40 protein-coding genes, 3 tRNA genes and 1 riboswitch (1 of these 44 running past the window's edge) are annotated in these 57,671 nt (G+C 71.5%); of the genes, 20 read left to right on the top strand and 23 right to left on the bottom strand.

The window, feature by feature from the left end:
* The 7 genes from G6O68_RS13660 to G6O68_RS13630 form a co-directional block, all read right to left on the bottom strand.
* Positions 1-1,537 carry the 5' portion of a beta-galactosidase gene (locus G6O68_RS13660; RefSeq protein ID WP_165248647.1) on the bottom strand. 1,088 nt of this gene lie to the left of the window's left edge, so 1,537 of the gene's 2,625 nt are visible here — the first part of the coding sequence; its start codon is at positions 1,535-1,537; the stop codon falls past the left edge of the window.
* 105 nt (positions 1,538-1,642) lie between these two features.
* On the bottom strand, positions 1,643-3,766 hold the full coding sequence (fusA, locus tag G6O68_RS13655) for an elongation factor G (RefSeq protein ID WP_165248645.1): 2,124 nt from the start codon (positions 3,764-3,766) through the stop codon (positions 1,643-1,645).
* Between the two features lie 64 nt (positions 3,767-3,830).
* A complete protein-coding gene (locus G6O68_RS13650; RefSeq protein WP_165248643.1) occupies positions 3,831-7,634 on the bottom strand; it encodes an FG-GAP-like repeat-containing protein in 3,804 nt (1,267 codons plus the stop codon).
* Positions 7,635-7,696: 62 nt separating this feature from the next.
* Complete coding sequence (locus G6O68_RS13645; RefSeq protein ID WP_165248641.1) at positions 7,697-7,894, bottom strand: hypothetical protein; 198 nt, start codon at positions 7,892-7,894, stop codon at positions 7,697-7,699.
* 22 nt (positions 7,895-7,916) lie between these two features.
* Positions 7,917-8,843 (bottom strand): nitrilase-related carbon-nitrogen hydrolase, encoded by a 927-nt coding sequence (locus tag G6O68_RS13640; protein ID WP_165248639.1) that lies wholly within the window; start codon positions 8,841-8,843, stop codon positions 7,917-7,919.
* 28 nt (positions 8,844-8,871) lie between these two features.
* The gene (locus tag G6O68_RS13635; protein ID WP_165248637.1) at positions 8,872-9,792 is read right to left on the bottom strand and encodes a tetratricopeptide repeat protein; all 921 of its coding nucleotides are present in this window, start codon (positions 9,790-9,792) and stop codon (positions 8,872-8,874) included.
* Positions 9,793-9,906: 114 nt separating this feature from the next.
* The gene (locus tag G6O68_RS13630; protein ID WP_165248635.1) at positions 9,907-13,701 is read right to left on the bottom strand and encodes a serine/threonine-protein kinase; all 3,795 of its coding nucleotides are present in this window, start codon (positions 13,699-13,701) and stop codon (positions 9,907-9,909) included.
* Positions 13,702-13,880: 179 nt separating this feature from the next.
* Here G6O68_RS13630 and G6O68_RS13625 point away from each other — a divergent pair.
* The 4 genes from G6O68_RS13625 to csrA all read left to right on the top strand — a co-directional run bounded on the left by G6O68_RS13625 (position 13,881) and on the right by csrA (position 15,523).
* Positions 13,881-13,954: transfer RNA gene (locus G6O68_RS13625), tRNA-Arg, on the top strand.
* Positions 13,955-14,032: 78 nt separating this feature from the next.
* A tRNA-Arg gene (locus G6O68_RS13620) sits at positions 14,033-14,106 on the top strand.
* 251 nt (positions 14,107-14,357) lie between these two features.
* Positions 14,358-15,074, top strand: coding sequence for an RNA polymerase sigma factor (locus tag G6O68_RS13615; protein ID WP_165248633.1), 717 nt, complete (start codon positions 14,358-14,360; stop codon positions 15,072-15,074).
* Positions 15,075-15,319: 245 nt separating this feature from the next.
* Positions 15,320-15,523 (top strand): carbon storage regulator CsrA, encoded by a 204-nt coding sequence (csrA, locus tag G6O68_RS13610; RefSeq protein WP_165248631.1) that lies wholly within the window; start codon positions 15,320-15,322, stop codon positions 15,521-15,523.
* A gap of 56 nt (positions 15,524-15,579) precedes the next feature.
* Here the strand turns inward: csrA and G6O68_RS13605 are convergent, their stop codons facing one another.
* Positions 15,580-16,134, bottom strand: coding sequence for a DJ-1/PfpI family protein (locus tag G6O68_RS13605; protein ID WP_165248629.1), 555 nt, complete (start codon positions 16,132-16,134; stop codon positions 15,580-15,582).
* Between the two features lie 232 nt (positions 16,135-16,366).
* Between G6O68_RS13605 and G6O68_RS13600 the strand changes: the two genes are divergently transcribed.
* A tRNA-Glu gene (locus tag G6O68_RS13600) sits at positions 16,367-16,438 on the top strand.
* Between the two features lie 34 nt (positions 16,439-16,472).
* Here G6O68_RS13600 and G6O68_RS13595 read toward each other — a convergent pair.
* Both G6O68_RS13595 and zwf read right to left on the bottom strand, forming a co-directional pair.
* Positions 16,473-17,426 carry a histone deacetylase family protein gene (locus G6O68_RS13595; RefSeq protein WP_165248627.1) on the bottom strand — a complete coding sequence of 318 codons (954 nt, stop codon included), beginning with the start codon at positions 17,424-17,426 and terminating at the stop codon, positions 16,473-16,475.
* Positions 17,427-17,545: 119 nt separating this feature from the next.
* Entirely contained in the window at positions 17,546-19,102 is a 1,557-nt protein-coding gene (zwf, locus tag G6O68_RS13590) for a glucose-6-phosphate dehydrogenase (RefSeq protein ID WP_165248625.1), read from the bottom strand.
* 224 nt (positions 19,103-19,326) lie between these two features.
* On the opposite strand from zwf, the gene G6O68_RS13585 reads away from it, so the two are divergent.
* The 7 genes from G6O68_RS13585 to G6O68_RS13555 all read left to right on the top strand — a co-directional run bounded on the left by G6O68_RS13585 (position 19,327) and on the right by G6O68_RS13555 (position 28,432).
* Positions 19,327-19,821 carry a hypothetical protein gene (locus G6O68_RS13585; RefSeq protein WP_165248623.1) on the top strand — a complete coding sequence of 165 codons (495 nt, stop codon included), beginning with the start codon at positions 19,327-19,329 and terminating at the stop codon, positions 19,819-19,821.
* 30 nt (positions 19,822-19,851) lie between these two features.
* Entirely contained in the window at positions 19,852-20,946 is a 1,095-nt protein-coding gene (locus tag G6O68_RS13580) for a dipeptidase (protein WP_165248621.1), read from the top strand.
* A gap of 89 nt (positions 20,947-21,035) precedes the next feature.
* Positions 21,036-25,454, top strand: a complete 4,419-nt coding sequence (locus G6O68_RS13575) for an ion transporter (RefSeq protein WP_165248619.1) — start codon at positions 21,036-21,038, stop codon at positions 25,452-25,454.
* Positions 25,451-26,206, top strand: a complete 756-nt coding sequence (locus tag G6O68_RS13570; RefSeq protein WP_165248617.1) for a DUF2334 domain-containing protein — start codon at positions 25,451-25,453, stop codon at positions 26,204-26,206. The genes G6O68_RS13575 and G6O68_RS13570 overlap by 4 nt, the downstream gene beginning before the upstream one ends.
* The gene (locus tag G6O68_RS13565; RefSeq protein WP_165248615.1) at positions 26,203-26,853 is read left to right on the top strand and encodes a methyltransferase domain-containing protein; all 651 of its coding nucleotides are present in this window, start codon (positions 26,203-26,205) and stop codon (positions 26,851-26,853) included. The genes G6O68_RS13570 and G6O68_RS13565 overlap by 4 nt, the downstream gene beginning before the upstream one ends.
* Complete coding sequence (locus G6O68_RS13560) at positions 26,850-27,650, top strand: glycosyltransferase (protein WP_165248613.1); 801 nt, start codon at positions 26,850-26,852, stop codon at positions 27,648-27,650. Before G6O68_RS13565 ends, G6O68_RS13560 begins: the two co-directional genes overlap by 4 nt.
* Positions 27,647-28,432 (top strand): hypothetical protein, encoded by a 786-nt coding sequence (locus tag G6O68_RS13555; RefSeq protein WP_165248611.1) that lies wholly within the window; start codon positions 27,647-27,649, stop codon positions 28,430-28,432. Before G6O68_RS13560 ends, G6O68_RS13555 begins: the two co-directional genes overlap by 4 nt.
* On the opposite strand, the gene G6O68_RS13550 is transcribed toward G6O68_RS13555, so the two are convergent.
* Complete coding sequence (locus tag G6O68_RS13550; protein ID WP_240911169.1) at positions 28,423-29,547, bottom strand: glycosyltransferase family 4 protein; 1,125 nt, start codon at positions 29,545-29,547, stop codon at positions 28,423-28,425. The genes G6O68_RS13555 and G6O68_RS13550 overlap by 10 nt on opposite strands.
* Positions 29,548-29,838: 291 nt before the next feature.
* Between G6O68_RS13550 and rpsL the strand changes: the two genes are divergently transcribed.
* Entirely contained in the window at positions 29,839-30,243 is a 405-nt protein-coding gene (rpsL, locus tag G6O68_RS13545) for a 30S ribosomal protein S12 (RefSeq protein WP_165248607.1), read from the top strand.
* Positions 30,244-30,355: 112 nt separating this feature from the next.
* Positions 30,356-30,829, top strand: a complete 474-nt coding sequence (gene rpsG / locus G6O68_RS13540; RefSeq protein ID WP_165248605.1) for a 30S ribosomal protein S7 — start codon at positions 30,356-30,358, stop codon at positions 30,827-30,829.
* 93 nt (positions 30,830-30,922) lie between these two features.
* On the opposite strand, the gene G6O68_RS13535 is transcribed toward rpsG, so the two are convergent.
* The 7 genes from G6O68_RS13535 to G6O68_RS13505 all read right to left on the bottom strand — a co-directional run bounded on the left by G6O68_RS13535 (position 30,923) and on the right by G6O68_RS13505 (position 40,954).
* Positions 30,923-33,895, bottom strand: a complete 2,973-nt coding sequence (locus G6O68_RS13535; RefSeq protein WP_165248603.1) for a sigma-70 family RNA polymerase sigma factor — start codon at positions 33,893-33,895, stop codon at positions 30,923-30,925.
* Between the two features lie 353 nt (positions 33,896-34,248).
* Positions 34,249-36,627: an O-antigen ligase family protein gene (locus tag G6O68_RS13530; RefSeq protein ID WP_165248601.1), complete on the bottom strand. Its 2,379-nt coding sequence runs from the start codon at positions 36,625-36,627 to the stop codon at positions 34,249-34,251.
* Entirely contained in the window at positions 36,533-37,735 is a 1,203-nt protein-coding gene (locus tag G6O68_RS13525) for an MraY family glycosyltransferase (protein WP_165248599.1), read from the bottom strand. Before G6O68_RS13525 ends, G6O68_RS13530 begins: the two co-directional genes overlap by 95 nt.
* A gap of 190 nt (positions 37,736-37,925) precedes the next feature.
* Entirely contained in the window at positions 37,926-38,219 is a 294-nt protein-coding gene (locus G6O68_RS13520) for a hypothetical protein (RefSeq protein ID WP_165248597.1), read from the bottom strand.
* Complete coding sequence (locus G6O68_RS13515; RefSeq protein ID WP_165248595.1) at positions 38,216-39,994, bottom strand: proline--tRNA ligase; 1,779 nt, start codon at positions 39,992-39,994, stop codon at positions 38,216-38,218. The genes G6O68_RS13520 and G6O68_RS13515 overlap by 4 nt, the downstream gene beginning before the upstream one ends.
* A gap of 126 nt (positions 39,995-40,120) precedes the next feature.
* Positions 40,121-40,543 (bottom strand): hypothetical protein, encoded by a 423-nt coding sequence (locus tag G6O68_RS13510; RefSeq protein WP_165248593.1) that lies wholly within the window; start codon positions 40,541-40,543, stop codon positions 40,121-40,123.
* Between the two features lie 66 nt (positions 40,544-40,609).
* On the bottom strand, positions 40,610-40,954 hold the full coding sequence (locus G6O68_RS13505; RefSeq protein WP_165248591.1) for a virulence factor: 345 nt from the start codon (positions 40,952-40,954) through the stop codon (positions 40,610-40,612).
* A gap of 444 nt (positions 40,955-41,398) precedes the next feature.
* Here G6O68_RS13505 and G6O68_RS13500 point away from each other — a divergent pair, with 444 nt between their 5' ends.
* A complete protein-coding gene (locus tag G6O68_RS13500; protein WP_165248589.1) occupies positions 41,399-42,523 on the top strand; it encodes a hypothetical protein in 1,125 nt (374 codons plus the stop codon).
* Between the two features lie 146 nt (positions 42,524-42,669).
* Positions 42,670-43,668: a 3'-5' exoribonuclease YhaM family protein gene (locus tag G6O68_RS13495; RefSeq protein ID WP_165248587.1), complete on the top strand. Its 999-nt coding sequence runs from the start codon at positions 42,670-42,672 to the stop codon at positions 43,666-43,668.
* 27 nt (positions 43,669-43,695) lie between these two features.
* Here the strand turns inward: G6O68_RS13495 and G6O68_RS13490 are convergent, their stop codons facing one another.
* From G6O68_RS13490 to G6O68_RS13480, 3 genes are all read right to left on the bottom strand, one after another.
* Positions 43,696-46,059, bottom strand: a complete 2,364-nt coding sequence (locus G6O68_RS13490) for a hypothetical protein (protein WP_165248585.1) — start codon at positions 46,057-46,059, stop codon at positions 43,696-43,698.
* 131 nt (positions 46,060-46,190) lie between these two features.
* Positions 46,191-47,648, bottom strand: coding sequence for a hypothetical protein (locus G6O68_RS13485; RefSeq protein WP_165248583.1), 1,458 nt, complete (start codon positions 47,646-47,648; stop codon positions 46,191-46,193).
* A 127-nt stretch (positions 47,649-47,775) separates the two neighbouring features.
* Positions 47,776-49,266, bottom strand: coding sequence for a S1C family serine protease (locus tag G6O68_RS13480; RefSeq protein WP_165248581.1), 1,491 nt, complete (start codon positions 49,264-49,266; stop codon positions 47,776-47,778).
* A gap of 275 nt (positions 49,267-49,541) precedes the next feature.
* On the opposite strand from G6O68_RS13480, the gene rnr reads away from it, so the two are divergent.
* Together rnr and G6O68_RS13470 are read left to right on the top strand one after the other, a co-directional pair.
* Entirely contained in the window at positions 49,542-51,848 is a 2,307-nt protein-coding gene (rnr, locus tag G6O68_RS13475; RefSeq protein ID WP_165248580.1) for a ribonuclease R, read from the top strand.
* 153 nt (positions 51,849-52,001) lie between these two features.
* On the top strand, positions 52,002-53,078 hold the full coding sequence (locus G6O68_RS13470; protein WP_165248578.1) for a HEAT repeat domain-containing protein: 1,077 nt from the start codon (positions 52,002-52,004) through the stop codon (positions 53,076-53,078).
* A gap of 85 nt (positions 53,079-53,163) precedes the next feature.
* Here the strand turns inward: G6O68_RS13470 and G6O68_RS13465 are convergent, their stop codons facing one another.
* Both G6O68_RS13465 and ahcY read right to left on the bottom strand, forming a co-directional pair.
* Positions 53,164-54,465 (bottom strand): DUF1015 domain-containing protein, encoded by a 1,302-nt coding sequence (locus tag G6O68_RS13465; RefSeq protein ID WP_165248576.1) that lies wholly within the window; start codon positions 54,463-54,465, stop codon positions 53,164-53,166.
* Positions 54,466-54,596: 131 nt separating this feature from the next.
* Positions 54,597-56,018, bottom strand: coding sequence for an adenosylhomocysteinase (gene ahcY / locus G6O68_RS13460; RefSeq protein ID WP_165248574.1), 1,422 nt, complete (start codon positions 56,016-56,018; stop codon positions 54,597-54,599).
* Between the two features lie 19 nt (positions 56,019-56,037).
* Positions 56,038-56,128: riboswitch (S-adenosyl-L-homocysteine riboswitch) on the bottom strand.
* A 224-nt stretch (positions 56,129-56,352) separates the two neighbouring features.
* Between ahcY and G6O68_RS13455 the strand changes: the two genes are divergently transcribed.
* Both G6O68_RS13455 and G6O68_RS13450 read left to right on the top strand, forming a co-directional pair.
* Complete coding sequence (locus tag G6O68_RS13455; RefSeq protein WP_165248572.1) at positions 56,353-56,922, top strand: elongation factor P; 570 nt, start codon at positions 56,353-56,355, stop codon at positions 56,920-56,922.
* A 527-nt stretch (positions 56,923-57,449) separates the two neighbouring features.
* A partial coding sequence (locus tag G6O68_RS13450; RefSeq protein ID WP_390625371.1) for a hypothetical protein occupies positions 57,450-57,671 on the top strand: 222 nt, incomplete at its 3' end.

Genomic DNA, 57,671 nt, shown 5'->3' with positions numbered 1-57,671 from the left:
CGCTCTCGGCGGCGGTCATCGTCGGGGCGGACTCCCCCAGGCCGCGATCGAAGTAGGAGATCGGCGAGCAGAGCACGTCCACGTCCGGCGAATCCAGCACGCGACGCAGGGCGTAATGCCCGGAGATCGCCGGGCCGAGCTGGACCGCGCCGAACTCGAAGACGTAGCCGTAGAAGACGACCGAGAGCTTCTTGCCCGCCGACCCCTCGCGAACGGCCTTCGCCAGCGCCAGGACGCAGTCGGCCATCGCCTCCTGCTGGAAGGTCGACCAATCGAGCACGGGCCGCTCGAACTTCGGGTCGCGGAAGATCCCGTACGGGGCCTCGCGGCGCGACCTCGGCGACGGCACGGCCGCGGTGTCGAGGCTCGCCTGCGGATCGTTCCAGGCTCGACGCAGCTCGTCGTCGCTCGGGTAGCGATCGCGGAGCCACGCCCGCCAGGCGGCCAGGTCGGCCGGGGCGTAGCCGTTGAGGGCCTTGCCCCAGGTCTCCTGGTAGAACCATTCGCCGGTGTTCTGGCCGGTCGGGTGGTAGCCGACGACGTGCTCGCCGTATTTCGCCTCGACGTGCTCCACCAGCTCGCGAAGCCTGGCGGCGGCGTCCTCGCGGAACCGGGGCGAGGCGGGCACGGCGTTGCCGGACTTCCCGTCGTCCCATCGCATGGCCTCGCCGGGATGTTTCGCCGTCCACCAGGCGGGCGGGTAGAGGCCCACCCGAGGGAGCAGCAGCGCCTTCGGGCTCACGCGCAGCACCTGCTCGCAGGCGGAATCGACGGACGACCAGTCGGCGTTCCGGCCGGGTTCGGGCCAGGGGAGATCCATCGGGAAGCTGACGAAGTCCACCCCCACGTCGGCGGCGAGCTTGATCTCGGTCTCATACGGGCCCGGCGGCCCGCCGAGGTAGACGTAGGACGAACCGGGACGATAGAAGGCCACGCTCAGCTCACGCGGCACGCTCGACCGCACCCAGAACGTCGCCTCGTAGCTCTTGCCTTTTTCGAGCTTCAGCCGCGTCTGGTGGAAGACGTGGAAGTCGGGCCAGTCGCCGCCGCCCGCCGGGGCCCTGAGCGCGATCCGGAGCCCCGCCGATCCCCCCTGGCCCGCCCCCGGGTGGACGCTCGCCGAGCCGACCGTGTTCGCCTCGCCCGTCGGCCAGAACGTCCAGGAGCGGGCGAATGAATCGGGGCCGGCCTCGAAATCCTGGAGCGGGATCACCTCGCGGCCGTCCTCCTGATCGACGACCTTCAGGTCATCGATGTCCACCTCGCCGGGCTTCGCCCCGCAGCGGATGTGCATCGTGCCGTTTTCGGCCGACTCCGCCGCGACGAACGCGAATCGGACCGGCTTCGCCTCCGGACCCGCCGCGACCGGCGCGGAGCCCGGGATCCCGAAGAACATCCGCGCCCGCACCGGCCGGCCGTCGACCACGAGTTGCGGCACCCCGTTGCGGACCTCGACGCGCACGGTGAGCGCCGAGGCGGAGGCCGCCAGGCAGAGCAAGGAGAACGACGCAAGCGAACACACGCGACGATGCATCATGGCGCACCTCAGGATAGGCCGACGCGTCCCTGCCTCCACCTTTGGTGAGGGAAGGTGGCCGATGGCCGGACGAGGGGGACCGAGACCGCTCGACTCGGGCCGGCCTCAGCCCGTGAGGGCTTCGAGCATGCTCTCGGGGGCGGCGGCGTATTCGAGCGGCTCCATGGTGTAGCTGGCTCGTCCCTGCGAGAGGCTTCGAACGGCCGTGGAGTAGCCGAACATCTCCTTCAGCGGGGCGCGGGCGTCGATCACCATGAGCTTGCCCCGGGTCGACGTCCGTTCGATCAGGGCGCGGCGGCTGGCGAGGTCGGCGGTGATGTTGCCCAGGTAGTCCTCGGGGGTGACGACCTCGAGGCGCATGATCGGCTCCAGCAAGACGGGCCCGGCTTCCTCGATGGCGTTGCGGAGGGCGTCGGACGCGGCGAACCGGAAGGCCAGGTCGGAAGAGTCGACGTCGTGGTGGTCGCCGTCGACGAGGGTGACCTTCAGGTCGACGAGCGGGTAGCCGGTCTTGCCGCCGGACTTGGCCTCCTCGCGCAGGCCCGACTCGATCGCCGGGATGAATTCGCTGGGGATCACGCCCCCCTTCATCTTGTTGGCGAAGTGCATGACCGGCGCGCCCTTGGGCTGGACCTCGGGCTCGACGTCGATCTTGATCTTGGCGTAAAGCCCGGTGCCGCCCGTCTGGCGGACGCAGGCCCCCTCGACGCGCTTCACCGCCTTCTTGATGGTCTCGCGGTAGCTGACGCGAGGCCGGCCGACGTGGACCTTGAGCTTGAAGTCGCGCGTCATCCGGTTCTTGAGGATCTCCAGGTGCAGCTCGCCCATGCCCGAGATCAGGGTCTGGCCGGTCTCCTCGTTCACCTTGAAGAGGAACGTGGGGTCCTCGCGGGCCAGGGCGTTGAGCGTGTCGGAGAGCTTCCCCTTGTCGGCCGAGCTGACGGGCTCGATCGACATGCTGATGACGGTCTCGGGGAACTCGATCCGCTCCAGCAGGATCGGGTGGGTGGCGTCGCAGAGCGTGTCGCCGGTGACGGCCTTCTTCAGGCCCACCACGCCCACGATGTCGCCGGCCATGGCCTCGGACACCTGCTCGCGATCGTCGGCGCGGATGTGGTAGAGCCGCGAGCAGTTCTCCTTCTCCTCGCGGCCCGGGTTGTACGCGCGGCTGCCGGCCTTGAGGACGCCCGAGTAGACCCGGACGAACGAGAGGTCGCCGTGGGCGTCGTTGGTGATCTTGAAGACCAGGCCGCAGAACGGCTCGTCCGGGCTCGGCTTGCGAGAAAGCTCCGTCCCCTTCTTGGGGTGGAGCCCCTGGACCGGCGGCTTGTCCAGCGGGCTCGGCAGGTAGTACGAGACGGCGTCCAGGAGCTGCTGCACGCCGACGTACTTGAAGCTGGACCCGCAGAGCACCGGCTGCGCCCCGCCGGTCAGCGTGGCCCGGCGGAGGGCGTCGTGGATCATCTGGACCGTCAGGTCGGCCCCGTCGAGATGGGCCATGTACTGCTCGGCGAACGTCTCGTCGTATTCGGACAGCGAATTCAGCATGGTCTCGCGCCAGGCGTCGGCGTCGAGCCGCAGGTCCTCGGGGATCTCCTGGACGGAGAACGTGGAGCCCAGGTCCTCGGTCTTGAAGAACAGGGCCTTCATCGAGATCAGGTCGATCAGCCCCTGGAAGGCGCCCATCGAGCCCTCGGGCCCGGCACCGATCGGGATCTGGAGCGGGATCGGGTGGCTGTCGAGCCGGTTGCTGATCTCCTCGTAGACCCGCTCGAACTCGGCGCCGATCCGGTCCATCTTGTTGATGAAGCAGATCCGGGGGACGTGGTACTTGCCCGCCTGCCGCCAGACCGTCTCGCTCTGGGCCTCGACACCTTCCACGCCCGAGAAGATCACCACCGCGCCGTCGAGCACGCGGAGCGAGCGCTCGACCTCGGCGGTGAAGTCGACGTGGCCGGGCGTGTCGATGATGTTGATCGTCGTGGGGTCGCCCTGGGCGTCCTTCCAGTGGCAGGTGATCGCGGCGGCGACGATGGTGATCCCGCGCTCGCGCTCCTCCTCCAGGTAGTCGGTCGTGGTGTTCCCCTTGTCGACGTCGCCCATCCGGTGGATCTCGCCCGTGTAGTACAGGATCCGCTCGGTGGTCGTCGTCTTGCCGGCGTCGATGTGGGCGATGATCCCGATGTTGCGAATCCGGCGTAGGGTCGTGGTGACGTCGTCGCTGGCCATGATCGTCTCGTTCCGCGCTCGGGGTGTGGACGCGGTCCGGACGACCGCGGCGTGGCCTTCCAGCTTAACGGCTTCCGCCGCCGGAATCAGCGCGAAGGCCGGCCGGCCCCCCGGCCGGGCGGGTCTGGAAGGTCCGCAGGTAGTCGGCGTAGGCGGCGTCCGCGGGCCGGCGGGCGGCCGGATCGGCGAACGGATACTCGGGCATGCCGCGCCAGGGGAGCGGGCCCACGGAGTCGCTCCCCGCCGTGAACGGGTCGGCGTCCTTGCAATAGCCGACCGACCGCAGCACGAAGCTCCGGCTCCAGCCGGCGGGCAAGGGGGGCAGGGCGTCGGCCTCGAATTCGATCCGGGCCTCGTCGCCGGGGCCCACCACGCAGAGCCGATCGTCGTCGGCCCGGAGCAGGGCCGCCACGTCGCCGTACCGCGTGAGCGAGCCCGACATCCGCGCCAGCGGCGCGGGGTCGACATAGTCGTAGTCGTAGACCAGGGGGAGGCGGCCGTCGGGCGAGACCTCGCGGGTGTAGCCGCGCGGGCCCAGCGTGGCGCGGGCCGCGGGTAGGCTGGTCGTGCGGAGCGAACGCTCGGCCTCGGCGTCGCGCACCGCGACGAACGCCTGGTCGTAGTAGCACTCCATGTTGGTCCGGATCCGCAGCACGCAGCGCGGGCCGGCGAGCTTCCCCGAGAGGTCGAGCGTGGTCATCCGCGGCAGCCCCGCGGGATAGCCGGCGTGGGGCTCGATGACTTCCCACGACCCGTCCTCGCGGAGCCGCTCGATCACCGGCGGCGCCAGCTCCACGCCGGCCGTCGCGGCGGCGTAGTTCGTCTGCGAGTAGGGATACTCCACCCAGCCCGCGAGCGCCAGGACGAGGCGATCGTCGGGCCCGTAGTTCGCCAGCCGGTCGCCGAAGTCCAGCACGATCCCGTGCTCCTCCGCGTAGCCGATCCAGCCGGGACGCCTGGCGAAGCCGTCGACCGTGTCCCGGTCCCACCGCCTCAGCCTCTCGGTCACGTCCGCGCCCTTCAGGTCGGTCGCCCGAACGGGCTCGACCGCCGTCCGCCAGGCCCGAAGCTCGCCCGTCGGCCTCGGCCCGGTCGGGGCGAACCGCTCGTCGAGGGCCACGGAGACGCCCGGGGGACGGTCGACGACCTCCAGGGCGATGTGATCCAGGTACGCGACCTCGTCCATCGGCTCGGTGATCGAGATACGATACGCCCCCTGCTCCGGCGTCAGCTGATCGTCGGCGATGGCCACGGCCTCGTCGCGATCCGGCTGGCCGTAGACGCCGGGCGCGACGAGATAGCCCAGGCCGCCGCCCCCCAGGAAATCGCCGAGGCAGACGAACCGCTCGCCGTTCCACGTGAAAAGGACCGGGCAGCTCCCCGTCTTGCGGTTCCGCTCGGCGAGCGCCAGCTTCTCGTCGGCGGCCACGTTCAGCTCGGCCTGCATCACGCCGTCGGGCCAGAGGACGTGGATTACGTCCGCCGCCGGCCGGTCCTTCAGGCCGATCACCACCGGGCCGACCGCCGATCCGAGGCCCGCGACGGGAGTCGTGTGATCATACGAAGCGTCGACGCCCCGGGCCTGGACCGTCACTCGCGCGCCGATCGCGTGGGGGTTCGTCCGCATCAGCTCGGGCTGGACCCGCCATCGTCCCCCCAGCTCGACCGCCAGCCAGCGGTTGCCGTTCCCCAGGTTCCGAGCCAGCACCGGCGGGCCCCCCGCCGGGACCAGCAGGAGGTCCGGCAGCGCGTCGCCCGCCAAGTCGGCGAGGATGAACCCGTCGCCGGGCTCGGCGAGCGCGGGCGGCTCCTGAGTCGCCAGCCTGACCCCCTCGTTGCGGAGCCAGGCGATGGGCGGCTCCGGGCTCGCGCCGGGGGCCGGTCGCGTGCGAAGCCCGATCAGGTCGAACCGGCCGTCGAGGTCCAGGTCGGCGGCGGCGGCGACGCGCCAGCCCCGGGCGTTGTTCGGGAACGGCTCGAAGCTCGGGACCAGGTCCGCGGACTCCGCCCTGGCGGTGACGTTCTTCCAGGCCCGGAGCGGGCCGTCGCCCGAGGGCGCCGCCAGGTCGGGCCGGCCGTCGGCGTCGAGGTCCGCGACGAGCAGCCCGGTGGTCCCGACGGCCTCGTCCAGGCCCTTCGGGGCCGCCGATCGGAATCGGCCCAACCGCTCGTTCAGGACGACGACCGGGGGCGCGTCGTCCGAGGTCAGGATCAGGTCCAGGTCGCGGTCGCCGTCGAAGTCGGCCAGAGCGATGCCGGTGTGACGTCGAGGCTCGTCCCGAAGCGCCTCCTCGCCCGTCCAGGGGACGAGGGCGAGCGAGAGGCCGCCGGTGGTCGTCACGTTGTCGGCGGTCGCCAGCGGGGCCCACGCGGGCTCGGGCTTGCCGGGCAGCGCCGGGGCCCGGCCGTTGTTGCGGAAAGCGGCGTTCGGCAGGCCCGGGGGGGCGTCCCGGCCTTCGAGTAACGCGGACTCGGCGTGCTCGGCGGACGTATAGTTCACGACGTACAGGTCCAAATCCCCGTCCTGGTCGAGGTCTAGCCAGCGGGCGGTCAGCGACAACGCGGGGGGCCCTTCGGGCTTCAGGGATTCGGTCAGGTCCTCGAACGCCTTGCCGTCCACGTTGCGGAGGAGCCGGTCGCCCCCCATGCCGGTCAGGTAGACGTCGACGCGGCGGTCGGCGTCGAAGTCGGCGGCGGCGACGCCCGTGCTGGCGCGATCGGCTGCGAGCCCGAACGCGGCCGAGGCGTCCTCGAACCCGCCTTCCCCCTTGTTCAGCAAAAGTGCGTCGTGCGGGCCCTGGGGGCCGACGACGGCCGCCGTCAGGTAGAGGTCGAGACTGCCGTCGCCGTCGGCGTCGAAGGCGGCGACCCCCGCGCCGAAGCGGGCCCGGACCCGTTCGATCACGGCCTTGTCGCCGGTGAAGTCCGCGGGCGTCGCCCAGCGTTCCCCTTCGGCCAGTTTCACGTGCAACGGCGCGGGGGCGTCGAACCTCGGGGCGGGCGCGGGGTCGAGGGCGCCGGCGACGGGGCCGGGCGGGGCGATCATGCCGTAACGGCCCATTTCGCCGTAGGTCGTCTCGACCACGTTCCCCGGGCCCGGCACGGGGCCGGAGCGGTTGCGGTCGAGCTGCTGCCAGCGCTTCAGGATCTCGCGCTGCTTGTCCGCCCGGCCGATGTCCCGGTAGGCGAAGGCCAGGGGATACAGGGCGGACGACAGGTAGGGGTCGATCGCGAGGGCCTTGTTGAGCAGCTCGATCCTGAGCGGGGCCTCGGCCGGGGCGGGCGGCCGGTTCGGGTCCTGCGCGTTCGTGACCGTCTTCGCGGCCCAGAGCCACGACGCGGCGTCGAGGGGGTCGACCTCGGCGACCTTCCTGAAGAGCTTGTGGGCCCCGGCCGCGTCCCCCTGGTCGGCCGCGATCAGCCCCTTGCAGAAGAGGGCGCGGGGGTCTTTGGGCTTGCGTTCGAGGACCTCGTCGAGGAGGGCGAGGGCCTCGTCGTAGTTTGAGGGGGGCTTCTCGCCGCCGGCCTTCTTCGCCTCCTCGGCCTGCTCGCCGGAGTCGTTGAGCAGGGCGATGGCCAGGTCGATCGCGCCGTCGGACCAGCCGGGGGCCAGCTTGCGGACCTCGCGGAAGGCCTCGGCCGCCTTGCGGTACTCGTACTGCTCCATCAGCCCCAGGCCCCGGAGCCGGGCGGCCAGGACGGCGTCGATCCGATCCGCCGGGATCTCGTCCCGGGGGGGCTCGGCGGCGACCTTCGGGGGCGGGACCGTCGGAGTCGATTCGGGCGCGGGGGCTGAGGGCCCGCCGCAGCCGGCCGCGAGGCCGAGGACCGTCGAGAGGAGTCCGAACCGGAAGGATGCAACGCCCATGGGATGCGACCTCGGGAGGGTGTCCAGCTTCGGAGGAAGGCCGCGCTTCGACGACGAGCGCGTCAGCCGAGCGATCGCGGCGGGAGGCTCGCCGCCTCGGCGAATTTCGGCAGCCCCTTGCCCGGCGGCGGAGAAGCCGGGACCTCGGAGGGCTCCTCGGGACTTCCGCAGCCGGGGGTCGCGAGGAGGAAGGGGATCAGGGCCAGGGCCGCGGCAAGGAAGCCGAGCAGGCGGCGGCGGAGGGGGGACCCGAGGTGCATCAAGGAGTTCCTCGCGAGCGGATCAGCCCGGTCGGCGGTGAATCGGCCGGGCGTAGAGGTCAGTATAGGCTTCGGTGCGCAACTGCGACAGCATCTGATGGCCGCGCCGGCGGTCGCGCTCGGCCCGCAGCGCGGCCAGGTCGATCGGCGCCACGACGATCTTCTCGCCGGGGCCCGGGTCGGCCTGGGCGAGGATCCGGCCGTCGAAATCGACGACCATGCTCCCGCCCGGCCACGAGAACGGCGGGTAGTTCGCCGCCGAGGCCCCCTGGTTGGAAGCCACCACGAACGCCAGGTTCTCCACGGCCCGCGCCCGGTTGAACAGCGTCCACCAGTCCATGGGCGGGGTCGCCCCCCAGGGGTCCATGTACGCGGAGACCCGGATCAGGACCTCGGCGCCGGCGAGCGCCAGCGCGCGGATCGCCTCGGGGAAGAGCCAGTCGTAGCAGATCGCCGCGCCGAGGCGGCCGATCTCGGTCTCGACCACCGGGAACAGCGGCTCGTCGTAGCCCGGCAGGTCGTGGGGGCTGGCGTGGAGTTCCCACGGCAGCCAGGGGTTCACCTTGCGGTAGCGGCTCAGGAGGCCGTCGGGGCCGATCAGGCATGTCGTGTTGAAGACCGACCCCGGGTATCGGGCGTCGACCTCCAGGAACGACCCGGTCTGGATGTAGACCCCGCGCTCCTTCGCCTTGGCCGCGTAGCGGTCCGTGTGGTCGTTGGGGATCGGGACCGCGAGCCGGTCGGCCAGTTCGTCGACGGTCTCGTAGATCGGGACGGCGTGAGCGAACTCGGGGAAGACGACGAGGCGGACGTCGAAGAACGGCCCGTAGCCGACGACCGCGCGATCCACCATGCCCAGCATGTGCCCGACCCGGCCGGCGATCTCGTCGCGCGAGCGGGGGCAGGGCAGGTCGGTCTGGCAGGCGGCGGCGTAGTATCGCGATGTCACGTCTTGGGTCCGTGGGTGTCGTCGCGGCTCAGGGGGCCGGCGGCGCGAGCGGGTCGCGGCCCGGCCCGGGGTCGGGGTCGGTCCTCGGCGCCTCGCGCAGGCGGGCCGCGTCGAGGAAGGCGGCCAGGGCCACGTCGGGCTTGCGTCGTGGGTCGTCCAGGCGGAGGAAGACGTCGGCCGCCTTGTTCTCGCGTCGCGAGAGGAACCACTGGGCGCCCAGCACCAGCCAGGCGTCGCGGTCCTCGGGGTGCTGGTGCAGGTGCTCCTCCAGCCTGGAGACGTGCCGGGCGAACTCGGCGGGCTCGGAGTAGAGGGCCTGCACGTCCTTCGCGGTGACGATCCAGCCGGGCTCGGCGGTCTCAGCCTCGCGGAGCAGGTCGGCAGCAAGGGTGTACCGCCCCCGCACCAGGGCGATCTGCGCCAGGCGGAGTCGCGGAGTCGCCCAGTGGGGGTTGAGGCGGATCGCCTGCTCGTAGCGTTCCTCGGCGCGCTTGAGGTTGGCCACCCGGAAGAGCCGATCGCCGTAGGTCACGAGCCGATCGGCCCGATCCAGGTCGGCCTGCTTGATCTTGATCGTCGGGCGGGACATCGCGGCCGGGCGGACCAGCCCCGGCGGCGGGGCGGGAGCCGCCGGGCCGGCGGAAGGGGGCTGCGTCCAGAACCCGAAGCCGCCGCTCATCCCGCCGAGCGGCGAGTGGATGGTCGCGACCGACCCATTCGGCGTGCCCCGAACGACGACGTACGGCCGATACCCCCACCATCCCCAACCCGAGGAGGCCGCCGCGGGGACCTTGGTCGGGTCGCCGCCCGAGCCTTCGCCGTCCTTCCCGGCCGGCGCCGGGGCCGCCGAGGCTCCCGAGCCGGTCGCCTGGGCCGTCGCGACCGGCGGGTCGGCCGCTGCGAAGAGGCCCGACGCGAGGAACGCCCCGAGTAGCTCGATCCTGGCCATGGCGTCCGGTCCTCCCTGGGGCGCGAATCGTCGGAGAAGGGTTCATCCCATTATCCCCGACGCGGACCGCCGGGCAACAGCGCTTCCGCGACGGAGCGGCGAGGCCGCGAGGCCTCAGCGCTTGCGGCCGAGGGGCGGAGCCCTCCCGAGGAGCAGGACTTCGGGACTGGCGCCGACGTCGAGCCGGGAGCGGCCGACGTGATGGTTCGGGTCCAGCAGCAGCTCGTCCGGCGTGATCCGGCCGTTGCGAGGGCGAGCCTGGAGCCGGACGCTCGGCGAGGCCACGCCGGCCCGGGGCCCGGTGACGTCCTTGACGTGGCCGGGGCCCCAGAGGTCGACCCACTGGGCCACCACGTCGCGGGTGCGGTTCGGCGGCGGGGCGTCCCCGGCCGCGGCGAAGCCGTAGACCTCGATCGCGTCGTTCCCCTGGCTCCAGAAGATCTGGCCCTGCGCGAAGCAGTCGGCGTCGGCCCGGCAGAGGACGCTCTTCCGGGGGGGGCGGTCCGAGAAGTCGAGGTACGCCGTGTTGCCGCTGGTGACCAGCCAGGGGCGATCAGGCCCTGGCGCCTCGCCGCTCCAGGCCGACATCCGGACGGCGGCCCCGCCGACGGCGACCGTGCAGCGGTCGAGCCGCAGGTCGGCCAGGAATCGCGACCGGGCCACGCGGGCCGGCGTCAGGGTGAAGGCGTCTCCCTTCGCGGCCACGATGCATCGCGAGACCGCCACCAGGCCGCGCCCCACCTCGGCGCGAAGCGCGTCGCCGGTCGTGATCAGGACGGAATCGGCCACGACGCAGACCGGCCGATCCGACGCTTCCGCGATCGGCGAAGGCGGGTCCGACACGAGGCGGGGGCGGGTCGTCGGGGCGCGGAACGAAACGAGCGCCGGCGGATGTTCCAGCGCGACGGGAATCGACAGCTCGCAACGGTCCAGCGCCAGCGAACCGTCGTCCACCCGGATCAGGGTGGGGAGCCGACAATCCTGCTCGACCAGCAGGCGGAGTCCGGAGAGGCTCAGCACGCCCCCCGTCGCCGCGATCAGGGGTTCTCCCTCGGCGTCGGAGGCGGGCGAGAAGACGAGCGGGAGGGCCTCCGGGTCCGCCGGGTGCTCCACGCGGATCTCGACGGTCGACCCCTCGGGCAGCCGGACGGGCGACATCCGCTTCGCCCCGGAGCCCACCACGCGGACCCTCAAACGGCCCCGGGGCTCGCCGCCGCGGTCGCGGAGGAAGGCGCCCAGGTCGCCGTTCCACGGCTGGGGGGCGTCGGCGTCGAACGTCAATTCGACCGCGCCGGGCGGCGCCGGTCCGGTCGCCGGGACGATTCGGGGCGTCTCAGGCGCGGGGAAGTTGAGGACCGTGCGATATTTCAGGAAGGGTCGGGGCTGGGCCACGTCCTCGACGAGCGGCTCCCAGCCCGGCAGGAAGGGCGTGAGGGCGCCTGGCGTCAGGTCGGCGACCCAGCGGGTCTCGGGCCACTCGTTGACGATCTCGCGCGAGGCGACGCCCGCCGCATTCCACGTGGAACTGAACGCGGCGAGCGTCCGCTTGGTGATCGCGTGATCGGGCCCCGCGGAGTGGTAGCCGACCCAGCCGGCGAACTGGTTGTTCGCCCCCATCCAATCGAGCTGCCGGCCGACGACCGCGTCGGGGCGATCGCTCGACGTGAGGCTGGCGACGCCGGCGCCGGCGAACCGGCCGAACACGCTGTCGAACGCGCGGACGCGGAGCCGGCGGCCGGGGGCGTCCGCCTTCCCGCCCCCCAGGTCGATCATCGGCCCTCGCGACCCGACCGCGCAACCCAGCAGATACAGCTGGTTCTCGCCTTTCGGCGAGACGTCGGGCGTCCGGAGCAGGGGGCCCTCGGAGGCCAGGATCGACCGCGCGGCGACGATCTCCGCCGGCTCGCCCCGGTTCAGCTCGAACAGCGTGGCCACGTCGCCCCGGATCAGGCTGTCCTCGATCCGCACGGTCGACGCCCTGGCCCCTTCCTCCGTGCGGAGGAAAGCGAACGGCGCGCGGTTCGGGTTGTAGATCGTCACCGTGCAATTCTTCAGGGTCAGCCGGAAGCCCGAGCCGTGGAAGAGCGCCCGCTGGTTGATCGCCAAGGCGCGGACGTTGACCACCAGGTCCAGCGAGTCCAGCGTCAGCTCACGGCCGTCGAGGGTGAACACGCCGGGGAGCGCCCGCACGGCCTCGATCTTCGGCCCCTCGACGAGCACCGTGGCGCGATATCCCGGCCGCGAGCGAATCACCCGCGACTCGCCGGCGACCCTCAGGTCGTCGATGACGAACGGGCCGACGTCCGCCAGCTCGACCGTCCCCCGGGGGACGTCGAGCGCCTGCCGGAGAGAGGCGACCTCTCCGGAGTCCCGGCCGTCGGCCGCCCGGCGGACCACGGTGGTCGGGCCGTCAGCCTCGGCGCGGACCGGAGTCAGCGCCCACGAGGGGAGGTAGGCCGAGAGGACCGCCGGCGGGTACACCTTGGGCGGGCGGTCGGCCTCCGGAACGTCCGTCGGTTCGACCCACTCCGGCTCCGCGGGGGCCGTCTCGACCGGCTCGGCCTCGACCGCCGGCGGCGGCACCGCCGCCGCGACGACTTCGGGCTGATCGGGCTGGATCTCGCGGACTCGGTGCAAGCCGGAGTCGGGCGACTCGGGGAAGCGCAGGGAGGCCGGGTCGGGGAACGGCCGCAGGATGAGGTCCAGCCCGATGACCGCGACGATCACGATCGCGCCGAGCACCACGCAGCGGATGATCCAGGCGTCCTCCGAGACCGGCGCCGACTGCCGGGGCCCCGGCGCGACGGCCCCCGGCGGGGTGGAGACGGGGAGGCTCAACAGGGCGGGGCCCGGGCCCGCCAACGCGGGCCTCGGAGGCGCGGCATCCGCCAGCAGCTCGGGGCCGAGCGCGGAGAGCGAGATCTCCGGGAGCGACGAGGTGGGCCGCGGCTCGGGGACGCGGTCCGGGGCCGCCGCGACCCGCGCGGCCGGGCGATCGCGGACGAGCCGCAGGGGCGTCGGCTCGTCGTCGATCGGCACGAGCGCCACGCTCGATTCGTCGCCGCCCAGGGCGCCGAGCGCGGCGAGCAGGTCGCGATAGCTGGCGAAGCGGTCCTCGGGGCGCTTCGCCAGCATCCGACGGATCAGGTCCGCCAGGGCCGGCGGGAGGTCGGGCCGCAGGTCGCGGACGTCGGGCGGCGGGGTCCGGGCGTGATTCGTCAGCTTCTCGGTGATGTCGCCGCCGGGGAAGGGGGGCTGGGCCGCCAGCAGGTAATACAGCGTGCACCCCAGCGAATAGACGTCGCTCTGGAAGCTCGTCGCCCGGCTGTCCCGGGCCTGCTCGGGGGCCATGTAGTCCACGGTGCCGACGGTGGTCCCCTCGCGGGTGACGCGCTCGTCCTCGGACTCGGGGCGGACGGCCAGCCCGAGGTCGGTGATCTTCAGCTCCCCCAGAGGGGTCCGCAGCAGGTTGGAGGGCTTCACGTCGCGGTGAATCACCCCGCGCGACATCGCATATTCGAGCCCCCGCGCCGCCTGGGCGATGAGGCCGATCGCCTCGTCCGGGTCGAGCGGGCCTCGATTCTGGACGTAGTCGTGGAGGTCCCCCCCCTGGACGTACTCCAGGACCAGGTAGTAGCGGCCCTCGTCGCTCCCCCGGTCGTAGATCGAGACGATGTTAGGGTGCTCCAGCGACTCGGCGCTGCGGACCTCGGCCACGAACCGCTTCAGGATCGTCGAGTTCCGCGCCATGTAAGACGGGAGCACCTTGAGCGCGACCTCGTGCCCGGTCTCCAGGTGCGCGGCGCGGAAGACCGAGCTCATCCCCCCCGATCCCAGGGGGTGGATGATCCCGTAGCTGCCGATCCGGAACCGGTAAGGTTCCTGGCTGCTCGATCCGGCCTCGGCCATGCTGCCCCTCGAAACGCCCTACGCCCCAGGCGACGATCGACCGGCCCCCGATCGAGCCGGGCGGGCCCTCGCTGTGGACATGATACGCGACCGGCGAGGCGGATGCCCAGGGCGGCTCGCTGCCGAGGGTCGGTTGACAGGGAAGGGGCGGCAGACGAGAATCGGTCCGGAACGACGTGGCGCCCGTAGCTCAGGTGGATAGAGCGGCGGTTTCCTAAACCGCAGGCCGCAGGTTCGAATCCTGCCGGGCGCATCCGCGAGACGACCGATCGGACCGGCCGACGAGGGCCGGCCGGACCGTCGCGTAGCGCGGCCCGTCCACCCCCCACACGCGCCCGTAGCTCAGGCGGATAGAGCAACGGTTTTCTAAACCGTCGGTCGCAGGTTCGAGTCCTGCCGGGCGTATCCGTCCGCGACCCAAGCCCCGCGCGGGCCGCGTAGGAGCGAGGCCGAGTCGGCTCGGCCGCCGTCGGCGTCGCCCGAATTCGGAGGGCGTCCCGCACGGCCGTGGAGTCCGTATCGTAGATTGATTGAAGGAAGAGGAGTGGACGGAGGCGGCCCGACGGCCCCCGCGGCGGTTTCCCGTGAAACCCGCCGTCGGCCGGGTCCAGGCGGGTCGCGAGCGACGGCCGACACGGCCCCATGGGACGCCTTCGATGCCTACGCCCGAAGAACGGCTGACCGAGATCCAGACCAACTGGACCACCATCACCAGCGCCCACGGCGCCGGCCCTAACAGCCAGCAGGCCATGGGCCAGCTGGTCGGCCGCTACCACGACGCCCTGACCCGCTACATCCACCTCAAGGTCCGCGACCGCCACCTCGCCGACGAGGTGCTCCAGGAGTTCTGGACAAAGCTCCTGACCGGCAAGCTCGCCGGGGCCGACAAGACCAAGGGCCGGTTCCGCGATTACCTGCGCACCGTCCTGCACCGGCTTATCATCGACCACTTCCGCACCCGGAAGCTCCACGCCCTCCCCCCCGGCGACCTCCTCGACGCCTCCCAGCCCGATGAGGACTTCGACCGCGTCTGGCGCGAGGCGGTCCTCAACCGGGTCTGGTCCCGGCTGGAGACCTATCAGGCCACCACCCCCAAGAACCGCTACGCGACCGTCCTGCAGCTCCGCCGCGACAACCCCAAGGCCTCCATCGAGGAGATCGCCGAGCAGCTGACCGCGATCGTCGGCGCGCCGGTCACCCCGGAGGCCTTCCGCAAGAATTTGCAGCGGGCCCGCGCCAAATTCATCGAATTGCTGGTGGTCGAACTGAAAGAGACCATCCATCCTACCGACAACGCCGACGTCGAGGCCGAGATCCACGACCTCGGCCTGGGCCGGCTCTACCGCCGGTACACCACCGGCGCCGAGCACTGAACCCGTTGCTCGCCAAAGGGTTGGACGGGGCGGGGGTGGGCACGCGAGGGGATCGCCGGTTTCCACGGTTTTACCGGCCGCGATGAAAATTCCCGCGTCCCCTTGACCACCCATCTTCCGCATGTACAGTTGTTTTAAAGAAGGATCGTGCTTGGTCTTACCATGCAGTCGCCTTCTTCACGGCGTTCTGGTCCTGACATCGGATGGTTCGCGCCCCGCGCGATAGGCACCAGAGAGGAGCGGCGATGCTGGTTCTCTCCCGCAAGAAGAACGAGCAGATCATCATCAACGACAGCATCACGCTGACGGTGATCGAGATCCGAGGCGACAAGGTGAGGATCGGGATCGAGGCCCCGAAGGACGTCACCGTCCATCGGCGCGAGGTCTACGAAGCGATCCAGAATCAGGCCCGGTCGGAAGACCAGGGCACCCGAACCGTCAATCCCTGACCCGATCCCCCGGCGCGGGTCACACCCGAGAAGCCTCCCGATCGATCATCAGGCGACTAGCCCCGCGACTTCAGCAGCTTGACGAACTCCCGCATCCAGGGCCCGTTGTCGGGCCAGGCCCGGGCGGTCACGAGATTGCCGTCGACGACGACTTCGCGATCCACGAACTCTCCCCCCGCGGCGCGGACGTCCCTCGCCAGCTCCGGGTAGCAGGTCAGGATGCGCCCCTTGATCAACCCCGCCGCCGCGAGGATCAGCGGCGCATGGCAGGTGGCGGCGATCGGCTTGCCCCCTTCCAGGAACCGACGCGTCACGTCGAGCACCCGGTCCAGGTTCCGGAGATACTCCGGCGCCCGCCCTCCGGGCAAGACCAGGGCGTCGTACCGCCCCGCCTCGATCGCCTCGATCGCCAGGTCGGCTTCGAGGCGATACCCGCGCTTCTCGGTGTAGGTGCCGAAGCCGGGCTCGAAATCGTGGACCACGGTCTGGATCGCGCGCCTCTCGGGGGCGGCGATCTCGACGGTCCAGCCCTCCTCCTCGAGCCGAGCCTTCGGGTAGAAGACTTCGAGGGCCTCGGCGGCGTCTCCGGCGATCATCAAGATCTTGACCATCGCACCCTTCCGGGGATCCGAGGCACGTCGTCCGTCGCGTGCGGCCCGTTTGCGAGAAAGTAACGACCCGCGGGTCGGGTTGCAAGACCTCGGCGTGCTCCCTCGATTCGTCGGCGATCGGCGTTCTCTCGGGGCGGTCCGAGCGCTTTCGCGGCACCGGCTGGAACAGGCCGCGAGTTCGGGTTGACCTCCCCGGGAGCGAGTCGCTACATTGGTCCCTGTCCGGTACGACGGCCCCGTCGTCTAGTGGTTAGGACACATGCCTTTCACGCATGCAGCACGGGTTCGACTCCCGTCGGGGTCATTCCTCCCGCCTCTTCGCTCCGCTTCGCTCCCCTTCACGGCTTCGCCGTCGGGCCCGCCCCCAGGGCCTTCAAATGAGTCTCGACGCAGCCGGCCAGGAGCGACGGGTTGTAGCCTCCTTCCAGGACGCTGACGATCCGCCCTTGCGCATGGGCCTCCGCCACGTCGACCACGTCGCGGGTGATCGCTTCGAAGTCCTCGAAGTCGAGCCCCAGTCCCCCCACCGGGTCCTCGGCCATCGCGTCAAACCCCGCGCTGACGAGGACCAGTTCGGGCCGATGCCTGTCCGCCAGGGCGTGCAGCCCGGCGCGGAACGCCGCTCGGAACTCTCGGGGGGGTGTGTTGAAGGGGAGGGGGATGTTGGTCGTCAGTCCCAGTCCCGGCCCCGAGCCGGTCTCATCCTTCATGCCGGTGCCGGGATAGAACGGGTGGCGGTGGACGGAGAGGAAGGCGACCTCGCCGGATTCGTAGAAGACGTCCTGCGTGCCGTTGCCGTGATGGACGTCGAAGTCGACGATCAGGATCCGGTCGACCTGGTGGCGGGACAGGGCCTCGCGCGCCGCGACCGCGACGTTGGCGTAGAGGCAGAACCCCATCGCCCCGCCGGGGACTGCGTGATGCCCCGGCGGCCGGACCAGCCCCATGGCCCGGCGATGCTTCCCGCCGAGCACGTCGCCGACCGCCTCGATCGCCGCGCCGGCGGCCAGCCGGGCGGCCGTGAGCGAGCCCGGCGACATCCAGGTGTCGGCCTCAAGCGCCCCGCCGCCCCGGCGGTCGACGTCCAGGAGCGAGGCGAGATACGCTTCCGAGTGGACCCGTCGCAGCTCCTCGTCGGTCGCCTCGCGGACGGTCCCGGCGGGGCAGGCGTCCAGGAGCCCGGTACGCTTCAGGTGGCGGAGGACCGCCTCCAGCCGCTCGGGTTTCTCCGGATGCCGCTCGGGGGGCCGGTGTTCGAGCATCCGACGATCGACGTACAGGGCGACCGACATGCGGACCTCCGCCTGGGTGGGACGGATCGAGGATGAACACTCGGGAGACGAGTCCCGATCTTACCAGGGCCTCGACCGCGTGCGAGCCGGCGGTTCCACGGGAAACCCCGGCGCCGTGATCAGAGCCGCCGCCAGCGGGCCCCATCGCGACGGACCAGCTCGTCGGCCTCGGCGGGCCCCCAGGTGCCGGCGGGGTACTCGGCCGGGGCGGGGGCGTCGGGCCGGTCCCAGGCGTCGAGGATCGAGGTGATGAACCGCCAGGCGTTCTCGACCTCGTCGGTGCGGGTGAAGAGCGTCGGGTCGCCGAGCATCACGTCGAGGAGGAGCCGCTCGTAGGCCTCCGGCGGGGGGGCGGCGAAGGCGGTGCCGTAGCGGAAGTCCATCCTGACCTCCTGCAGGCGCCTTCGCGAGCCGGGGATCTTGGCCTCGAACGTGAGACTCGCCCCCTCGTTGGGCTGGATCCGCAGGACCAGTTGGTTGCCGGCCGATGGCCCGTCGTGCTCCACGTCGAAGAGCTGGGTCGGGGGCCGGCGGAACTGGATGGCGATCTCGGTGGCCCGCTTGGGGAGCCGCTTGCCGGTCCGCAGGAAGAAGGGGACGCCGGCCCAACGCCAGGTGTTCAGCGTGAGCCGGATGGCGACGTACGGGGCGGTCTTCGAGTCGGGCGCGACCCCCTTCTCCTGGACGTAGCCCGGCACGTCCTCCCCCTCGATCGAGCCGGCGGTGTACTGCGCGCGGACGACGTTCTCGTAGACCTCGGCCGGGCTCCAGCTGGGCAGGGCCTTCAGCACCTTGACCTTCTCGTTGCGGACGGCGTCGGCCGAGAGGTCCACCGGGGGCTCCATCGCCACCAGGCAGAGGAGCTGGAGCATGTGGTTCTGCACCATGTCCCGGATCGCGCCGGCGGAGTCGTAATACGACCCGCGATTGCCGGGCATGCCGACTTCCTCGGCCACGGTGATCTGCACCGAGGAGACGAGGCGACGGTCCCAGACGGGCTCGAACAGGCTGTTGCCGAACCGGAAGGCCAGGATGTTCTGGACCGTCTCCTTGCCCAGGTAGTGGTCGATCCGGTAGATCTGGCTCTCGTCCAGCACGCGCGAGGCGTCCAGGCTCAACGCCCGGGCGCTCTCCAGGTCGTGGCCGAACGGCTTCTCGATCACGACCCGGCTCCAGGGGCTCTCCTGCTGCCAGGGGTAGACGAGATCCGCCTTGCCCAGCTGCTCGATGATCGGGCTGAAGAATTCCGGCGCGACGGCCAGGTAGAAGACCCGATTGCCGCGCGTGCCGTGGGTCTGGTCCAGTTCCTCCAGCTTCGCCTTGAGATTCTGGAAGGCTTCGGGGTCGTCGAAGGTCCCGGGCGCGAAGACCAGCCGCGAGGCGAACTGGGGCCAGACCTGCTTGAAGTCGTCCCCCTTCTCCTCCTCGGTCATCGACTTCTCGAACTCGCGCCGGAGGTCCTCGTCGGTCCAATCGCGGCGGGCGAAGCAGACCACGGCGCACTCGGTGGGGAGGTTCCCCCGGTGATACAGGCTGTAGAGGGCCGGCATGAGCTTGCGATGGGCCAGGTCGCCCGTCGCCCCGAACAGGACGATCGCGCAGGGCTGCGGGGCCTGGGCCCGGGGGAGCCCCTGACGGAGCGGGTTCGAGTCGGTCGCGGCGTCGGGCTCGGCCATCGGTTGGGTTCTCGCGCGAGGCTTCGGTCGGTCGGTCGGGCAGGGGAGGGTTCGCGATCGCCGAGACCCCTCGGACCGTCCGATTCTAGGAACCCTCCCCGGAGCCTTCAAGGGACCGAACCGCCGCGAACGCTCGGCCCGCCATTGCGGGGAGGCGCGGGCTCTGGCAAATTGGCTGCACCGAGGGATGGGCCGATTCACCCCCAACCGGAAGTGAAACACCGATGTCGCTGCTTCGCTCGGGGTCGCACCGCAGCGCCCCCTTCATGATGCTCCTCGTGGGCCTGGCCCTGATCGGGGGGGAGGCCTACCTCTCCGCCGGGCCGGACGCGGCGCAGTACGCCGTGAAGGGCTCGCTCCAGAAGCTCCTGATCCAGATCCCCGCCGGGATCGTGGCGGTGATCGTCGCCTCGAAGCTGATCGAGTGCGACTTCGGCCCGCTCTCGGTCGTCATGCTCAAGCTCGCCGGGATCATGGTCCTGGCCGAAGGGGTGGGCACCTGGGTGCCGCTCCCGTTCTTCAGCATTATGGCCGAGCTGGCGGTCATGGTCGTCGGCTTCTTCTGGATGTTCGAGCTCTCGAAGTGGGAGACGTACCTCGTCGTCCTGCTGAACATCGCGGCCATCTTCGGGGCGAGGTACCTCGTCGACAACTACATGAACTCGTCGCACAGCTACTGGGGCGCCGCCGAGCGCCCCCGTCAGCCGCGACGCCGCTGAGCCGAGGCCGACACGGAGCGACCCGCCACGATGCGACGCCTGATCGACGGCCACCTGGACCTGGCCTGGAACGCCCTGGGCTGGAACCGCGACCTCACGCTCGACCTGGACGCCATGAACGCTCAGGAGGCGGGACTGACCGACCACCCCGGGCGGGGCAGGGCCACCACCAGCCTCCCCGAGATGCGCCGGGGGGGCGTCGCGATCTGCCAGGCGACGCTCCTCGCCCGCGCCAAGGTCGTCAGCCGATGGGACGAATTCGCCCAGGGCCCGCCCCGCGCCAACCTCGACTGGCGGACGCAGGACGCCGCCTCGGCCGCCGCCCGGGGGCAGCTCGCCTACTATGAATTGCTGGAGCGCCGCGGCCTCCTGCGGCCCATCCGCACCCGTGGCGAGCTGGACGACCACTGGGCGAAGTGGGAGGCCGCCCCCGGTTCGACGCCCATCGGCTACATCCTGGCGATGGAGGGCTCCGACCCGATCGTCGCGCCCGATCACGCCGAGGCCTGGTGGGACCTGGGCCTCCGCACCGCGAACCTCGCCCACTACGGCCCGAGCCGCTACGCCGTCGGCACCGGCGAGGAGGGCCCGCTGACCCCGGCGGGCCGGGAACTCCTCCGCGAGTTCGAGCGTCTGGGCCTGATCCTGGACGTCACCCACCTCTCGGACGAGGGCTTCTTCCAGGCGTTCGACGCCTTCTCGGGCCCGATCCTCGCCAGCCACAACAACTGTCGCGCCCTCGTGCCCGCCCAGCGTCAGTTCTCCGACGAGCAGATCCGGCTCCTGATCGAGCGCGACGCCGTGATCGGCGTGGCGCTCGACGCCTGGATGATGCATCCCGGCTGGGTCCGGGGGAAGACCTCGCGCGAGGTCGTCGGCCTCGAAGCCCTGGTCGACCACGTCGACCACATCTGCCAGCTCGCCGGGAGCGACCGCCACGTCGCGATCGGCAGCGACCTCGACGGCGGCTTCGGCACCGAGCAGACGCCGAAGGGGCTGGACCGGATCTCCGACCTCCAGAAGCTCGACGGCTACCTCGCCGCCCGCGGCTACGCCGACGACGCGATCGACGCCGTCTTCCACGGCAACTGGCTGCGGTTCTTCCGCGAGCACCTGCCGGCCTGATCCGCCCCGATCGGCCCGACTCGGCCGCCGAATCTTGTTATGATCGATCGGCGTGACGGGTCCGATCCCCGCGGGCGGAGCGACCATCGGTGGCCGAGATCACTTGGAACGAGCGCGCGTGGTGCGAGCAGGCCCGCGGCCTGGCCCGCAAGGTCGAGGACCCCTCGGACGACCACGCCCGCGCGTCGCGGCTGGGGAGGCTGCTGGCGCACGTCGAGGCCGGCTGGAAGATCCGCGCCGGGCTCGACGCCCACCCGCCCGACGCGGGGACCGAGCGACTCCGCCGCGCCGTGGTCCGAGGCCTGGCCGAGCTGAAGCGGGCCGTCGACGACCTGCTGGCCGCGGCCGAGCCCGAGGGCGACGCCCGTCGGCTGATGGCGTCGCGGCTCCGCCGATGGACCATCCGCGAACGCGCCGCCTTGCAGGCCGAGGCGACCCAGGCCCACCCCGACGCCCTCCGCCGCCTGCTGGCGCTCGACGCCGCGCGCGGCGACCTCGAATGGTTCGCCCACCTCCTGGACCGCCTGGAAGGGGCGCCGGGGCCGGGGCCGGCCGCCTGGCTGGAGGTCGAGCTGGCGAAGGTGCGGCACCTGCTCGAAGCCGAGCCCCGGCCCTCGCCCAAGGCCCGCGCCCGCCGCGAGGCCCTGCGCGCCCGTTGCGAGCGGATGCGGGGGATCCTCCTGGAGCGTCGGGTCCGCAAGGAGCTGGACGCGGCCTACGAGGACTCCACGCCCGAGCGGCTGGCCTCCGTGCGCAACAAGCTCTCGCGGCTCCAGGCCCGCGTCGGCGCCCTGGAGTCGGTCGACGAGGCCGAGGCCGCGACGGACGTCGAGGACGAGTCCTCGATCGCCCCCGACGTCGAGCGGCCCGGCGACGACCCCGAGGCCTGGACGAAGGCCCTGGCCGCCCGCCGCGAAGAGGTCGCCGAGCGGCTCGACGCCAGCCTCCTGGCCCTGCCGCCGGCCGAGGCGGCGCGGTCCTGCGAGCGGATCGTGCAGGGCGCCCGCGACGAGCTGGCCGAGATGATCGCCTTCCTCCAGGACGCCCCCCTCCGCCGGGCCGTCCTCCGCCTGGAGACGGCGGGGGAGGACCTGGACCGGCTCGCCGACGGCATCCGGGCGACCCGCCGCGCCGGCCGACGCGCCCCCGAGGGCCGGCGACTCTCGCCGGACGACGTCCGACGGCTCGACGAGGCCCTCGTCGGGGTCCGCGGGCTCCGCCGCAACGTCGGGTCGGAGTGGCAGGAGAAGCTTCTGACGCTCCGGCTCCGCAACCTGCTCGGGGCCCGCGTCGCGTCGTGGCTGGAGAACGTCGTCCTGCTCCTGATCGTCGCGCTCTCGCTCCTGATCGTGACCGAGACGTTCCTCGACCGCTCCGGCGGGCTCTCGCCCGGACGCCGCGAGCTGTTCGCCTGGCTCGACCTGTTCGTCTGCTCGGGCCTGCTCGCCGAATTCACCCTGCGGCTGATCCTCGCGCCGGCGAAGGGACGGTATCTCGTCCGCCATTTCGCCGTCGATTTCCTGGCGTCGCTGCCGTTCGGCTTCCTGGCCTACGCGCTGGACGAGCACCTCACGACCCGGGGCGAGGAGACGCTCTGGCTCCTGCGCTACCTGCGGCTCGCCCGCATCCTGGAGCTGCTCCGGCTGGCGATCCCGGTCGTCCGGCTGATGCGACTGGTCCTGTTCGCACTCCGGCTGAGCGACCGCCTGGTGCGCCGGAACGCCGGGCTGCTGAACCGCAACATCCTCCTGTTCGAGCCCAGCCGCGAGCACCGCGCCGAGTCGGGCGACCGGCACCGCCTGGCGTCGCTCCGCGCCGACCTCCAATCCGTCGAGGCCGCCGTCGGCCGCCGCCTCCATCGCGACCAGCAGGACGCCCTGGCGTCGCGACGGCTCGCGGACCTCGCCGTGCGGCTCGAATTCCTCCCCGACCGCCACATCGAGCCCCTGAGCGAGCACCGCGACGACCGCGAAATCCCCGTCGAAGCCCTGGTCGAGCGGCTGATCCAGCTCACGCCCGAGACCCTCGTCGACCGCATGGGTCAGGGGTTCGTCAACTCGGTGGACGCCTACATCCGGGTCCTCGACGTCCCCCTCGTGCGGCGGCTCCCCCTGATCCGCAGCCTGGTCGCCCACCGCGAGAAGTCGCCGGCCGAGGCCGTCACGCTGGCGGCGAACTACGTCGGCTACGCGATCCAGCGCGGGCTGGACGTGATCTACTTCCTGGCCGACCTCCAGGCCACGCTCTCGCCGGCCATCTTCCTGGATCGCCTGGGGCTGACGCTGGTCAACGCCACCCGCACCCCGGCCAAGCGCCTGCTCTGGCTGGGGACCGCGTTCCTGGTGCTCTTCCTGGTGGTGAACCTCATCACCTTCCTGAGCGTCTTCCGGCCGTTCGTCGACGCGGTGCAGAGGCGGCTGGGGTGGCCGGTGATCGTCCTCGGCGCCATCTGCCTGGCGATCTGGTCGCTCGGCTCGTGGCTCCGCAAGATCGCCAACCAGTCGGCCGACTTCAGCGAGCGGATCGTCGAGGCCCAGTTCGCCTCGCAGACCAAGACCTTCAAGGCCCGTCGCAGCGAGCAGGACGCCCGGTTCCTGGCCGAACGGGTCGTCGACCCCGAGCTGGCCATGCGGGCCGCCGACGACCACCAGCCCGAACTCTACTCCGACCGCCCGACCGCCGCCGCCGACGTCGAGGCCCTGTTCGCCGGGCCCCAGACCCGCTTCGCCAACCGCGAGCTGACCTTCCTGCGCAACATCCGGCTGCTCTACCAGGACTACCTGGACGGCTCGCCCTTCCACCGCAGCGACGTGAAGACCTCGGTCCAGCTGCTGGGGAACCTGGCCCTCGCCAACCTGCGCCGCAGCCGGCTCGACTTCGTGCTCCGCGAGAGCCGGGCCCTGGGCAAGCTCGACCTGAGCCGGGCGGGGGGGCTGCTGGGGGGCCCGTACCTCTGGTTCAACTACATCACCCGGATCATCGTCCAGGAGACGGCCGTCCTGCTCCTGGACTACAACGCCAACGCCGTGCCGCTCGACCGCCTGGCCTGCTCGCCCCCCGAACGCCGGCGCGCCTTCCAGGTCTGGCTGGCCGAGCGGCTGAGGATCGACCCGGACGAGGTCCGCCTCCCCGCGCCCAACGTCCCGGAGCCGTTGGAGGTCCGCGACCCCGCCCCGCTCCCCCCCAGGGCCCCGAGGCGCCACGAGGCCGCCGCGTTCCTGGAGACGGTGGAGTTCACCGCCATGGACTTCCTCGCCGACGAGCCGGAGCGTGACGCCGAGATCCTCGGCCGCTTCGGCCCCCAGGTCGCGGAACTCGTCCGCAAGGACCGCCAGCAGAACGTCCGCCGGGCGTTCCGCAGCTTCCCGCTCCAGGACCTGCCTCCGGCCCAGCGGACCATCAACCCTTACACGTTCTATGAGGCCCGACTCTCGGGCGGCCGGATCGCCCTCTTCCCGCTCGTCGTCTCCGCCGCGATCTTCCGCAGCGCCTGGATCGCCGTCCGCGGCGTCTACCAGGGGGTCCACCACATCCTCAACCCCCGCGTGAGCCGCGACAAGGACGTCCCGGCCGACTCCTACGCCGCCGCCCATCGCAAGATCCATCGGATGCGCAAGCCGGTGTTCATGGGCTCGCTCTGGCTCCGCGCGCGGCTCGACGTGGAGTACCTGGGCCTCCGCCTCCCCTCCGCGCCGGCCTCTCTCGCGTTCGACTCGACGATGGAATCCGACCTAGACTTCATCGGCGCCTCGCGCAAGGACCGGATCATCGCCGACCAGATCCGCCGCGACCATCAGCGGCGGCTGGCCTGGACGGCCCGCTGGCTCCGCCGCTTCGGCTGGACGCTCGAAGACCTGCCGGCGTTCCTCGCCGCCGAGACCCCCTACCTGGCGAACCGCGCCGGCGAGGCCCTCCGCGCCCTGGTCGCCGCCTGCGCGCTCGATCACGACGACGTCGCCACGCTGGCCCTCTCGATCGAGGCCCTGACGATCCTGGCCGACTACGCCGCCTCGCCCACGTCCAACCTCAGGAAGCTCCCCACCGGGCTCCCCGACCCGATCCTCAACCCCCGGCGGATCTGGCGGCCGGTGCCGCGCAAGGTCCCGCCGTGGCGCCGCCTTTTCGACCTCCCCCAGTTCGCCCGCTTCGACGCCGCCGCGCGGAAGCGGATCACGACCTTCCTGCGGCGCCACCGCCGCGTGACCCGGGGCTGGTTCCGCGTCGTCCTGGGGCAGGGGGGGGCCGACCCCTGGGCCGAGGTCCGCGCCCGGCTGCACGACGTCCTCCTCAAGACCGACCTCTGGAGCGACCAGATCCTGATCCTCCGCGCCGTGCAGACCCTGACCATGCTCGACGTCCACCACAACTGCGAGCTGGTCTGGTCCCTCGGCGGCTACGAGGACCCCGAGCCCGCCGAACCCCCTTCCTCCCGCATCGTCGACTCCGACGCCGCCTCCTCCTGGTGGTCCGACCGCCCCGACGCCGAACGGGTGGAGAGCGAGGTGTGAGCACGACCGCCGCCCCCGCCGAAGTCTCGTCGAGCTTCGCCGTCGTCGTGCACGACGTCGCCCCGGCGCTCGCCGAACACCTCGCCGACGTCCGGCGGGCGATCGCACCGCTGGTCGGCGACCGCCTCTCCGCCGCGGTCGTCCCCTGCTGGCACGGCGCCGCGCTGGGGGCCGGCCGCCGCGACGCGCGCTTCCTCCGCGTCCTGGAACGATCGGCCGGGGCCTTCCTGATGCACGGATTCGCCCATCGTCAGGATCGACTCGGCCCGATCGCGATGCTCTCCGGGCGGTCGAACGAGCTGGACGGGCTGTCGCTCGACGAGACCCGGCGGCGCCTGGAGGCGGGGCGGGCGATCCTCGATCGGCGTCTCGGCCGGCCCGTCGAGGGCTTCGTCCCCCCCGCCTGGCGGTCGGGTCGGGCCGGGATGGCCGAGCTGGCCCGCCACGGATTCCGGTTCCGGGCCGGGTTCTCCTCGCTCGAATTCGTCGACGCCCCGCCGATCGGGCTGGCGACCTGGTCGTGGGACTGGGGCGTGCTCGCACCGCTGGGACCGGCCGGCGCGCGGCTCGGCGATGCGCTGCACCGCCTGCGGCCGGGCTCGCTGCCCTGCGTCGTGCTCCACCCGGCCGACGCGGGGCGGGGCCTCCTCCCGCGGGCCGTCCGCGTGGTCGAGCGGCTGATCGGGCGGGGCCGTACGCCGGTCCTGCTCGCGGAGCCGGGCGCCGCCCGGGCGGGGGGGCCGCCGCCGTGAACGCCGCGATCCGGAGGCTGTTCGACGACCGGCTGCGACGGCGGGCCGACGCCCTGGCCCGGCGCCTCGCGCCCCACCTCCCCGCGTCCCCCCGCCTGCTCGACGTCGGCTCGGGGACGGGCCATAATGCGAGGGCCCTGGAGCGGCTCGCGGGAGGCTCGTGCCGCGAGGTCGACGTGGTCGACTTCCACGTCGTCGGCCCCGGGCCCGCACTGTTCGACGGAGTCCGACTCCCTTTCCATCGCGATGAATTCGACATGTGCCTGGTTCTTCACGTCTTAACCTACGCCGACGACCCGTCGACCCTGCTCCGCGAGGCCGGCCGGGTGGCGTCTCGGGGCGTGGTGCTCGTCCAGTCGACCCACCGGGGGGCCTGGGGCCGCGCCGCCCTGGGGCTCCGGGGGGCGTTGCAGGGGACGCTGGCCTTCCGGGCCTGCCGGGCGTTCGGGCTGATCCCCCCCGCGGCGGATCCGCTGCGGCCCCGGCGCCGCTTCACCCGGGGGCGGCTCCTCAGGGTCGTCGCCGAATCCGGTTTGGTCGTCCGGTCGATCGAGGCGGAACCCGGCCTCGGCGGGGCCGCGAGTCGCGATTTGCTGATCCTCGAACATCCCCCCGGCCGCGACCGCGACCGAGGCTCGCGGGCATGAGTCGCGTCCCGGCGGTCAGCGTCGTCGTCCCGGCCCGCAACGAGGAGGCGCTCATCGGGTCCACCCTGGAATCGATCCTCCGCTCGTGCGCCGTCTTCGAAGCGGCGGCCGGGCCCGGGGACGCGGTCGAGATCCTGGTGGTCGACAACGCCAGCACCGATCGCACCCCGGAGATCCTTCGCCTCTACGCCGAGTCGGTCGGCGTGCGCCGGCTGACCTGCGCCCCCAGGGGCGCGGCGCACGCTCGGAACCTCGGCGCGCGGGCGGCCCGGGGCGACATCCTCCTGTTCCTGGACGCCGACACCCACCTCCCCCCGGAGGCGATCCGCCGGGTCGTCGCCCACTGCCGCCTCGGCCGCTTCGAGGCCGGCTTCACCCGGCTGGGGGCGCTCGACGGCGGCCTGACCGCGAGGGCTTGGTGGGCCTTCTGGAACGCCGTCCGCCGCCTCCCGCTGGCGCGGGCCAAGGCGATGCCCGCCTGCATGTTCTGCACCCGCGCGGCATTCGAGGAGTTCGGGCCGTTCGACGAGCGGGTCGCCATCGGCGAGGAGTGGCCGATTCTGGCTGGGCTCTACCGCTCACGCCGCCGCCGGCTGATCTATGATCGCACCCTCGTGGCGCTCAGCTCCGGCCGTCGCATGGAGCTGCAGCCTTTCGGCTACGTCCGGACGCTGGCCAAGTACGGATGGGCGATCGTGAGCTTTCGGGGCCGGGTCCACTATTGTGACCGCATTCGCCATCCCCCCGGATCGATCGCGGAATCGTTCGACCGGCGGGCGTCCGGGGGGTCGTCGTGAACGACGGCGGGCCGGCGAGCCGGCTGCTTCGGCGGCTGGCTTGCCTGAGGCTGAACGAGGTCGAGCCGCGCCGCGGCCCCGACGGGACGCCTTGGATCGCCAAGCGGCACCGCCGCTTCGCGCGGCCGATCATCGCCCTCGCCAACGTCTATCTGAACCTCAGCCGGGCCGGGGTCCGCGTGCCGGGGGATCGCCTGTGGCACGCCTGGGAACGCGAGGCGAACCGGCATCTGCACGGCGTCGGATGCCGCAGCGAGGCGGGGGGATGGCTCTTGATGCCGCGCTGGCCCGGCCTCCCCCTCGCCGAGTATGCGGGAGACGGCCGGTCGACCCCCGAGGGGCGGCTCCGGGGCCTGGAGGCCGCGACGCTCGCCCTCCGCGAGGCGCACCGCGTGACCCTCCGCCTCCCCGAGGGCGGCGAGGGCCTGTTCAGCCACGGCGACGCCACGCTGCACAACGTCGCCTACGATCCGTCGACCGGGACCGCCCGCTGGTACGACTTCGACACCGTCCACGCCCCCGGTCTCCCAGCCGTCGCGCGGCACGCCGACGACCTCCGGGCCCTGCTCGCGTCGGCGTTCGCCTTGCTCCCCGACGCGCCCGCCCCGGTCGTCTTCGACATCGTGGCCGGGGCGTATGACGGCCCCGAGACCTGGGCGTTCCTCCGGGGCCTCGTTGCACGGGGGATGTTCCACCGGGCGGCCCATCATCGGGCGCAAGCGACGCCCGGCGAAGGACGCCTCCGGGAACTCGAAACCCTCCTGGGAACCCCTCAGCCGTGAGCCGAGAGCGCCGCCACCAGCAGGTCATTGGCCGCCTGCCAGCGGTATCGGCCGGCGATCGTCCGGCCGAGTTCGACGCGGCGGGCCCGCTCGTCGCCGCGGTCGAGGAGGTCGCGGAGGGCCCCGGCGATCGCTTCTTCCTGAGTGGGGTCGAAGTACCAGCCGGCCTCGCCGCCGATCTCGGGGAGGGCGGTGGAGTCGGCGAGCGCGACGGGAGTCCCCTGGGCCATGGCCTCGACGGCGGGTATGCCGAAGCTCTCGCAGAGCGACGGGAAGACCAGGGCCGTCGCCTCGGCGTAGGCGGCGCGGAGGGACTCGGCCTGGCGATAGCCGGGGAGGCGGACGACGGCCTTCGGGCCGACGGCGGCGATCGCCTCGCGCAGGCCGCGCTCCTCCTCGGGGGCGCCCGAGCCCAGCAGGACCAGGGCCAGCTCGCCGGCGGCCACCTCCGGGAGGGTCGCGGCGGCGCGGATCAGGCGGATCAGGTTCTTCCGCTCCTGAAAGTTGGCCACGGACAATAAATAAGGAAGGCCGGCCGGCAGCCCCAGGTCGGCGCGGATGCTCTCGCGGTCGGCGGCGGGGCAGGGCTCGAAAAAGAGGTCCTCGGCCGCGTTCGGCACGTAGGCGACCTTCCCCCGAAGTTCCGGCGAGGCCTCCAAGAGCTCGTCCGTATTGAACTCCGAGACCGAGAGGATGAGGTCGGCGTGGAGGAAGGCGTTCGCGACGTTGCGCCGGAGCCGCTCGGAGCCAAACCGGAAGCCCTGCAGGACGTCGTGGCTGGTGACGGCGACCTTCGCCCGGCGCGTCCGGACGCGGAACTCGGCCGGGCAGTAGACCCAGTCGGCCGGCCCGGCGAGCCATTCGAACGGGGGCAGGGGGGCCAGCCGCCACCATCGCAGGAGGTCGCGGGTGCGCACGGGAAGCTCGCGACGGGGGGCGTCGCCCAGCCGTCGCCAGTAGGCCCGGCCGTCGGGATGGTCGATCTTGCCGGAGACGACGTTCAGGTCGACGTCGTCGCGGGCGGCCAGGCGTTCGAGCTGCGCCAGCGCGTGCCGGGTGACCCCGGTGGGCGCGTAGCAGGCGTTCATGTCGTACAGCCAGGCGACCCGGATCAAGCGACGCTCCATCGTTCCGAGGCGGGGGGGCGTTCCGTCTCGGGCGATGGTAGGGGCGGGGAATCGCGGTGTCAACATCCTTGACAGGACTGGCCGGCCCGGTACACTAAATGCTTTGGCTCGGGATAGACCGCCAGAATCCGACCGGGGAGCGTCGTCCGAAAGTTGCTTCGGGCCGACGCGACGCGGGTTCCGAGGGAGCTGCCCGCCTCGCGGCGATCTCCTGGCCGCCGTGGCCGACTCATGGCCGCGACCAGGACACGATAAGGACGACAGGGAAACGACGAGAACATGCCGACCATCAATCAGCTCGTTCGCAAGCCGCGCCGGCCCGTCCAGTACAAGACGAAGTCGCCGGTGCTCGAGGGTTGCCCGTTCAAGCGGGGCGTCTGCCTGCAGGTCAAGACGATGACCCCGAAGAAGCCGAACTCGGCCCTCCGCAAGGTGGCCCGCGTCCGGCTCTCCAACGGCAAGGAGATCACCGCCTACATCGGCGGCGAGGGGCACAACCTCCAGGAGCACTCGATCGTGCTGATCCGGGGCGGCCGCGTCCGCGACCTCCCGGGCGTCCGCTACCACATCGTCCGCGGCGTGCTCGACTGCCAGGGCGTCGGCGACCGTCGCCAGGCCCGCTCCAAGTACGGGGCGCAGAAGAAGAAGGCCGCCCCCGCGAAGGGTGCCGCCAAGAAGAAGTAAGCCGGTCGAGCCGACCCCGGCCCGCTCCGAGCCGCGATGACCCGCAGGCTCGCGCCGGGGGCGGTGGTTCTCCCCGAATCCACGTGCCCTTATCCCCGCAGGATCGACATTCATGGCCCGCAAGTTCACGGCGAGCAAGACCCACCTCCGGCCCGATCCCCGATACGGATCGAAGCTGGCCGGCAAGTTCATCAACTGCGTGATGCACGACGGCAAGAAGAGCGTCGCCATCCGCATCTTCTACGATGCGATGGAGCTGATCCACAAGCGGCTCCCCAACGACGAGCCGATCGACGTCTTCACCCGCGCCATCGAGAACGTCAAGCCGCTCATCGAGGTCCGCTCCAAGCGAGTCGGCGGCGCCACCTACCAGGTGCCGATGCAGGTCAACAAGACCCGCCAGCAGACCCTGGCCATCCGCTGGGTCCTCATGGCCGCCCGCGAGAAGAAGGGCCGCCCGATGGCGATCAAGCTCGCCGACGAGCTGATGGCCGCCTACAACCGCGAAGGCGCCGCCGTCACCCGCCGCGAGAACGTCCACCGCATGGCCGAGGCCAACAAGGCCTTCGCCCACTTCGCCTGGTAATCCCCGGGCGATCGAGATGAGGAAAGGCCGTCGGAGCGACCCACGTCGCGCCGGCGGCCTTTTCGCGTTCGGGACTTTGCAAGCTCGCCGGGGTCAGCGTCGATTCAGGCCCGCCGTCGTTCGACTGTGGGGTAGCACGTCGACGCGGATCTCGCCGAGGTCGAGGATCCCCGGCCCCCGAGGCTCGACCAGCCCGATCCCGTAGCTGGCGAAGGCCGGCGGGGTCGACGACTGGGGGAGCAGCTCGGCACGGTAGACCCGGCCGACGAACAGCGGCGGCGAGGTGAATCGGCCGACATCGTCGGTGATCGACAAGGCGTCACTCATCGAATTGGTTGAGATCGGCCGCGAGTCGATAGCGAGGACTCGCAGCCAACTCAGGACCTGCCGCGGTCGCGGCCGATTCTCCTCGTCCAGGAGGACACCCGTCGCCTTGGCGGTCGGCTCCAGGGTGATCAGGACCTCGTCGGCGTCGGGGCCGACCTCGACGAACCCACCGGCGGCGCCGTCGGCGCTCACCACTTCGACGCCCAGCGGTATCGTCCGGCAATCGAGCCGAAATCGGCCTTCGGCGTCTGTAAGGAGAGGTCGATACGCCGCCGCGCCGTCGCTGCTCGCGACCTCCACGCGCGACCCGGGCACGGCCACGCCCCGCTGGTCCACGACCCGACCGACGAGCCGCCGCTCCGAAGGTCGGGCGGCGTGGAAGTCGCGGACGACCTCGTTCTGTTCGAGGCCGAGGGTCATGGTCTCGCCCCTCGGATTCGTGTCGCTGATCAGATCATAGGAACCAGGGCCGAGCCGGAACTCATACCGGCCCTCGGCGTCGGTCCGCTTGAGCCAGGACCGTTGAGTGGCTTGCAAGGAGGCCAGCCTCGCCTCGCGAGGTATCCCGACCGGCGCGAATTCCATCTCCGTCGCGCCTGGCGGAGCGGGTACGGCCTGGGCGGCGGGGCGCGTCTGTCCCCGTTCGACGATCGAGATGCGGGCACCCAGCTGCGGCCGACGCTCCGGCCCGGCCGTGACGACGCCCCGGAGGAGAATCCCCTTCGTGAGCGTGAAGTCGATCCGGGCCGGTGGAGGCCCCGTTTCGGGGACGACGTCCATGCGGGAAGCGGCGGCCCAGTCCTCGTCTTCGACCCAGACCGAGTAGCGTTCCCCTGCCGGCACCCGGATCGAATAGGTCCCATCCCCCCGGCTCCGTGTCGCGAAAATCGCGACCATCGACCCTGCCATCCAGGACTTCGCGGAGACGCGGACGTCGATCGCGGGCGAACCGTCGGGCAGTTGGATTCGTCCGCCGAGTTCGGCCCGAGGCGTCGGCCTCGCCACCACGGGCACGGACGGATCGGACGAGAGGCTGACGGTGCCGTAGCCGTCGCCAGGATCGGAAGGGATGACGCCCGCTCCCTGCAATGTCGCCGGGAGCCAGTCGAAACGAACGACCCCGTCCGGCGTCGAAGCCGCCTCCAGCATTCGGCTCGGGTAACGGACGGCGGTTCGTCGGCCTGGGATCCAAAGGCCCTGGACCTGGAACCCGACCCCGGCCGCCGGTTTGCCGCCCGGGTCGACCACCTGGACCTGAAACGTCTGGGGCGGGGCGAGGCGGAGCGACACCTGTTCGGGCAGCTCCTGGACGACGAGGCCGGCGGGGCGGACGGCCTTGTAGTCGTGGTCGCCGAACTCGGCGTAGTCGAGCCCGGTCGCCGCCTTCTGGGCGACGATCCAGCGCACTTCGTCGGCTTCGGGCACGATCAGCCGGGCGACGCCGTCGGCCCCGGTCTCGGCGTGGGCCACGATCCTTTGACGGGCGACAACCTCCACGCCGGCCCCCGCGACCGGCTCGCCGCTCGCGTCGGCCACCCGGGCGCGGATCGCCCGGCCCGGTTTCACCACGATCCGGACCGACTCCGAAGCGCGGGCCCGTGGCACGTCGTCGCCGTAGGCGAAGGCCCCGACGCGACCGTCGTCGGCCTGGACCAGGATCGAACGTCCGTCGACCACGCGATCCTCCGTCTCGATGGCGAACGAACCGTCCGGAGCCGTCGCACCCCGGATCTCCGTTGGAGAATAGGCGTTGATCAGCACGCGAGCCCCGGCCACCGGCTCGCCGGCCTCGCCGACGACCATGCCCCGGGCGATTTCCGGGCCCGACGAGGCGGAGGGTGCCGGAGGAAGGGCGGCCGCGGTCGGAGGAGTTCCGAGCCCCGAGTATCCCCAGGCCAGACCGGCCCCGAGGGCGAGCGAGGCGAGCAGGGCGCCGGTCTTGACGAGCGACATCCAGCGGGAAAGGGCGAGCATGGCGAGGACTCCTTCGGCCAGGGAGGCGACGGCCTCCGAGACCGTCCCGGTGGCCGCACGCGTCGGGATGGCGTTCAAGGCGAGGCGTAGGGCGGCGTCGGGCAAGGTTGCGGAGCGGGCGTCGGGCGTCATGACGACTCCCAGGCCGCCGACGGCCAGGCCCCGGCGGGCGAGCCGGTCGCGCAGGAGCGAACGGCCCCGGGCGAGGCGGCTCGACAGGGTCCCCTCGGCGAGGCCCAGGCGCGAGGCGGCCTCGCGGCGGGGGACGCCGTCCAGCTCGCAAAGCTGGATCGCCTCGCGATATCGCCCGGGCAGCCGCCCCAGCTCCTCGTCCAGCATCGCCCGGAGTTCGAACCGATCGGCGTCGAAGTTCGCCGCGGGGCGATCATCGAGCGGTGCCCCCTCGCGGTCCCGGAGCCGCAGCAGGTGCCGTCGGCATTCTCGGGCGGTGCGCACGGCCGCGACGCGGAGCCAGGCTCCGACACACTCGGCGTCCCGGAGCGAGCCCGCCTTGCGTGCCAGGACGAGGAAGACCGCCTGGAAGGCGTCGTCGGCGTCGGCCCCCCCGCCGAGCATCCGCCGGCAGACCCCCAGGACCATCGGCCCGTGGCGCAGCACGAGGGCCGCGAAGGCGTCCTCGCGCTCGACCCCCTCGCCGTCGGCGAATCGGCCCAGCAAGCGGCCGTCGCTCCAGGCTCCCAACATCCCCGAGTCGCAGAGCCCCTGAATCCTCCGGGCCGTCCGATCCGCCGCTGGCCTGCTCATCCCGAAGGCTCCCGACCGTACGACCCTCGCCCGTCATGAAGTTATGGGCTCAAGCCCCCCGGCGCGTCCCGATTGTCGGGCGGCTCCGGCGGATTTCCCGGGCGATCGCTTCGGATCGATCGGCCGGTCCCATAATCCCTATAGGACGTGCGAGAGGTCAGGCTGGCGGCCTCCGCGTCCGGTAAGCCATCTCGCAACGAGTGAGGAGCCGCGTGAAGAGACGGTGAAAGCGCGCCGAACGAACCCAAATCCGGGGGCCGCAAATCGATGCCAACTTGTTCTTTGTCAAATGTTTGCGTCCGACGGGTTCGTTTGCTGGGTGGCCGAACGAACCCAATTTCGGGGCGGTCGCGTCAGGGGGCCGGCGGGGCCGCCTCGCCGGCCTGGGCGGTCCATTTCGGGAGGCTCTCCTGGAGTCGGGCCCGGACGGAGGGGGCGAGCTTCTTGTCGGGGTGGGGGGTGAGGGCGTCGAGGCGGAGGGCCTCCCGGGCCTCCTGGATGGCGTCCGGGAGCAGGGAAAGCTCGGCGCTGGCCTCGGCGAGTCGGGCGTGGAGGGTCGCATTGGTGGGATAGAGCCGCGAGGCCGTCCTGTTCGCCTCGACGATGCTCCCACGCAGGCTGACCGCGTCGCGCGGCGAGAGGCCGGGGCCGACCCGGCGGAGGAGGTCGCGCGTGACCTCGGCCCGCTCGGCGTGGAGGGACCAGGCGTCGGGGCTCCTCGGGGGCGAGGCGGCCTTCAGCAGCAGGGTGGGGATCGTCTTCCAGCGCAGGTCTTCGGGTTTCGCGCCGCGGGACTCCCAGGCCAGGTACTGGAGGTAGGCGTGGCCCAGCCAGGGCCGGACGTTGTAGCGATCGAGCCGCTCGGCCAGGGTGTAGGCAGCCTCGGCGCGTTCCAGGTCGGGGGGCATCCGCTCCAGCGCGGCCTCGGCCCGGGCGACGGCCGCTTCCGACTTCCAGAACGGGATCGTCGCCCCCAGGAACGAGCCGACGAGGGCCGCCCACGCGACCGCCATCCCCGCGCCGGGGAGTCGGCTCTCGACCGTCCGCAGCCGGCCGGAGCCGGCCCCTTCGCGGAGGTTCAGCCCCAACGCCAGGTGGCCCCAGAGGCCCATCGCGATCGCCGGGAAGGCGATGCCCCCGGCGGCGAGCAGGTGGATCGCCAGCGCCGTCGTCGCCGCCCCCATCCCGAAGGCCGACGCCGAGACGCGCCGCCAGAGCGGGAGCAGGAGGGCCGCCGAGAGGCCCCAGAAGACCGTCAGGATCAGCCACCGGGAGAGCAGATCCTCCACGAACAGGTTCATCCGCCCCAGGACCAGCACCATCACCAGCCCCAGGGCCGACGCCGCGAGCAGCCAGCCGGGTCGGTCGGCCGGAGGCTCGTCGGGCTCGTGCCGGCTCGTGAGCAGCATCCCGATCCCGGAGCCGATCGCGACGACCAGCGCCAGGAACGCCCAGAAGCCGGCCGTCGACCAGACTTCCAGGAACAGGTTGTGGGGGTCCTGGATCTCCTCGCTGGCGTCGGGGAGCTTGTACAGGAGGTAGTGCGACCCGAACGCCCCCGGGCCGACCCCGCTCCAGAAGTTGCCGGCCTGGAGCGCCTTGCCGGCGGAACCGGCCCCTTCGGTGATCATGGCCCAGGTCGATTTCCAGTACTGGAGCCGGTAACCCATCGACAGCCGCGACTGGGTCAGGACCTCCAGGTCCAGTCGGCCCGTCGCCAGCCCCGCCGCGACCAGGCCGCCGAGGGCGACCGCGCCGGCCGCGACCAGGCCGAGGAGCACTCGACGCGGGACCAGCCGGCGCGCGTGCCACGCGAGGAGCGCCGCGGCGAACATCGCCCCGAGCCAGGCGCTCCGGCTCTTTGTCAGGACCAGGCAGGCCAGCAGGAGCAGCCCGGGGACCGTCGCCGCCAGCATCGCCGGCCAGGGCGAGGCGTCGGGCTCGCGCCGCCGGGCCAGGTTCCGCAGCCCCATCGCAAGCACCAGGAGGAGCGGGGCGACGAGGAACCCGGCCAGGGAGTTCGCCAGGCCGAAAGTCCCGAAGACCTCGTTCGATTGCAGGAGCCGGTTCTCCAGCGCCTGCCGCCTCGGGTCGTCCTGGGCCTGCGTCGCCTGGGCGCCCATCTGCCGGGCCACCGCCTGCGGGTCGCGGCGGTAGGCCTCCTGGAGCTGGGGGATCTCGACGGCCCCCTGGAAGATGCCATAAGCCGCGACCGCCGAGGCCGTCGCCGCCATCCCCAGGGCCAGCACGCCCGTCTCCCCCTTCGTCCTGGGAAGCCATCGCAGAAGGAGGTAGGCGGTCCCCATCGCGGCCCATTCCCAGGCGAGGTTCACGCCGATCCGCCAGTCCACGGACCGCCGCGCGCTCAGGGCGGTCAGGAACATGAGGGCGACCACGGCGGCGTCGGTCCAGGCGAAGCGGAAGGCGAACCGGCCGGTCAGGAACGACGGCGCCAGCGCGATGGCGGCGACGAGGAAGACGGCCAGGTCCCAGCCCAGCCCGGCCGAGGCCCCTTCGCGGGGGGCCGGCTCGCTCGGCCAGTAGGCGCGCGCGGCGATCAGGGCCGCGAGCAGGCCCAGGGCCAGCCTTCGCAGGCGCTCGGCCCATCGGGCGGCCTCGGACTCGAAGTCCGCGTACTCAGGTTCGTTCCGAAGGGTCGCCGTCGACCCCTCCCGGCGTTCGCCCCGTCCCTCCCGCGAGGGAGCCGGCGGTTTCGAGCCGCGCCTGGCCAAGAGTCCGCTCCGTTCTCGTGCCCGTCCCCGACAGCTCCAGGATCGCGACGATCCCCAGCAAACAGGCGGTCTGCCCCAGCACGACCCCCGCGCCCCAGGCGTCGAGCCGGTGGAGCAGAAGCGCCCCCAGGCCGCACGCCAGGGTGACCAGGTCAATCGTCCAGACCGCCTGCGGCGGCGTCAAGCCGCGGCCGACCAGCCGGTGCGAGAAATGGCGGCGATCAGGCTGGAACGGGCTCCGCCCCTCGCTCAGCCGGATCAGGATCACCGAGGTCATGTCGTACAGCGGCACCGCCATGACGAGCAGGGGGGTGAGCACCCCGAACGGCGACGCCTGCCCCTGCTGGAAGAAGTTCCCCGCCACCGTCAAGGAGCCCAGCAGGAAGCCCAGGAAGTTACTCCCGGCGTCCCCCATGTAAAGCCGGGCGGGGGAGTGGTTGTGGACCAGGAACCCGGCCAACGCCCCCACCAGGATCATCAGCAAGGCCGGAGAGAACAGCCCACCGACCGCCGCCTGCGCCGCGCCGAAGAGCAGGGCCGCGATCAGCCCGACGCTCGCCGACAGGCCGTCCATGTTGTCCAGCATGTTGAAGGCGTTGGTCATGGCCACGATCCAGAGCGTCGTGACCGCGCCGCCGATCAGGGGGTGGGTGAACGGCCCGAAGAGCGTCACCCGCACGCCCGCCGCCGCCACGGCCGCCGCGCAGGCGAACTGGACCGCCAGCCGGGGCTTCCAGCTCAGGCTCAGGCGGTCGTCGAGGAAGCCCATGACCATCATGACCGTCGCCAGGCCGAGGATCAGGGCCAGCTCCCCCGCCTTCGCCTGGAGCCCGCCGACGTGTCGCGTCACCCCCTCGGGGAGCCGGTCGCCCGCGAGCAGCACCGCCGCGCCGCAGACGCCCAGGACCAGCACGACCGACAGCCAGATCGCCACGCCCCCGCCCAGCGGGACCGGCGCCGCGTGCCCCTTGTGGCCGCCGGGACGGTCCAGCAGCCCCCATCGCGGCGCCATCCGCCGGGCGATCCCGCCGAAGAGGACGCAGAGCGCGAAGGCCGCCGCCGCGAGGGCCGAGCCGAACGTCAGGAGCAACCGAAGGTCGTCGGGCATGGGCCACCGGGATTGTCGAGCATCTTCCCTTCCCCCTGGTGGGGGAAGGTGGCCCGGAGGGCCGGATGAGGGGGACCATCAAGGCGGACGACGCGGATGAGCGACGGCTTCTCGGAACGCCCCCCTCATCCGGCCTTCGGCCACCTTCTCCCACGAGGGGAGAAGGACGATTCGCGACGGCGGATTCTCATTAGATTCGATGTCGAGGGTTTCGCGCCCTCCCCTCGCCGGAAGCCCGGGCCATCCAGACGCGGGCCGTCAGGCAGGCGACGAAGCAGACGATGAAGAGGGCCAGGACGCCACCCATGCCGACCCACTCCGCGGTGCGGTCGGGGGGCCAGCCGGTGCGTTCGCCGCCATGCAGGATCAGGGCGATCCCGAACGGCCCGCCGAACGACACCACGGTCATGAGGCCCAGCAAGACGTAGGCGGCCTTCGAAACCGGCGTGGGCGGACGGTCCGGGGTCGGCTCCGGCCCGTTCATGAGGACTTCGCCGCCTGCCGCTTCGAGCGGTTGACGAGGCAGGCGTTGTGGAGCTTCTCCTCGGCGGCCTTCAACTCGGCGAGGATCGAGTCGGCGGCGGTGGCCAGCGGGACCGTCTGGGCCTCGGCCTCGTGCCGCCACTTGATCTCGATCTGGCCTTCCTTGAGCCCGCGCTCGCCGACGACCACCCGCAGCGGGAAGCCGATCAGGTCGACGTCCTTGAACTTGAAGCCCGGGCGCTGGTCGCGGTCGTCGAGGATCACGTCGTAGCCGGCCTCGGCGAGCTTCTTCTCGATCGCCTCGGCGGCCTCCATGACCGGCCCCGGCTTGACCTGGAGCGGCACGACGGCGACCTGGTACGGCGCGAGGTTCAGCGGCCAGATGATGCCGTTGGCGTCGTGGCCGGCCTCGACGGCCGCCGCGACGATCCGGTTCACGCCGATGCCGTAGCACCCCATGATGACCGGGATTTCGGTCCCCTTCTCATCCAGATAGGTCGCGCCCATCGCCTTGGAGTACTTCGTCCCCAGCTTGAAGACGTGGCCGATCTCCAGCCCCGCCTTGACCACCATCGCCGCGCCGCAGCGGGGGCAGGGGTCCCCCTCGTCGGCGTTGCGGATGTCGGCCGTGCGATCGAGCTTGAAGTCGCGGCCGGGGACGACGCCGGTGATGTGGACGTCGACCTCGTTGCCGCCGACGACGACCGTCTCCATCGCCGCGACCGCCTTGTCGACGATCATCGGGATCTTGATGTCGACCGGACCGAGGAAGCCGATCGGCGCGCCGGTCGCCTTGAGGATGGCGTCCGGGTCGGCCGGGGCGAGCGTCGCCGCGCCGAAGGCCCGGCGGACCTTGCCCTCGTTGGCCTCGTGGTCACCGCGCAGCAGGACGGCGACGGGCTTGCCGTCGGCCAGGTAGACGAGGAGCTTGCCCGAGGTCTTCTCGTCGACCTTGAGGAAGTTGCAGACGTCGCGGATGGTCTTCTGACCCGGGGTGCGGACGGCCTCGAACGCCGGGGCGTCGGCCGAGCGGGCGGGGGGGGCGGCCTCGGGGGACTCGCCGACCTCGGCCTTCTCCTGGTTGGCCGCGTAGCCGCAGGCGACGCACTGGATCACCTTGTCCTCGCCGGTCGAGCAGGGGACCATGAACTCGTGCGAGGCGTCGCCGCCGATCGGGCCGGACTCGGCCTCGACGACGACGTAGGGGAGGCCGCAGCGGTCGAAGATCCGGCAATACGCCTCGAACATCGCGTCGTAGCTGCCGTTGAGCTGGTCGACGTCGGCGTCGAAGCTGTACGCGTCCTTCATCAGGAACTCGCGGGTCCGGAGGATCCCGAACCGCGGCCTGGGCTCGTCGCGGAACTTGGTCTGGATCTGATAGAGCGTGATCGGCAGCTGCTTGTACGAGCTGATGAGGTCGCGGACGAGGTCCGTGATGACCTCTTCATGCGTGGGGCCGAGGGCCATGTGGTGGCCGCCGCTGATGGTCAGCTTCATCAGCAGGTCGCCGAAGGTCTCGAACCGGCCCGACTCCTTCCACAGCTCGACGGGCTGGAGGGCGGGCATCAGCAGCTCGAAGGCCCCGGCGGCGTCCATCTCCTCGCGGATCAGGGCCTCGGCCTTGCGGAGGACGCGGAGCCCCAGCGGCAGGTAGGTGTAGGCCCCGGCCCCCAGCTGGCGGATCATGCCGGCCCGCAGGAGCAAGACGTGGCTGGGCGCGACGGCGTCGGCCGGGGTTTCCTTGAGCGTCGGGATCAGGGCGCTGGACCACCGCACGGGGGCGTTCCTCCGGGATTCGGGCGGGCTGGGGGGCGAAATCGTCCCGAGCAGTCTACCAGATGGAGCCGGGGGAGGAGAGACGGGTTCGGCTCGCTGCAGCGGCGCCACGAAACGTCGATGGCGTCATGTCGCTTCCGAACGCGATCCAAGGCGTGCGGGACGGGATGCGTCCAGTACCAGAACTGCCAGGAGTGCGAGCTGCCAGCTCGCCCAGAGGATCGCCCAGATGACGACCAGCCGGGGGATGGTCGACCAAACCTTGGCGATGTACGACGCTCCCTCCTGCCAACTCGCAATCACGAGCAGCAAGTCCGTCAGGATTACGACCGCCGCGATCATCTTGATCATGGGTCTGCGACGCTCTGGAGGGTAAGCCAGGGCGACCCCGAAGGCGGGTACCAGGAAGACGCCGATGGAAGAGAGAATCGGCGAGCACCAGCCATGGCCCCCCCCGCCGAGGACGAAGGCCGAGGCCGCGAGGAAGGACCCGTAGGCGACGCCGAAGACCCCGAGAGCGATCGCGACGGTCGGTCGTGTTGCTGTCATGGGGTCACACCCGCAAGACCCTCGATGCCTTTCAGGCGTCGGGCGCCGCCTGCTGGACGGCCGGCATCAGTCGTTGAATTCTTCGATCCGCAGCATCCGGATGTCTCGGACGGAGGCGGCGAACCACGGGAGGACCCGGGCCAGCTCGATCGCCGCCAGGACGCAGGTGACGTCGTTGATGTTCTCGCCGCCGAAGTAGACGCTCCCCTGCTGCCATTTGAAGCCCTGGCGCTGGAGGACCTTGCGGATCTCGGCATAGGCGTTGTTGTAAGGGTCGCCGTAGTTCAGCCTGAGCGACTCGATTTCCATATCGAGCGAGATCGCGTACACCTTTCTCCCCTTCGGCGGGATCGTCGGGACCTCTTGTAGGCGCTGGGGGACCAGCTGCTTGGCGAGTGCCTGGGGAGTCATGACAGCGTAGCCCCTCTCGGGCTGAGGTGGCCGGTCGAGACCGACTGGTTCGTGCCCACGCCATTGTAGCGATCGATCCCACCCACACCAGTTCGATCGCGGCAACCACCGCCCCCCGTCGCGCACGGCGTTCGCGGACGAACAGGACCAGCCGGCGCGACTCGGCCGTTCGGGGCGGACGGAGCGACGGTTGCGACGCGAACTCGGGGCGGTTCGAACGCAGATTTCCCGGGGATGGGGCGGGGGCCCGGCGACGATGTTTAGACCATCGAGAGGTTCGCTCGGCCCGCGGCCGCGCCCGGCGCGGGGGGTCCGCGATCCGGTCCGACCGTATTTTTTCCGTGCCCCGCGACGGTTCAACCGAGATGAAAAGGCCGAGGCGCGGCGAGGGTCCCGAACCATCGGGCCCCGGTCCGCTCCCGGCCGCCAGGGAGGTGTTCGGTGGTGTCAAGGGATTCACTCCGCGCGCGGCAGGCTCGTCGGGCGCGACGCACCGGGCTGGCCGCCCCCGAGCGGCTCGAAGACCGGCAGTTGATGGCGTACAGCTCCCTGGGGTTCTCGCTCGCCGACCTGGCCGTCACCGGCGAGTCGGCCCCGACCGCGAGCTGGGGGGGGCCGCTGACCGTGCAGGTCCGGCTCCAGAACCTCGGGGCCAGCACGATCGTCGAGCCGACCTCGCTGGTGCCGACGACCCAGGTCGAGATCGGCCCCGACGGGACGGTCGTCCCCTCGTATTACACGCCCAGCCAGGCCGACGCGCCCGAGACCACGGTCGCCGTCTTCCTCGTCCCCCGCGGTCGGGGCCTCGCGGGCGGGATCCAGGTGGGGACCATCGAGGCGCCCTACCTGACGCAGAACAACATCGAGCAGTTCGAGGCCACGATCACGCTCCCCGAGCGTCCCGCGGGCTTCCCGGCCTCGGGCGCCTTCACCGTCCGGCTGGTCGCCAACGCCGATCGCACGGTGCTGGAGTCCAACTACCGGAACAACGTCAGCCCGCCGCTGAACGTCCAGCTCACGCCCACCCCGGCGACCCCCGCGCTCCGCGCGATCACCTTCGACGTCCCCGGCGGCCTCGCCCCCGGCGACGTCATCGCCCCCTACATCCAGATCGCCAACCTGGGCGCGGCGCCGCTCACGTCGGACGTGGAGGTGGCCGTGGTCGCCTCGACCACGCCGGACTTCAACCTGGGCAGCTCGATCGTCTCGATCTACACGATCGGCGGCGGCGTGAACGGGCTCAGTTCGGTCCCGCTCCCCAACTCCGCCCGCCACGGCCGGGGCTTCCGCGCCCTCCAGCGCAACAACATCATCACGCCCCGGTCGAACGTCGTGACCATCCAGGGGGCCAACGTCGCGCTGCCGACCAGCCCGAACCTGTACTACCTCGGCATCGTCATCGACCCGTACAACAAGCTCAACCTGCCGAACCAGCCGGCCAACCGACTGGAGCTGGTCCAGCGGGTCGCGACCAACTCGAGCGGCCTCTCGCCGACCGGGGTGGTCTCGACGCCGGGCGCGTTCGACTTCCAGTACCCGCCGGACGGCGCCCCGATCGGCATCGTCTGAGCCCGCGAGGGCGGGGCGGGGCGGGGGGCGAGCCTCCCTTGACCCCGCTCCGCCGCCGCTCCTAGAATCGACGCCGTGTCGCGGCGCCCCGCCCCGCCCGTCGTTCCCCATCGCCCCGCCCCATCGAAGCCGAGCCGATCCATCCCATGAGCCGTCGCTACGTCAATCAACTGTCGCATGGGGATTCGGTGGACGAGGCGTTCCTGGTCGCGGACAAGCAACTGCGCGCCAACCGCCAGGGGAACCTGTACCTCCAGCTCGAACTCCGCGACAAGACCGGCAGCGTCGGCGCGCGGCTCTGGAACGCCACCGAGGAACTCGCCCGCACCTTCGAGCCCGGCGACTTCCTGCAGGTCCGCGGCAAGACCCAGATCTTCCAGGGGTCGCTCCAGATCATCCTCACCCACCTCGACGTCCTCGACTCCGCCCGGGTGGAGCCCGAGGACTTCCTGCCCCAAAGCTCGCAGAACGTCGCCAAGCTGTTCGCCCGCCTCCGCGAGGTCCTGCTGGGGATGCACGAGCCCCACCTCCGCGCCCTGGTCGAGTGCTTCCTGATCGACGAGGAGTTCGTGGCGAAGTTCACCGCCGCCCCCGCCGGCATCAAGAACCACCACGCCTACCAGGGGGGCCTGCTGGAGCACGTCGTCACGATCCTCAACGTGGCCGACCGGATCCTGGAGTTCTACCCCGAGGTCGACCGCGACCTCCTCCTGACCGGCGTCTTCCTGCACGACATCGGCAAGATCGACGAGCTGTCGTACGAGCGCGCCTTCGCCTACACCGACGAGGGCCAGCTCGTCGGCCACCTCGTCATGGGCGTGGAACTCCTCCGCGACAAGGTCGAGCGCACCCAGGACCTGACCGGCGAGCCCTTCCCCAAGGAACTGCTCCTCCGGCTCAAGCACATGATCGTCAGCCACCACGGCGCCCTGGAGTACGGCAGCCCCAAGCTGCCGATGACCCTGGAAGCCGTGGCCCTGCACTACCTGGACAACCTCGACGCCAAGATCCACACCTACGGCCGCGAAATCCGCGACGACCCCGTCCGCGAGTCCACCTGGACCCCCTTCCAGCAGAGCCTCGGCCGGCGACTCTTCAAGGGGGCCCCGACGCGGGGCGCGGGCGACGACGAGGCCGAGGCCTGAGCCCCGGCCCTTCCGCCACAATCGGCCTCAACCATAGCGTACGTGCGAGATCGTGATCGGCCCGGCGGCCGGGTCGGCGACCTCGACCGACAGCACGTTGTCGAGGATCGTCACCGGCCCTCGGATGCGGACGCCGCGCCATTGCGTGAAGATGTGGCCCAGGCCCCCCGCCGCGAACTGCCCGCCCACGATGATCCCGCCGTTCGTCGCGTGATCGCCCGACTCCGACGCCCGTCCCGACCGGGTCCGCGACCCGGGCCCGGCGGTCGTCGCGGGGTCGAGGGCGCCGCTGGCGAAGACGACGTTGGAGATCGCGATCGGCCCGACGCCGCTCCCGGTGACGTCGACCGAGAGCGTGTTGTGGACCACCGCGACCGTCCCGTCGACGCGGACGTTCCGCCACTGCAGGCCCACGTCGCCGAACCCGCCGTCGCTGAACTGGCCGCCCCGGATGATCCCGCTGTTCGTGGCCGCGCCGAGGATCCGGCGGCCGGCTTCCGCGAGCCTCGGCGCGACGGCGGCCGACCGGCCGGGCGCGGTCTCCTCGGGGAACGTCACGTCCTCGAGCGTGACCGTGGCGTTGGAATCGACCTGGATCACGTTGTTGACGATCACCACCCCGTAGCCCCGCGCTACGCCGTCCCACTGGAGGAAGACGTCCGCCTGGGTTGAGTCGGTGAACTGGCGGTAGAGCAGGATCCGGTCGTTGCCCGGCCCCGACCGATCGCCGTCGTCCCGGCCGGCGGAAGTTTGGGCGACCGTCGTCGCCCCGGCCGCGCCCGGTCGGCCGAACGCGACGTTCGCCACGACCACCCCCGCCAGGTTCGAGCCTTCGGGATGGACGGAGAGCGAATTGTGGATGATCCGGACGTCCCCGCGCACGTCCACGTCCCGCCACTGCATCCCGACGTCGCCGAACCCGCCGTCGCTGAACTGCGAGCCGACCACGTTCCCGCTGTTGGTGGCGGAGTCCGATTCCAGGTCCCGATCGAACGGCCGGGTCCGGCGCGGCAGGGGGCTGGTCACCCGGCTCCCGTCCTGGACGATGATCGGCGGCGTCGGCGCGAGCCGGCCGCCGGGGCCGGTGCGGGGCGCCGGCATCGGCGACGGGTCGGACGGGAACGCGACGTCGCGGACCGTGATGAGGCCTTGGCCGGCGTTCTCGGGCTGGATCGAGAGCGAGTTGTGGACGACCCCCACCCCGCCGCCGATCCGCACGTCGCGCCACTGGAGGCCCACGTCGCCGAAGCCGCCGTCGCTGAACTGCGTCTTGCGGACGAGCCCGCTGTTCGTGGCGTCGGTCGTCGCGCCGGCGGCGACGCCGCCGGGACCCGCCGTCGCCGCCAAGCCGACTGCGCCCGTCCCGACCGATCCGCCGACGTAGGAGCCCGAGTCGGGCGTCGGCCACTCCGAGGCGAAGACGATCCCCCCCACGTCGATCGGCCCGTCGCCGTCGCTCCGGGGCTGGACGTTCAGGATGTTGGTGGAGGTGGCGACCGAACGCCCCACGGCCACGTTCCACCACTGGAAGCCGACGTCGCCGAAGCCGCCGTCGCTGAACTGGGAGTCGCGGATCACGCCCGTGTTCGTGGCGTCGGCCGACCCCCGCCCGAGGCCGCCGGACGGGCTCGCGCCGACCGCGGAGGCCTGGGGGGATTCATACAACCGCCGCACCATCGAGACGCCGACCGACCCCTTCACGCGGACGCCCCGGAACTGGAGGCCCACGTCGCCGAAGCCGCCGTCGTTGAACTGGGAATCGCGGATCAGGCCGGTGTTGGTCGACGCCGGGCCGCGCCCGTCCGAAAGGCTCGGCGCCTCCGCCCCGGCCGCCCCGCCGACGGGGGTGAAGGACGTCCGCGTGCCGACCAGCAGGTCGCCGCCGAGCCGGGCGTGGAGCCATTGCAGGCCCACGGCGCCAAACCCGCTGTCGTTGAACTGGGAGTGCTCGACATCGCCCGAATTGGTCGGGGAACCGAGGAGCCCGCCGCCGGCGCCGGCCTCGGCGGGCGTGTCGTCGAAGACGTCGATCGCCACTCCCCCGCGCACGTCCACTCGCCGGAGCTGCGAGCCGACGTGGGAGAAGCCCTTCGGGTTGAACTGGGAATCGAGGATGTTCCCGGTGTTCGACGCGGAGCCCGGGAGGCTCGGCGGGGGAGAGGCGCCGCCGTTGCGGACCTCGCGGATCGAGACCGGTCCGCCGACGGACACCTCGCGCCACTGGAGGCCCAGCTCGCCGAAGCCGTCGTGCTGGAACTGGCTGCGGCGGATGTAGCCGTGGTTCCCCGGCACGATCGCGCCGGCCGAGGCCGTCGACAGCATCGACCGGGTCTCCAGGAAGTCGCAGGCCGGACGCCGGCGGCGTCGAGTCGGGGAGGGGGGTCGGCGCATGGCGGCGTCTCTTCGCGAGGAAGAGGGGCCGCCGACGGCCGGAACGGCCGTCGCGCGGCGCAACCTCGCGAAGTTCTATAGATGGCGATTCGAGGCCCGTCAAGGAAGTCTTCGGCCGATGCCTCGGATCCTCACTCGGGCCAGAGCGCGTCGATCAGCTCGACCGTCCGGTCCACGAGGACCTGGCCCCCCTCCGGGCCCACCTCGTTGCTCTCGGCGATCGCGCTGTAGCCGCCGCCGTGGACGGCGGGAGCGGTGGGGAGGTACGAGCCCGGCCCGGCGAGCTGGATCAGGAACGTCTGGAGGGCGCGGCTGCGTGCCTTCATCTGGATGCCGAACTGGGTGTACAGCTCGAACGGGTTGGTCGCGATGGCGACGTCCCCCAACCGCAGGACGTGCAGCTCGATCGGCACCGGGTCGGCCCCGCCGGACTCCTGCTTCGCGCGTCGGTCGACGACCGCCTGATGCCAGAGCACGATCCGCCGATTCGCCGGGTCCTTCGAGAGTTCCTCGACCTTGGCCGCGGCGGAGGCGGCGTCGGCCTCGGAGACGATCCGGGGGGGGAGTTCCAGCGTCTCGGCCCGGTGCGCCAACGTCGCCCCGGAGACCTGCTCCTGACGCGCGCCCTGGTACGCCTCCTCCCAGGCGGCGACGATCCGATCGGCCAGCTCCTGCAGCCGGGTCCGCTTGCGGAGGGACCGCATCCGCTCCTCGGCCCGCTTGCGATACATCAGGTGCGGCGACTGGTCGCCGGCCGCGCCCGTCCATCCCAGCACGACCAGGCCCGCGCCGTGGCGGGCCTTCAGGGACTCGCGGACCTCGTGCCAGAAGTCGGCGTCGACGGTCGATTCGCCCTCGACCTCCTGGGAAGGGCACGCGACGTTGACCGCCGTCGCCCGGAGGTTCCCCTCCGCGTCCCAGACGAACAGCACCTCGACCCCCTGGTCCTCGGGGCCTTCGATGCCCCGGAAGTCGGGGCGATCGGTCGGGCCGTACATCTGCGCACGCCCGTCGGCGTAGACGGACCGGCGGTTCTGGGCGACGACGGCGTGCCCCAGGCCCCAGCCGACCTTCGAGGGCTTGCGCGCCTCCCACGCCGCGGCCGCCGCGTCGGCGACCCGGTCGGCGAGGAACGCGGCGTACTCGCCGGGCTGCATCACGCCTTCCTTGGGGATCTCGTAGAATCCCTCCTCCAGCACGGGCGCCGTGTGGGTGTGGGTGGCGCTCAGGATCAGCTTGGCCGCGTCGAGACCGGGGATCCGCTCGCGGACGAGTTCGCGGACCCGTTCGAGGACGGAGCGGGGGATCGCCACCAGGTCGCACGAGACCAGCAAGGCCTGATCCAGGACCTTCTCGCCGTCGCGGGACTCCAGCGCCAGGGCCGACGCCGTCACGGGGCTCCGCACCCCGCGCGAGACCCGCGTGTGCATCTGGCCGGAGAGGGCGACCGGGCGGTCGGGCGTGATCGAGACCGTCGCGGCCCCGGCGTGCAGCTCGCTCGCGCCCGCCGCCGGGGCGGGCCCGCTCGCCAGGGCGGCGAGGGCCAGCAGGCCCGCGTGGAACATCGCCGTCGTCTTCGCGATCGTCATGAGTCTGGTCCTGGATCCGAAGGGGGGGGCGGGAGCGAGGGCGGCTCGGGAGGCCGAGGGCCGTTGTAATCGGCGCGGGGCTTCCATGCAACCCGCCGGACCGCCGCCCCCTGGCCTCGACTCGCGATCACTTCCCCGCCGGCTCGCGGCGTTCCCAGACGGCCAGGGCGTCGGGGGAACCGCGACGGGGCACGCCGTTGTCGTTCATGAGGTCGGCCGTGGCCTCGTCCAGCTCCTTGCGGCGGAAGACCATGGTCTCGGCGAGGGTGCCGTGGAATCGCAGCGTGAGGTACTCCCCCTGGGCGTCCCGGATCAGCTCGACCAGGTGGAGGAGGTTGCGGACCGCCACGCCGTCCACGTCCTTGACGACCAGCCCGAAGTGGTCGTCGTAGCCCTTGACGAGTTTGGTCGCCATGGTCGGGGCGGTGACGACGACCAGCTCCTCGCCGGGGAAGGCCGCGTCGTCGCCGCGACGCGCGAACATCGGGCTGCCGAGCATGCAGAGCGGGTTCGCGCGGGCGTAGAGGGCGACCGCCTCGGAGTAGGCCGGCGAGAAGACCAGGGGGCCGTGGACGAAGTAGCTGGGGTAGCCGCCGCGATACTCCTTCAGCACGCCGAGGTCCTCCCGCGACACGGGCAGCTCGGTCTCGACGACCTTCCCGTCGCGGACGACCTTCGCGGCGATCGGGCCCGCCTCGGCGAGGGCGGGGACGATGGAGGTGAACGGAAGCCGCAGACCCGCCGCGTCGACGAAGCCCTCGTTGTCGAGCGGCGTCCCGCCGACGTGCGTGAGCACGTCGGACTCGCGCAGGGGGTAGTCGGCGGCGGCGCTCCGGGGCTCGCGGATCATGATGCCCCGGACCGATCGTTCGATCCCCAGCTTGGCGCGGAGGGCCTCGTTCTCCAGGGTCTGGAAGCGGTCGAGGACGCGGGGCTTGCCGTCGTACTTGCCGTCCTTCATGTCGGCCAGGAAGGCGTCGATCTCCTCGTTCGGGACGACGTAGCCGACGTTCTCGGCCATGCCGAGCTGGCCGAAGGTGAGGCCGACCATCCGGCCGTCCACCAGGGCGGGGCCGCCGCTGCTCCCCGGATTGACCGCCGCGTCCACCTGGATGCGGAAGCCCTCCACGCCGTCCTCGTAGGGCGCGTAGTCGATCCGCGAGACCACCCCGCGAGTCACCGCCATGCCGACGCCGCCGACCGGGAACCCATAGACCTCGACCGCCGCGTTGGCCGCCGGGCGGGCCTCGGCCCGGGGCATCGGCGGGGCGGACTTGAAGAACTCGTCGTCGTCGAGCGTGAGCGTCGCGAGGTCGATGCCCGTCCCGATCGAGGCCACCTTCGCGTCGTGGCGGTCGCCCCCCCGCCGCCCCTGCACCGACACGCTCCCGGCGTAGGCGACGACGTGCGCGTTGGTCAGGACGGTCCTGTCGTCCAGCACCACGCCCGCGCCGGACACCTCGACGGCGTCCTGCTTGGCCCAGGGCCGCATCGGGTTGGGGAGCCGCAGGGTCGCGAAGACCCGGACCACGGAATCCTCCGGCGGCGCGGCCGACGCGGTCCCGACGATCGAGAGCACGAGGGCCACGGCGGGCAGGCGACGGCGGCGTGAAGGCACGGCGAGACTCCGGCGAGGAGGCGAAGGGCGGTCTTCCGCGCGACCGTGGGAGCGAGGCCGATAGGATCGCCTTTTGTGGCACGAAGCCGCAGTCACGTCAAGAAATTTCCCGCAAAGTCCCGATTTCATCGCCAATCCGAGCCCTCGCCCGGCCGAGACCCGCGGCGGGGGCTGGCGGGCGGCCCGCGTTCGGCGGCGCACGCGGCCCTCGGGTGGTATCATAGAATGAAGTCCCCCTGATCCTCTCCGATCCGATCGCGCTCCGAGGGCGTCCCATGTCCAGCTTCACCGATCGCGTGCTCCAGCTCGTGGCCGAGCCGTCGTACAAGCCACGGACGATCAAGGCCCTCTCCCGGCACTTCCAGATCGGGCCGGACGACTACGCCGCGTTCCGGGGCGAGATCAAGGGGCTCATCCGCGAGGGCAAGCTGGAGGTCGGCCGCGACAAGACCCTGACGAAGCCCGAGACCTCGGGGGCGATCATCGGCGTCTTCCGGCGCTCGCCCAAGGGCTTCGGCTTCGTCCGGCCCCACGGCCTGAAGGCGAAGGAGGACGCGATCTACATCCCGGCCGAGGCGGCGGGCGACGCCTCCAGCGGCGACGAGGTGGCCGTCAAGATCGTCAAGAAGTCCCGCCGCGAGGGGATGAACGTCGAGGGCCGGATCGTCCAGATCGTCGCCCGCGCCAGCGCGGGGTTCGTCGGCACCTACCAGATCGAAGGGGGCGCGGGCTACGTCAAGGTCGACGGCACCAACTTCCACGACCTCGTCTACGTCGGCGACCCCGGCGCGAAGGGCGCCAAGCCCGGCGACAAGGTCGCCATCGAGATCGTCCGCTACCCCACCCCCTACATGGAAGGCGAGGGGGTCGTCACCGAGATCCTCGGCGAGCGCGGGGCCCCCGGCGTCGACACCCTCACGGTCATCCGCGCCTTCAACATCCCGGACGTCTTCCCCGAGTCGGTCCTCGAGGAGGCCCGCGAGCTGGCGAAGCAGTTCCACGACGACGACGTCGCCGGCCGCGAGGACGTCCGCGGCCTCTTGACGGTCACCATCGACCCGGCCACCGCCCGCGACTTCGACGACGCCATCTCGCTCTCCCGCGACGAGAACGGCCACTGGTCGCTGGCCGTCCACATCGCCGACGTCTCCCACTTCGTCCGCCCCGGCTCCGAGATCGACGACACCGCCCGCAAGCGCGGGACGAGCGTCTACCTGCCCGACCGCGTGATCCCGATGCTGCCGGAGATCCTCTCCAACAGCCTCGCCAGCCTCCAGGCCCACCACACCCGCTACACCGTCAGCGCCTTCCTCGACTACACGCCCGAGGGGGTCCTGACCTCGAAGCGGTTCGCCCGGACGGCGATCCGGGTCGACCACCGCTTCGCCTACGAGCAGGCCTACGCCGTCATGCGCGACCCCACGGGCGAGCACGAGGGGGTCGCGCCCGAGGTCGTCAAGATGGTCGTCGAGATGCTGGAGCTGGCGATGATCCTCCGCCGCCGGCGCTTCGCCCGGGGGGCGCTCGAACTCAGCCTCCCCGAGGTCGAGATCGAGCTGGACGACCTGGGCAAGGTCGCCGGCGCCCACCTGGCGGTGAACGACGAGAGCCACCAGGTCATCGAGGACTTCATGCTGGCCGCGAACGAGGCGGCAGCTTCCTACCTGACCGAGAACCACGCCGGCTTCCTGCGGCGCGTCCACCCCGACCCCGAGCCCAACAAGCTCGCGGAATTCGCCGACTTCGCCCGCACGCTGGGCTTCGCCATCGACCTCCCCCAGAGCCGCTTCGAACTCCAGCGCGTGCTCGACGAGGCCAAGGGGAAGCCCGAGGAGTACGCCGTCCACTACGGCCTCCTGCGGAGCCTGAAGCAGGCCGTCTACACCCCCGAGCACGAGACCCACTACGCCCTGGCCAGCGACGACTACTGCCACTTCACCTCGCCCATCCGCCGCTATCCCGACCTGCAGGTGCATCGCCAGATCACGGCCCTGCTGGCGGGGAAGAAGCCCCGGAGCAACGAGGACGAGCTGGCGGTGCTGGCCGAGCACTGCACCCGCACCGAGCGCCGGGCCGAGACCGCCGAGCGCGAGCTGATCCGGGTGAAGCTGCTGACCCACCTGGAAGGGCGGATCGGCGAGGCCTTCCACGCGATCGTCGTCGGCGTCGAGGACTTCGGCCTCTTCTGCCGCCTGGTCGAGCTCCCCATCGAGGGGCTGCTGCACGTCACCAGCCTGGCCGACGACTTCTACTACCTGGAGGCCGGCACCCACACGCTGATCGGCCGTCGCGGCGGCGCCCGCCACCGGCTGGGCGACCGCATCGAGGTCCGCGTCGCCCGCGTGGACGTCGACCGTCGCGAGCTGGACCTCGTCACGGCCGACACGCCCGTCTCGCGGACGAAGTCGGGCCGGATGCCCGAGCGTCGCGGCGGCGGGGGCCCGGCCCGACCACCCGGCGGGCCGAGCGGCCCTCGCCCCGAGCGACCGGCCGGCGACGACCGCGAAGCCCGCCCCTCGGCGAGCAAGTCGAGGCCCAAGAAGCCGACGAAGGCCGCGAAGAAGCCGAAGAAGAAGCGCTGAGCCGCCCGCCCTCCCGGGCCTGCGGGCCGCCGGGTCGGGTTTTGAACTTCCCAAAATCGCCGCCCCGGCGACAATCCCTCGGGAAAGAGTCGGGGGCGTGCCGATGGAATTGGGATGTCGACCGCGACGTCCCCGGTAGCAGGGAGGTGGGTCTTGAGCCGCTGGCTGAATCTCGCTTTGGGTGGATGCGTCGGCTGGTTGGCCCTGGGGGACGCGACCGCGCAGTCGATCGAGCGTGAGCGAAACGTCTCCGTCACCGGGCCCGGCGGGCGGACGCTCCAACGCAACCTCTCCGTCAGCCGGGGCGGGGGCCAGGTCAGCCGACAGCTCTCGGTCAGCCGGCCGGGGGGCACGCTGGAGCGCAGCGTCCAGGCCTCGGCCGCGCCGGGATTCCGGGGCGGCGGGCCGGGGCCGCGCTATGGGCCGCCGCCGGGCTGGTACGGGCCGCCTCGCGGCTCGTCGGGGCTCTCGCCGCTCGCTTCGTTCGGGCTCGGCGCGCTGACCGGGGCGGCCGTGGCGGCGCCCATCGCCCACGCCATGGCCCCCCGTCAGGTGGTCGTCGCCGCGCCGCCGGTGATGGTCGTGGACCAGCCGGGCTATGTGGTCGCCGCGCCGCCGACGGTGGTGGTCGAGCAGCCGCCGGTCGTGGTCGCGCCCGTCGACCCGCTCGACCCGGTCGCGCTCGCGGCCCAGCGGCTGCAAAGCCTGCACGGCGGCACCCGGCGCGAGGCGGCGGAGTCGCTCGGCCTGCTGGGCGACTCCCGCGGGATCCCGCCGCTGGTCGACGCCCTCAAGAACGACTGGAACACGAGCGTCCGCGTCGCCGCCGCCGAATCCCTCGGCCAGATCGGCGGGCCGGAGGTCGAGGCCGTCCTCGGCCGCTGCGTCGTCTACGAGAAGAAGGACGCCGTCCGCGACGCCGCCGCCCACGCGCTGCACGTCGCCCGCGCCCGAGGGGCGTCGGTGGTCGCCTCGCAGCCGGCCGTCGAGACCGTCGTCGAGTCGCGGGTCGAGCCGCGCACGAGGATCTCCTCGACGTCGACGACCGGAGCCGGCACCCGGCGGCCGATCCCGAATCCCCCCGCCCCCGGCCCGGCCGCGCCGCTCCAATGGAAGCCGAAGACGCCCCAAACCGAGGCCATCCCCCTGGAGGGCCCGGACGACGTGAACGCCTACGAGGTCGAAGGCGACCGCGTGCCGCCCCCGCCGCCGTCGCCGATCCCGGGATGAGCCGATCGCTCCGAGGGCGCGAAGAAAGAGCCGGGCGCCTCGCGGGCGCGCCCGGCTCTTTTTGCGTTTCCGGCCCGGCCGGCGGTCAGCGGATCGGGTTGAAGACCATGCCGGTGAGCAGCTTCGGGAAGAAGTAGGTGCTCTTGGGGGGCATGGTTTCGAGGGCCGAGGCGATGGCCTCGACGTGGTCCATGCTGGCGGGGGGGACGAGGCAGGCGAGGTCGCAGCCCTTCGCGGCCACGTCGTCGCGGACCTCGCTCGCGAGGTGGACGTAGCGGGTCGACAGGTCCTTGGCCAGCGGCGCCAGCAGGTGGTCGAGGACCAGGACCCGGAGGATGCTCACGCCCAGCGACCGCCAGTCGGGGCCGTGGTCGGCGGCGAGCTTGTCCATCGTGGCGTCGGAACGCAGTCGGGCGACGGTCCACTTGCCGTCTGCGACGGTGCCGAAGGCCAGCACGTCCTGCTCGGCGGCCGACTCGGTGGCCAGGGCGGCGGCCTCCAGGCCGGCGTCGCCTTCGCCGACGACCTCGAGTTCGAACTCGGGGGCGAGGCGGGCGGCCAGCTCCTCGGCGGTCAGGCCGGGGAAGCCCTTCACCAGCCGGTGGGTCGGCAGGATGAGGAGGCCGGGGTCGCTCATGGAGACCAGCATCATGAGGCAGAAGTTGGCCGGGTCGTCGGGGCCCGACAGCTCGCCGGCGGCTTCCTTCTCGTTGCGGAACCGCAGGCCGGTCTCGTAGCGGTGGTGGCCGTCGGCGATGAAGACCGGCTTCTGGCCCATCAGCCCGCCGACCGCCGAGAGGACCGCCGGGTCGGTCGACAGCCAGAGCTTGTTGGTGACGCCCAGGTGGTCCTCGGCGACGAGCGGGGTCTTGTCGCGGATCCCCTCCTCGACCTTCCGCAGGACCTCGTTGGCCGGGTCCGGGTAGAGGCCGAAGATCGGGCTGAGGTTGAAGCCGGTGGCCTGGTAGAGCGCCAGGCGGTCGGCCTTGGGACCGGCGAGCGTCTGCTCGTGGGGGAAGATCTTCCCCTCGCCGAACGGCTCCAGCCGGACGCGGGCGAAGAACCCCTTTCGGACGTGGGTCTTGCCCTCGACCTGGTACGTCTGCTCATAGACGTAGAAGGCGGGCTGCTCGTCGGCCCGGAGGATCGCGTCGCGCTGCCACTCGCGGAGGAACCGCGCGGCGCGGGTGTAGGGGCTCTCGGACTCGGAGTCGCCGGGCTCGGGGCGGTTCAGCTCCAGCCGGATGCTGTTGTACGGGCTGGCCTGGTAGAGCTTCTCTTGCAGGGCCGGGTCGATCACGTCGTAGGGGGGCGCGATCACGTCGGACAGGGCGCCGACCTGAGCGACGTCGTAGCGGACGCCTCGGAAGGCACGCACGTCGGGCATCGGAATTCTCTTTCTCTGGGATGTGGGGGGGGAAGGCGAAACGCCCCGGCCGCCGCAGCGCGGCCCCGGGGCGTCCAGCCGGCAGGTCGAGCCGGCGGGGGACGAGGCCCCCCGCCGCGCGTCGGGTCCGATCAATACCGGTAGTGGTCGGTCTTGTACGGGCCTTCCTTCGGGACGTGGATGTAGGCGGCCTGCTCGGGCGTCAGCTCGGTCAGCTGGACGTTCAGCGTCCTGAGCTGGAGGCGGGCGACGTGCTCGTCCAGCTTCTTGGGCAGGACGTAGACGCCGACGGGGTACTTGTCGTTGTTCTTCCAGAGCTCGATCTGGGCGAGGGTCTGATTGGCGAACGAGGAGCTCATGACGTAGGACGGGTGGCCGGTGCCGCAGCCGAGGTTGACCAGGCGCCCCTTGGCCAGCAGGATGATCCGCTTGCCGTCCGGGAAGATGACGTGGTCGACCTGGGGCTTGATCTCTTCCCAGCGGTAGTCTTCCAGCGACGCCACGTCGATCTCGTTGTCGAAGTGGCCGATGTTGCAGACGATGGCCTGATTCTTCATCTTGGCCATGTGGTCGTGGGTGATGACCCGGAAGTTGCCGGTGGTCGTCACGAAGATGTCCGCCTTGTCGGCGGCGTACTCCATGGTGACGACGCGGTAGCCTTCCATCGCGGCCTGCAGGGCGCAGATGGGGTCGATCTCGGTGACCCAGACCTGGGCCGAGAGGGCCCGGAGGGCCTGGGCGGAGCCCTTGCCCACGTCGCCGTAGCCGGCGACCACGGCGATCTTGCCGGCGATCATCACGTCGGTGGCCCGCTTGATGCCGTCGACCAGCGACTCGCGGCAGCCGTACAGGTTGTCGAACTTCGACTTGGTGACCGAGTCGTTGACGTTGATGGCGGGGAACTTCAGCTCGCCGCGCTTGTGCATCTGGTAGAGGCGGTGGACGCCGGTGGTGGTCTCCTCGGTCACGCCCTTGACGGCGGCGAGCCGCTCGGCGTACCAACCGGGCTCCGTGGCCAGCCGCTTCTTGATGGCGGCGTAGAGGATCCGCTCCTCCTCGCTGCCGGGCTTGTCCAGCACCGAGGCGTCGGCCTCGGCGCGGGCGCCGAGGTGGAGCAGCAGGGTGGCGTCGCCGCCGTCGTCGAGGATCATGTTCGCGTGGCCGGCGTCGCCCCACTCGAAGATCTTGTGGGTGAACTCCCAGTACTCTTCGAGCGACTCGCCCTTGAAGGCGAAGACCGGGATGCCGGCGTCGGCGATGGCCGCGGCGGCGTGATCCTGGGTCGAGAAGATGTTGCAGGAAGCCCAGCGGATCTCGGCGCCGAGGGCGGCCAGCGTCTCGATCAGGACGGCCGTCTGGATGGTCATGTGCAGCGAGCCGGTGATCCGGGCGCCCTTGAGCGGCTGGCTCGCGGCGTACTCCTCACGGATGGCCATGAGGCCCGGCATCTCGGTCTCGGCGATGGCGATCTCGCGGCGGCCCCAGGGGGCCAGCGAGATGTCGGCGACGTGATAGTCGTGGGCGGTGACGGGCTTCTGCGCAACGGTAGCCACGTTCAAAGTCTCCGGAAACGATGAACGGGCGCCGTTGAACGGTAGTAGGGTCCGCCCCGTCGAGCCTGGCAGGAACGCTCGTGCGTACCGTCGCAGCGCCCCTCAACGGGATGGCGTCAGCCCGTCTGAGGAGACGGGCCTCCGAACCCGAGACGGCTCCCGGGCATAGGGATTTATACCAGATCGCCCCCGCCCGGGACAAGTCGAAGCGACATGTCTCCCCGGCCGCTTTTGACCGGCTTCCCGGCTTCCGGGTAAGATGTCGGGCCGTCGCCGGTCGCGCGAACGACCGCCTTCCGCCCCCAAGCCCCCGATTCGAGGGAGTCCGCCCGCCGTGGTGCCCGCCAAGGATTTCAAGCGTCGGATGGTCGTCGAGATCGACGGCGCCCCGCACATGATCGAGCACATCCAGGTCCAGACGCCGTCGGCCCGAGGCGCGGCGACGCTGTACAAGATCAAGGCCCGCAACCTCAAGACCAAGAACCGGCTCGAGAAGTCGTACCGCGGGACCGACTCGCTCCCCGAATCGAGCTTCGAGCGCAAGCCGATCCAGTACCTCTACCGCGACGCCGACGAGCTCCACTTCATGGACTCGGGCGACTTCTCGCAGTTCGCCTTTCGGGCCGACGAACTGGCCGACCAGCTCCCGTTCCTGACCGAGAACATGGAAGGGGTCGAGGCGCTCGTCGTCGACGACGAGATCATCGCCATCGACCTGCCGGACACCGTCGAGATGACCGTCGCCGACACCGCGCCGGGGGTCCGGGGGAACTCGGCGACCGGCCGGACCAAGCCGGCCACGCTCGCGACCGGCCACGTCGTCCAGGTCCCCGAGCACATGGAGCCCGGCGCCCTCGTCCGGGTCGACACCCGCACCGGCGAGTACCTCGGCCGCGCCGGCTGATCGCCGCCTCCCGTCCGCCCCACCGAACGGCCGTCGACTCGCCCGCACGGCCCCCGCACGCCGGCCCGACTCCCCGACCCGTCGAGCCTCGCGCACCGCCCCACGCGCCCGCGGCGTCAGAACCGCCGCCGGGCCGCGTCGGATTCGCCCCGAATAGGGGCCGGCCGGAAAACGTCTGTTAGACTGGAAAGTGATGAGGCGGATCGGCAACGGCCTCGAAGGCCCCGGATCCCCGCTCCTCGAACCGATCTCCATCGCGCAGACGCAGAGCCTCGATTCAATCCGAATTCCACCGCCCGAGGAGGCCGGCCGCCGCGGCCGATCCCGAGCCGACGGCGTTTCCGGTTGTCGCGGTTATCGACCATCGCGAGGTTTCCACACGATCTCTCCGGGATGACGACCCACCTGAGCCGTGCCCGCGACCGGTGACACGAACGCCTCTTCAGGCGGCCCACCCCCATCGATCGCGTCGACGGCCTTGCAGCGAGCTTCTCCCGGCATCTCGAAACGGAAGGGCCTTCCCCATCATGTCCAAGACCGGTTTAAGAGCCCGACTCCTCGCCGGCGGCCTACTTCTCTCGGGCGTTTGGATCGTCCCGGCCAGGGCCGACGAGCCCCAAGCCAGGCCGAATCCCGACGCCCCCGAGGCCAAGGCCGAGGTCGACGTCCCGGCGGTGAGCCTGCTCGACGCGGTCCGCGACGGCCTCGTCGACGTCCAGGCCGAAGGCCGCGGCGACGGCCGCATGACA

Origin of the sequence: Paludisphaera soli (assembly GCF_011064595.1) — a bacterium.
Classification (GTDB): domain Bacteria; phylum Planctomycetota; class Planctomycetia; order Isosphaerales; family Isosphaeraceae; genus Paludisphaera; species Paludisphaera soli.
The sequence above is the reverse complement of the archived record's forward strand: the minus strand, read 5'-3'. Positions and strand labels throughout refer to the sequence as shown.

What these genes read in the sequence shown, in the direction of transcription:
- fusA (WP_165248645.1), bottom strand. Translation starts at nt 3,766, where the DNA reads ATGGCCAGCGACGACGTCACCACGACCCTACGCCGGATTCGCAACATC.
- G6O68_RS13650 (WP_165248643.1), bottom strand. Translation starts at nt 7,634, where the DNA reads ATGGGCGTTGCATCCTTCCGGTTCGGACTCCTCTCGACGGTCCTCGGC.
- G6O68_RS13645 (WP_165248641.1), bottom strand. Translation starts at nt 7,894, where the DNA reads ATGCACCTCGGGTCCCCCCTCCGCCGCCGCCTGCTCGGCTTCCTTGCC.
- G6O68_RS13635 (WP_165248637.1), bottom strand. Translation starts at nt 9,792, where the DNA reads ATGGCCAGGATCGAGCTACTCGGGGCGTTCCTCGCGTCGGGCCTCTTC.
- G6O68_RS13630 (WP_165248635.1), bottom strand. Translation starts at nt 13,701, where the DNA reads ATGGCCGAGGCCGGATCGAGCAGCCAGGAACCTTACCGGTTCCGGATC.
- G6O68_RS13615 (WP_165248633.1), top strand. Translation starts at nt 14,358, where the DNA reads ATGCCTACGCCCGAAGAACGGCTGACCGAGATCCAGACCAACTGGACC.
- csrA (WP_165248631.1), top strand. Translation starts at nt 15,320, where the DNA reads ATGCTGGTTCTCTCCCGCAAGAAGAACGAGCAGATCATCATCAACGAC.
- G6O68_RS13605 (WP_165248629.1), bottom strand. Translation starts at nt 16,134, where the DNA reads ATGGTCAAGATCTTGATGATCGCCGGAGACGCCGCCGAGGCCCTCGAA.
- G6O68_RS13595 (WP_165248627.1), bottom strand. Translation starts at nt 17,426, where the DNA reads ATGTCGGTCGCCCTGTACGTCGATCGTCGGATGCTCGAACACCGGCCC.
- zwf (WP_165248625.1), bottom strand. Translation starts at nt 19,102, where the DNA reads ATGGCCGAGCCCGACGCCGCGACCGACTCGAACCCGCTCCGTCAGGGG.
- G6O68_RS13585 (WP_165248623.1), top strand. Translation starts at nt 19,327, where the DNA reads ATGTCGCTGCTTCGCTCGGGGTCGCACCGCAGCGCCCCCTTCATGATG.
- G6O68_RS13580 (WP_165248621.1), top strand. Translation starts at nt 19,852, where the DNA reads ATGCGACGCCTGATCGACGGCCACCTGGACCTGGCCTGGAACGCCCTG.
- G6O68_RS13560 (WP_165248613.1), top strand. Translation starts at nt 26,850, where the DNA reads ATGAGTCGCGTCCCGGCGGTCAGCGTCGTCGTCCCGGCCCGCAACGAG.
- rpsL (WP_165248607.1), top strand. Translation starts at nt 29,839, where the DNA reads ATGCCGACCATCAATCAGCTCGTTCGCAAGCCGCGCCGGCCCGTCCAG.
- rpsG (WP_165248605.1), top strand. Translation starts at nt 30,356, where the DNA reads ATGGCCCGCAAGTTCACGGCGAGCAAGACCCACCTCCGGCCCGATCCC.
- G6O68_RS13535 (WP_165248603.1), bottom strand. Translation starts at nt 33,895, where the DNA reads ATGAGCAGGCCAGCGGCGGATCGGACGGCCCGGAGGATTCAGGGGCTC.
- G6O68_RS13525 (WP_165248599.1), bottom strand. Translation starts at nt 37,735, where the DNA reads ATGCCCGACGACCTTCGGTTGCTCCTGACGTTCGGCTCGGCCCTCGCG.
- G6O68_RS13520 (WP_165248597.1), bottom strand. Translation starts at nt 38,219, where the DNA reads ATGAACGGGCCGGAGCCGACCCCGGACCGTCCGCCCACGCCGGTTTCG.
- G6O68_RS13510 (WP_165248593.1), bottom strand. Translation starts at nt 40,543, where the DNA reads ATGACAGCAACACGACCGACCGTCGCGATCGCTCTCGGGGTCTTCGGC.
- G6O68_RS13505 (WP_165248591.1), bottom strand. Translation starts at nt 40,954, where the DNA reads ATGACTCCCCAGGCACTCGCCAAGCAGCTGGTCCCCCAGCGCCTACAA.
- G6O68_RS13495 (WP_165248587.1), top strand. Translation starts at nt 42,670, where the DNA reads ATGAGCCGTCGCTACGTCAATCAACTGTCGCATGGGGATTCGGTGGAC.
- G6O68_RS13490 (WP_165248585.1), bottom strand. Translation starts at nt 46,059, where the DNA reads ATGCGCCGACCCCCCTCCCCGACTCGACGCCGCCGGCGTCCGGCCTGC.
- G6O68_RS13485 (WP_165248583.1), bottom strand. Translation starts at nt 47,648, where the DNA reads ATGACGATCGCGAAGACGACGGCGATGTTCCACGCGGGCCTGCTGGCC.
- rnr (WP_165248580.1), top strand. Translation starts at nt 49,542, where the DNA reads ATGTCCAGCTTCACCGATCGCGTGCTCCAGCTCGTGGCCGAGCCGTCG.
- G6O68_RS13465 (WP_165248576.1), bottom strand. Translation starts at nt 54,465, where the DNA reads ATGCCCGACGTGCGTGCCTTCCGAGGCGTCCGCTACGACGTCGCTCAG.